We start from the raw sequence: 45,612 nt of genomic DNA on the forward strand, positions 1-45,612 counted from the left end.
ATGTTTAACTCGGGTCTTATTCATTCGAAAGGCCCAAGTCTTCAGTTTTATAAACGCAATATCCCTCGTAGTGGTAGCTCGCGTCGATGCCCTTCATGAACACTTCTCGGTCGTCAATCGCCGTCGTGAGCGCAGATTTCAGGACATGCTTGATCTCAATGGCGCGAACAGGGCTTCTCTCCATGGCAAGTAGGTAGTCTTCCTTGTCTACCTTGCTCCAGTCGACAACCTCTCCCAGTTCCGTTTTAAGAATGAGGTCGAGCCAGATTCGCGTACTCCTGCCGTTTCCCTCCCTAAAAGGATGGGCGATGTTCATCTCGACGTATTTGTCCACGATCTCATCGAAGGTAGACTGGGGCATCTTTTCGATCGAATCCAAGCTTGACTTAAGATACATCAGGGGAGCGAATCGAAAACCGCCCTTAGCAATATTCACCGTGCGAATCTTGCCGGCGAATGGATAAACATCCTGAAAAAGGTACCCATGGATCTTGAACAAGCTCTCCACTGAGCCCGCAGTGAGCTTGTCGAGCAGGCCTTTTTCGAAAAGCTCAAGCGCACGTATCTTGCTGAGACGTTCTTCCTTGCGAGCAAGCTCTGCCTGATCCGTGAGACCCAATATATTCTCTAGTGCCATACGTATCTCCTAAACAAACATCTTCTCAAGGAGAGATTTCTTCACATTTTTCAGTGCGGTCAACTTACGCTGATGAAGGGTGATGAGGGAGTCGAGAGAATCCAAGACCTTGCCAATCTCAGCCTGTTCATCAACTTCGGGGAACAACAACGGCAGCAGCATGAACTCTTCTACGCTGATGCTTCTCCCGTCGCGAATGCCGTAGGTGACGACTGAAAGGCTTTCGATAAAGCGCTGGGACATGAAGCGGTGCTTCCAGAACCTGTCACTATGCATTTGAGGCTCTTTAGCTGCGAAGACAGTGTATGCAGGTGAAGTGATGCCTTCCAACGGAGAGTGCGCAAAACCTCCCTGGAACGACCTCAGATGAACCACATGGTCACCGGGTCTAACTCGTTTGTATCCTGTCTCGTTGCTTTTGTCGTGCCCAACATATCGGCCGGAATCGTCTCTCTTGATCATGCCTTGATCTTGCGTTGCAGACAAAACAGGAAGGTCCGGATAGCCTCGGTCGTCAACCGTCTCGAAGATATCGCAGGCCTTACGCTGTTCCCAAGGGTCAGTGAAACCCTTGAATCGTATTTCGGGCACAAACTCACCGGGTTTCGGAAACATCTTCTCAAGGAGAGATTTCTTCACATTTTTCAGTGCGGTCAACTTACGCTGATGAAGGGTGATGAGGCGGTCGAGACGGGAGAAGAAATCGCCGATTGCAGCCTGCTCTTCGACACCCGGAAGGCTGATTTCTTTACTGAGGAATTCTTCTTTTGTAATTCCTTTAATTGCCGAACCCTGAACCATATGAAGCTCAGAATTAAGCTTCTTGTAAATCGAATAACAAAGGAACGACGCGTCGCCTTTCAGCTCGGAAAGCGAGACAAAATCTTGGCTCGTTGTATAGGGAAAAGGCAGGTAAACGAGCTTACCAACACCGACATGAGTAACCACAGCGATAGAGTTTTTGGGGACAAGCAAGGCTGCTGATTTGTTCAGCCCTTCCGGCGTTATAGCCTTTGGGATATCGATGTCAAACAGTTCGTTTTCTACGACGTTCGAGGATTGAATCCATGGTATGACGCCACCCCAGTACTCATCATGCAATGTGCTTGGAGTGCCACCACCATAAGTTGATCCTACTGTATCCCCCAACTTACGCTGTTCCCAAGGGTCAGTGAAACCCTTGAACCTGATCTTTGGTTTTCTGCTCTCCACGTTACTCACCACTTACTCACCACCAAGGAGCTTCTGAAGCTCAGCCAGTCCGGCCATGTCGAACTCGTCTCCCACGAGGTTGTCGATCATGGTGGAAAGCTCCCTCTCGCTCGCCTCGATCTGCTCGCTGAGGTCTTTCAGCGTCGTTTCGTATTTGGAGCTGAGGGCGTCTACCTTCGAGGCCAGGTCATCAACGAGGACGCTTGGCATTCCGTACACGGCGTTTGCGAACGGCGCAATCCATTTCTTGGAGAGAAGCTCTTGGACTTGCTCGTCAGTCAACGCTTCAATGGTCTCCTTGCATGATGCATGAAGCTCGGCCCCGGCAGTCTTGATCTGACCCTTGAGCTTCTTCTGCTCATCGATGAGATCCTGGACGCGTTTCAGCGTTGCGACATAGCCCTTGAGCTCGGGATCTGTTTTGACCTCAGCAGCAAGAGCCTTCGCGAGTTTCTTGACCTCGGCGACCTTCCACGCCGCATTGTCGTCGTCGAGCGCCTCCGAGAGGGCCTCGCGCTCCTCTTCGGAGAGCTCCTCGGCGCTTTGGTCGATGTCGGACGTGCATGCGCTCAGCTGTTCTTCCAGTGCCTTGATCGCATCGGATTGATCCTTGAGCAGCGTCGCCTCGATCAGATAAAACGGGATGACGCGCCCCTCCCAGCCGTCTTGAACCTCGACTTCCTTGTTGTTCTTCTTCTTGATCACCATGTGCGGGTCAACCTTGGTGGCGGCGGACATACCTTCGGTTTGGAGCACCTCCAGGTCGAGAGATACATTCGCTGTCCATGTGTCGTCAAGCGCTTGGTATGCAGCATACGGATCGGCAAGCTCGATGCCTTCGAGAGCCTCGAACAGCTTGGAGGCGATCGACTGCTCCATCCTTGCGGCATCTACCGCGCACGGGTCGGAGACAAGCGCATCGTGGACCCAGTCGATGACGGGCTCCATGCATGCGTTGAACGACTCGCGGTACGCCACCACATCAGGATTTGCCTCAATCGCCGCACGGACGTCCTCCACAGCGGGCATCACGTACGCGCCGTCGCCCGCGAAGAGCTGGTCGCGCAGGCTCGGCCAAGCATTCCAATACCGCTCAAGCTCATCGACTTCACTAGCGGGAATCCCGCCAAACATGCTCGCATAGATGTCCCAGCTCTCGGGTCTATCCGACGAGTCCACATAGCGCGGGATGTTCAGGTTGTAGTCGTTGGAGCGGATCTCATCAAGAGAGACGAGACGGCTGAAGCCTTCGACGCTCTTACGTTCACACACGACGTCGGAGATTCGCTTGATGTCACATGCGCGCAGTTTGTTGTTCTTGCCGACCTTCTCAAAGCCCTTGGAGGCGTCCACGATCAGTACATCGGACTCGTCGCGCTTCTGGCGCAACACCATGATGATTGTGGGGATACCGGTTCCGAAGAAGATATTGGCCGGCAGGCCGATGATGGCTTGGATATGGCGGTTCTCCAACAGGTTGCGCCTGATCTGGCCCTCCTCACCACCGCGGAATAACACGCCATGGGGCAGAACGATGCACATGATGCCCTCGGGGCGCAGATGGTAGAGGTCATGCAGGAGGAATGCATAATCGGCCTTGCTTTTGGGAGCTAAACCGTATGCATAGCGCGGATCAACCTCCTTGTCGGTAGGGTCCCAGCGCTGGGAATACGGCGGGTTAGAGACAACCGCGTCCACATAGAGCGGGTTGTAAGTACCCGCGGGATCCGACTCGTCGAAGTAGGGCCAGTCATCTTCCAGGGTGTCGCCATTTCGCGCGGTGATGTTTGAGGGAAGGATGCCACGCATGATCAGGTTCATGCGTGTGAGGTTGTAGGTGTTCTCCTTGAGCTCCTGGGCGAAGTACTTGATGCCGTCCGAGCTGCCCACGCGCTTGGCGACGGCCTTACCAATGTTAATGAGCAAAGAGCCGGAGCCAGAGGTCGGGTCGCAGATGGAGATCTCGCTCTTCTCCTTGCAGTGCTCAGCCACAATCTCGCTCATGAGCTGGCTAACTTCGTGGGGCGTGTAGAACTCGCCGGCCTTCTTGCCGGCGTTCGCGGCGAAGTTGGAGATGAGGTATTCGTAGATGAAGCCCAGGACGTCGTAGTCAGCACGGCCACCCATGGGGATATCCTTGATAGTGTCCAGCAGGTCACGGATGGCCTTCGTTTGAGCGGCGGCGTTCTCGCCGATCTTGGACAGGCCGGTCTCAAGAGTCTCGAAGATACCCTCGAACACCTTCTTGTGAGCCGGGTTAATGTTGCGATTGAAGGCCGAGATGGAGGTTCGCACGTCGTCGACGGAGAACTTACGACTTGTGTCTGCGAACTCCTCGGACAGCCAGGTGGAGAAGAGGCTCTCGTGTCTGATGAAGTAGCCGATGTTCTTCCGGATGTACTCAACAGTCTCGCGGTCGTCCTCGGAAAGCGCTCGGATGTCCTCGTCCTCGAAGTCGTGCGCCTTGCACCAGCGAATCTCTGTTTCCGACAGGAACTTATAGAAGATGAAGCCCAGGATGTAGTCCTTGTACTCGTTAGCCTCGATCTTGGAGCGCATCTTGTTGGCTGACTCCCAGATCTTCGATGCGAGCTGATGCTTGTTCATCTACCCCATTCCCTTCCTGTAGACAGCTTCTAGTGTGTCGCCGCTAGTGTTTATCCATTCTGTCCAGCCGTTTCGCCTTCCGCCCAACGCGAATACGGCAGTGGCACTGGGAGAATTGAATTCGAGATTGTCTTCGAGGATCGAAGATTCCTCTTTATCAGGGCCTATCTGGGAGTGAGGAATGTTCGCGTTGTCCGTTTCGTATGAGCCGTGGGAAGTGATGGAAGAAATCGATGTTGCCTCAAGAGCGTCGAGGACACCTCTGTCGATGCTGGCCTCGTGGTCCAGGAATATGATGGCCCTGTTCCAGATTGATTTCCTTGCCTTGTGCGCGTCCAATCGGGTCACGCCTTGAGTTGTCTGGCCCGTGTAAACGCGGTTTAGGTTCCCGTGGTCTTCATCGAGAAGGTAGCAGATCCCTCGAGGCGGGATATCCGGCAACTGTTTGGCCTCTAGGAGATTATCCCTGGGGATAACGCTGGTCACCAGAGACTCACCCTCGACACGGCAGATGCGAATGCCGTCAAGATCGCCTCCGATGAGCTGCATTGTGCTGGTTTCGAGGCTAATCATCGCGTCACCTCCTCAGCCCAATCAGCAAGTTGTGCGATAAGCCCGGCTCGGACCATCGCACTGAAGTTCGTCCCTTGGAGTGCAGCTGCGGCCTTTGCAGCATCACGTAAGTTCTCGGGAAGCCTGATGGTAATGGCAACCTGCTCACCTTGTGCGAGGTATTGCTGTATTTCAGCAGGATCAGCACCATTCTTCACTAGCTCTATGTAACTCATCGAATGCTCCCGAAACATTACTTTTGCAATACAAGATATTTTAACTCAAAGCAAACACCGCACAACATCGTTAGCGCGACATTCGACGACGAACGCTTTCGAAGCCTTAGCGCGCCTTAGCGTGCGCCAGAGATTCGCGGTGCAACCTAGTAAACGAGCTGACGGAGCGGAGGAAGGAATTCGCGCCCTTCGGAATAGGGCTCCTCATGGGGCTCCTCACGCTCACGGCCTACGCCTGCTGCGCCGCCGGCGACGACAGGGATTGAGCACGGCGTAAACAACAAGCAGCAACCGAATTCATCGCCCAAAACCTCTCATAACGCGGAAGCATCCATGCTTTTTGGCATCTATAAGACGCCAACACCCACTGTCTGACATGCGCCCGTCACATACGGTGGAATAATCACGAACGAAGCAGGTCCCACGCGAGAATTACATCCCCTACAGAGAATGCAGTTCTCGAAACCAGGAGGCGAAGATGGACGACGAAATAGTCGATTCGGGCCATATGAAGAAAGGCGGCCTTTTAGACAGGTTGGTAGCCGGCGTTGCAGATGCCGCGGATGCGGGTGCAAAAGCCGTGAATGCCGGCGCCGAGGCGATCAAGGCCGGAGCAAAAAAGACCCACCAGGCATTCGGGGGCGAATACGGAGAGGTATTCGAGGGAAACCTCGTCGGCGAGGACGGCTCGTATATCATGCCGGACCCCGCGCTCGACGAGCGAGAGTTCAACGAGATTGAAACCCTCGCGAAACGCTACGAGAAGCTTACATCGCCCGGCACACTCGCGAAGGCTGGTAAGCAGATCGGCGAGGCGGTGCCCGCGCCCATGAAGGCCCTCGCCAATAAGGCTGGGAAGGCCGCGAAGGACGCTCTCAACGGGTTAACCGAGCAGGAACTTATGGCAAACGCCATCAAGGCGGCAGCAGAGGGATTCGGGGAACTCGAGAAGCAGGCGGCGAAGGCGAGCGTCAGCAGGGAGTACGTCATTTCCCGTATCAACGAGGGCAAGCAGGAACAGAAGGTCTCCTCGCTCTCCGAGATATGCCTGCTGCGCGCCTACGACGTCGCCGCAGTGTCCGCGAACGAAAGGCTGCACCACATGGGCATAGCCCTCGCCGAAGGCGGAGGCACGGGCGCCGCGGGCTTCTGGGGTCTGCCCGCCAACCTCGTCCTCAGCATGCTCATCTATTTCAGGGCCGTCCAGTCAGTCGCCATGTTCTACGGCTACGACGTCAAAGACGACCCGTCCGAGCTCGTCATCGCGAGCGAGGTGTTCAAGAGCGCCCTCGCTCCCAAGGCCAAAGTCGACGCCTCGAGCGAGTATATCGGCAAGGCCCTCGTCTACGCGGAAGCGGCAGTGGTCAAGCAGACCGCGAAGAAGGGCTGGTCGGCGATGGTCGAGCAGGGCGGCGCCGCCCTCGCGATAGCCCAGATCCGCGCGCTTGCCAACGGCGCTGCCCGCAAGGCGGTCGAGAACGGCGGCAAGAAGGCGCTCGAGGCTGGAGTGTTCAAGAAGGCGCTCACCCAGATCGGGCAGAAGATGACGCTCGAGACCGTCGGGAAGATGGTCCCCGTCATCGGCGCGGGCTTCGGGGCGCTGTTCGACAGCGCGCAGATGAAGAGAATCCTGGATTTCGCGGACCTCTTCTACCACAAGCGCTTCATCGTCGAGAAGGACCAGCGCGCCCGAGCCCTCGCGGAAAGGGGACCCGAGCCGTCAGTGTCCGATAGCCCCGCGGAGATGAAAGAAATCGCCTTGGCGCCCAGCCCAGAACAGGGGCTCGACTCCATAGCCGCACGGCTTCTCGAGATCGGTCTCAGAGACGGCAAGAGCTTCGTTTCCTCGCCCGCGTGCCTCCAGGTTGCGCTCGAGGCGCTCGCAAGGGGTGCGGAGGCGGAGACGCTCGCCGAGATCGATACGGTGCTCGGCGACGCGGATGCGCGAGAAGCCGCCCACGCCGCGCTCTTCGGTGAACCCTCTGAAAGCCTGCCTGACAACTACAGCTTCACCATCGGCACGTCAATCTGGGCCGATCCCGACCGAGCGCCGCTTCACGGATCGTACGCAGAGTCGATTAGCGATATGAATGGCAAGGCGGTCGAGGCGAACCCCGCCAGCGAAGAAGCTCATTCGCGGATGTCGAGCTGGCTCGCCGAGAACACTGGAGGCAAGTTCACTTCGGCTCCGCAGCTCGATGCCTCGACGACGCTCGCCCTCATGAGCGCGATGCGCTTCAAGGACACGTGGATCAACCGTCTGGACGATGAAGAAACGGATATGCTGTTCCATGCCGCCAGCTCCACTCCGACCGTCACGATGATGGGCGGGTTCAGCTTCTATGAAGACCTTATCAGGGAAGCGGGCGGCACCGCAGTGACCTGGCACATGGAGTCGGGAGCGCAAGCCGTGTTTGCCATGCCCGATGAAACGGCCAGCATCGAAGAGTTCATCGGGAGCGGTTCGGCGTGGAGCTTGATCTCCCGATGCCGTGATAGGAAGGGCGTCGAGCATCCCGAAGGAGGCATCGGGCTTGTCGTCCCCGAGCTCGACCTGAAGACGGAAGGCATGAGTCTCGATTCCACCATGAAGGCCATGGGAGTGCGGCGGCTCTTCTCGCCCGAGGCCCAGCTCGGCAGCCTCACCGAGGCGGACACAATGCTTGACAGGGCGATACAGAGCTCGATGCTCAAGCTCGACCCCAACGGGGCCGAGGGCGCAGCTTTCACGCTGTTTGCCTGCCGCGCTGGGGCTCTGCCGATGGACCCGCCCGAGCCCGTCAGGCTCGTCTTCAACCGACCCTTCGTGTTCGCGCTGTTCAACGATGCCGATGCGCCGCTGTTTGTCGGCGCGTACACGGGAGAATAAACCACCCGTTTAACGAATAAGGTCCCATGCTCGAGCATGGGACCTTATTCGTTTTCCTGCTTTCCGAGGTTGCTTCCACACGGTTTTCGTTTCCTCTTCTCACATCACCCACTTGAACACAGCGCGGAACAGTCAGACGAAAAAGCCCAGCGTGACCTTCAGCGCCGCCTTGAGGAACCTACCAAACCTCTTCATCGACGTCACCCCAATCTTCCTTGACCTTGCGGGCGCCCTCCTCGGCGCCCTCTTCCTTCTCTTCGGCGAGCAGCCTCGCCAGCTCGTCCGGCACGCCCGGGACCTCCGCTCTCCCCAGCGCGCGCTGCAGGTCCCTTATCTGCGACTTCAGCGGTTTTGAGGGAGGGCCTACGTGCTCGCGGTAGCAGGCGCCGATCGCGGCCGAGTCGCACAGGAAGCCGCGCACCCGGGCGAACGCCTCGTCGCCGTCGAGCAGGATGCGGCCGGGCTTGGGCGAGCTCGGCCTCCGAGGCCAGCATGAAGCGCCACCCGCGGGACCTGCGCGCCGCCGGGATGCCGTCCGCGGGCGCGTCGGCGCGCCAGTCGTCGCACACCTGATGCCAGTTCGCCGTGAGCCAGAGCCCCTTCTCGGGCTCCTCGCGCATCTCGAGCTCGAACTCCGTGAGCATGTTCGCGCCGGAGAACGGCGAGCCCTCCGTGAACGAGAGCGTGTCGAACAGCGTCGTCCTGCCGTCCTCGTACTCTATCCTCACCATCATCTCCGGCCCCTCTCCCTGCGCTGGTCCTGCCTGGCCCGCTGCCGCTCGGCGGTGATGATGCGCTGCTGCTCGTCCCCTCTGCGGCCCTCGCGTGGGTTGCCGCCGGCATCGACGCACCCGCCATCGTCCCCGTAGCGGGTCTTGAGCGGCATGAGCCCGTTCTCGGCCATGTAGGCGCGCGCAGCCTCGAGGCGGCGGTACCCCTCGCCACCCGCCTGGCCGCGCCGCTCCAGCGTCGCCATACTGAGCCCGAACTCCTCGATGGACTCGACGTCGAACTTCGCGCAGGTCTCGAGCGCCGAGGAGAGCCTGCTCAGCTCCGAGAGGTCGTTGAGCTCGAGGGCGCGCTCGGCGGAATCACGCAGATTTGCCACCAGCTCGTCAATTTCAGCCGCATTGGTTGTTCCCGCTTCACTCATACCGCAATCGTCTCCTTCACGAAGTGCGCCTCGGCTATGCCGTCGAGCTGGGCGCGGATGGCCTCGAACGGCTGGTTCAGGTCGAGCGTCTTCGCGCTTATCCGGTTGCCGCTCATCTGGTAGGTGTTGTCCGGCTGGATTTCCTCATCGGTCTTGGCGTAGAGCAGCATGCCGGAGACTTCGTGTGGCACACCCGCCCGCTCAAGTTCCGCCTCCTTGTTCTTCACATAGGTGAAGATCTGGTACAGGTTGCCGGAGTGGATGGTATGGACATCCCAGCTCTCCTGCGTCGAGTGCGTGTAGTACTTCGCGTCGATGATGAGGATGCGGTTGTCCCGGCTGAGTACGATGTCGCTCTGCATGGTTGGCAGCATCGTCCCGAAGCCGTCATCGAGAGCCCACTTGATCTGCGGCGAGCTCGCATCGGCAATACGGCACTCGGCGGCATAGTACTCGAGGATGAACTTCTCGTAGAGGCGTTCCATGTATTTCGGTTTGATGTAGGTCATGAGGCGCATCTCGCCGCGCTCGCTCGTCAGCAGCATCCCCTGCAGCACGAGCTGGCACACCGACAGCAGCATGCGGTAGCTCTGCGTGTTGCGCGTGAATCGGATGGAAGACCAGCGGATGGCCGAAGGATCCACCTCTTCGACGCCCGTGAAGAACAGCATCCGCTTCTTCAGCTCGTCGCGGTGCTCGGCGCTCACGTTGCCGTGGCGCAGCAGGATCATCGACGTTGTCTTGAGCACCTGGTTCAGCAGATTGTCCTCGGAAAGCTCGTCGAACTCGCATGAGACGACCTGCCTGTGGGCGAGCCGGTTCCTCAGCGTACCGGGCATGTTGACCTTGCCGCGAAGCGAGGTGAGGTCTTCGGCGCGGTTCAGGTACTCGCGATGCAGCCCCTGCTTGAGCTGGCGGGCTATGCCCTTCGCGAGAATCATCGCGAGCAGGTCGTGGATGCGCTCGAACTCCTCGCCCGCGACGTCGTCCTCGCGGTCGGGTCGCAGGTCTTGGAAGGCGTAGGAGAGCATATAGTAGACGTTCTTGATGAATATGCTCTTGTCCTTGATCATCGCTGGAACACCCCGTGCATAACGTTTTCCCAACGCTTGACCTTGGCCTCGTCGTCGAACCAGTACTCGGAGAGCATGGGTAGGATGTCGTAGTCCACGACCTCCTGCAGCCACTCCTCATCGCACGCGTCGCGCCCGCAGAAATAGCTGTGGCCGATGCAGAATCCCGCGCCAAGAGACTTGTCTCGGGCGATTTCCGCATTGAGCTCCTTCACTTTGGCAATCAGCTCGTCGAACGTCTCGTTGTCTAAAGCCTTCTGGTAGGCGGCGAAACCCTCCGAGTCGAAGCCCGGCTCCATCTCGAAGAACGAGAAACGACGGCGCAGCGCGTAGTCGATCATCGCAAGCGAGCGGTCGGCGGTGTTCATCATGCCGATGATGTAGAGGTTCTCCGGCACGCTGAAGGGCAGCCCGTTGTAGGCGAGTGTCGCCTTGTGCCCACGGTAGTCCCGCTCGATGAGCATCAGCAGCTCGCCGAATATCTTGGACATGTTGCCACGGTTGATCTCGTCGATGATGAAGAAGAAGTCCTTGTCCGGGCGGTTTGCGGCCTTCTGGCAGAAGCGGTAGAACACCCCGTACTTCATCTCGAACGTCTCACCAGCGGGCTTGTAGCCCATCATGAAGTCCTCGTAGGAGTAATTCTGGTGGAACTGCACGAACTCGATGCGGCTGTCGTCCTTCTCGCCCATTATCGACCATGCCAGCCGGTTGGCGGCGAAGGTCTTACCCACGCCCGGAGCGCCCTGAAGGATGACGTTCTTCTTGTTCCTGAGCACTGCGACGAGGTGGCGGTACCGCTCCTCCGTCATGTAGACCTCCTCGAGGAAGTCGTCGGGCGTGTACGTCTCGACGGCCTTCTCGTCGGCGATGGGGTTCTCCTCGCGGATGAGGTCGAGGATGAAGTCGTACTCGCCGGGGGTAAGCTTGAAGAGGCTACCCTGCGGGTTGACGAAGTACTCCATCTTCTCGAGCTCGGGGCAGTCGTGCAACGTCTGGTAGTCGATGGGCGTTGCAAGCCCCTCTACCTTCTCGAAGTAGAGCTGCTCGCCATCTTGCTCGGACGTTATCTTGGCGATGGCCACGACCTGCTTCACGGGGTTGGACTCGTAGCCGATGACCATGTCACCGGCCTTGGCATCGAGGAAGTTCTGGAAGATGCGGCGCTTGTTGCCGTTCTCGTTGTAGAGGGTGTACGACTTCACCTCGCCGACCGGCAGCCCCGAGAAGCTCCAAATCTTGGGGTTGGCGTTGAGCCACCAGTAGCCCCTCGCGCCCTCGCCCTCGGAGGCGGCGACGAACAGAGCGACGCCATCGGTGTCGAAGCGTCCGAGCGCCTCGGACAGCTCGTCGCGCAGCCGCCAGATGTAGCTGCCCTCCTCGTCCTTCTCGGCGTGCCTGCCGGTGTAGAGCACCGGCCACCACTTGGAGTTCGTGGTGTCGCCCTGCATCACAGGGCATCCAGTCTTGTCCACAACGCGCTTGGCGAGCGCCACCGAACCGGACAGGTAGAAGTTGCTTGACTCGCCATACTTCACCGAGAGCTGCTTGCACGAGGCAAGGCCGCCGTAGTCCTTCAGGCGCTTTACTATCTCGAGACTGCCCTCGGTGAACACGGCCTCGTCGCCGAGCAACGCCAGCCATTCGTCCGAGGTGAGGCCGGGGTCGTACTCGTCCTTGGAGGGGAACCAGTCCGCCGCCGACGCGCCCTTCTGGTTTCCCGAGACGTAGCGGCTGATGTAGAAGCCCACGTCGATGGTGAGCGTGCGCAGCTGCGGGTCTGGGTAGCACTCGGACGTGAGCTGTGAGCGCAGCATGGCGCTAAGCTCGTCGTCCTTCTGCAGCTCCTCGCACAGCTCATCGTAGAACGCGAGGTGGCTGCGCACGTTGTCGGCGTAGGCACCCTTCTTGAAACGATAGCTCGCGTCGAGTCCGTCCGCCGCCTTCTTGACCTCGCCGAACTTGTAAATGTAGTACCTGTCCGGGTAGCGCAGCCACAGGTAGGTGGTGATGGCGTTCTCGTACTGGTAGTGCTGACCTGCGCCGTTGCCGTACTTCTCCAGCAGCGTGGTCGACCCCTGCTTGAACGCCTCTATGCGCTCGTAATAGTCTACGCTCTCGTCGAAGAGTGCGATGAACATCGACCGCACCTCCTCGGGCGCGGTGTTGGCGAAGTTCACAATCATCCGCGCCGGGAAGTTGTTCATCGATGCGAGCAGGTTGTAGGTCTTGGACAGCGACCGCTCGAGCATGCCTGCGAAGTCCGGCGCGTTCACGTCCCAGTTGTCCTGGAAGTGCTTCACGGCCTCCCACTTATACCGCTCGTTTCCCCATTGGGTGGCGACGAAGTCCCTTTTGTACTCTACGAGCACCTCTTTAAGTCGGAATGCATCGAACATGGCTAGCTCCTTACGCGCTTCTCAGGCTCTGGTATATCTCGTCGGTGAAAATGCCCAGAACCTGCCTCTTTATCTCGTCGTTGCTCAGCAGCAGCGAGAAGAAGTCCTGATTCTGCGAAAGCCCCTCGATGAGGGCGTCGTCGATGTCGTCGAAATAGGAGAACTCGAAGTCTTTCACCGTGTTATTCTTCGCGGACGCCTTGAGCTTTTCGGACTTGAGCAGAAGGTCGCGGATTTGCAGCATAGCCTTTACGGCAACGTCGTTGTCGTAGGACTTGCCGGTGCGACTGTTGATCTCGGCGATGATCTGCGAGAGCCGTTCCTCCTTGGCCTCGCTCAGCTCGAAAGCCTCCGTTGCTGGCGGCTTTGCTATGACTTTCATACGAAACGAAACTCAGGAGTACAGTGCGGCACTCAAAAGTGCAGGCCAGAACCCTATCAGCCTACTCCCACTCGATCGTTGCCGGCGGCTTGGACGTCACGTCCAGCACCACGCGGTTCACTTCAGCAACCGAGTTGGTGATGCGCGTCGAGATCTTCGCCAGCACGTCGTACGGCAGGCGGGTCCAGTCTGCGGTCATCGCGTCTTCCGAAGAAACGGGACGCAGGACGATCGGGTGGCCATAGGTGCGACCATCACCCTGAACACCCACGGAACGAACATCTGCAAGCAGAACGACCGGGCACTGCCAGATTTCAGAATCGAGGCCAGCAGCAGTCAGCTCTTCGCGAACAATCAGGTCAGCTGCACGCAGGATGTCGAGGCGTTCCTTCGTGACCTCGCCGATGATGCGAATACCGAGGCCCGGGCCCGGGAAGGGCTGGCGCTCAACCAGGTAGTCGGGCAGACCGAGCTCGCGACCAACAGCGCGGACCTCGTCCTTGAACAGCGTGCGCAGGGGCTCAACGAGCTCGAACTTCATGTCGTCGGGCAGGCCACCAACGTTGTGGTGGCTCTTGATGTTTGCTGCGCCCTCGCCACCGCCGGATTCGACAACGTCCGGGTACAGGGTGCCTTGAACGAGGAACTTGACCTCGCCACCTTCCGCACCGATCTGTTCAATGACCTGCTTCTGAGCAGCCTCGAATGAGCGAATGAACTCACGACCGATGATCTTGCGCTTGGTTTCCGGATCGGAAACGCCCGCGAGCGCGCTGAGGAATCGTTCGGATTCATCGCAGGTCACAACGCGGATGCCCATGCCTCGCGCATAGTCGCCTTCGACCTGTTCGCGTTCGCCCGCGCGGAGCAGACCGTGGTCGATGAAGAAGCAGGTGAGCTGGTCACCGACTGCCTTGTGAACCAGCGCTGCTGCCACGGAAGAGTCAACACCGCCGGAGAGCGCGCAGATCACCTGAGCGTCGCCAACCTGCTTGCGGATCGCCTCGACCTGTTCGTCAATGATGGAGCCTGCGGTCCATGAGGGTTCCAGTCCAGCGCCTTCGTAGAGGAAGTTCTTCAGAGCGTCCTGGCCACACTGCGAGTGGCCGACCTCGGGATGCCATTGCAGACCGAACAGCTTGCGAGAGCGATCTTCGAACGCTGCAACCGGGGTTTCGGAGGTGGATGCGGTGACCTCGAACCCTTCGGGAGCCGCCTGGACTGCATCACCGTGGCTCATCCACACGACCTGGTCAGCGGGAGTGCCAGCGAAGAGGCAGGACGAGGTGCCGACGGAAGCGTCCGTATGCCCGTATTCGCGGGTGCCAGTGCGACCGACGGTTCCTCCGAGGACAGCGGCCATTGTCTGGAAGCCGTAGCAGATACCAAGCAACGGAACACCGGCATCAAAGATTGCGGGGTCAATCGACGGAGCGCCCTCTTCGTACACGGAGGACGGGCCACCCGACAGGATGATCGCTGCCGGGTCCTTCGCCAGCATGTCGGCGACCGACATGGTGTGAGGAACGATCTCAGAGTAAATGGAGGCTTCACGAACGCGACGGGCGATCAGCTGCGCGTATTGTGCGCCAAAATCAACGACGAGGACGGGGCGAGGAGTTGAATTCATGGCTCAATCGTACCTGCCGCTCGTCAGCGAAACGACCCGCGCGAGCGTTCAACGCGTCTCAACCCGCTCCCCACCACCGCGCTTGTTCACCAATCCCACCCCACTCACCACCCCGCTTGTTCACCAATCCCACCCCACTCACCACCGCGCTTGTTCACCAATCGCCACTCAAAAATACGAGGCTGTGCGTCCCCGTCTCGCTCCCCATCCGGTGAACAAGCGCGGCCAAAAACCCACAGATGCTTGAACAAGCGCGGTCAATGAAGCCCGTTCAAGCACCTCGTTTCTTGAACAAGCGCGGTCGGTTGAGCGCAAGAAAACCTAGAGGTACGACACAATAGACTCATGCCTGCCAACGACCACCAGATGCCAGCCTTCGGCGCTTTCATGCTCGAACGTGGCAAACACGGCAGTCATAAACGCTTCCCGGACGGTCGCAAGCTTTCCAACGCAGAGCGTCAAGCGCTCCCACTCATCGCGGAATTAAACGCTCCCCTGCAAGTGGCTCGAGACCAGATCGCCAGCATCGCTCACTCCCGAGACGTCCCATGGTTGATCGATCAGTTCCTCAGCCCCGTCGCACTCGCCTCGAAGAAGCGCGTAAAGCTTCCAAACTGGAACCTCCTCTTGAAAGCAGTTGCGCACATCGAAGGAGCATTTGATGCCCAAGACCCCACGATTGCTCCGGCCCACACCCCAGATGTTCCACGTAAGAAACTGCTGGCCGGCCTCGTGAACTGGGCCGAGGCAACCCGAACGAGAGCCAGCGACCCACGCTGGGGCGACATCGACGGCCAGCCTGTCACGCACGCGCAATTTGTTGCTTGGCGAGCGTCAACGGCACGGCAGGAGCTTGCAGTCATCCCTCACCTCGAAGTACCCGCACCATTCGCTCACGCCTTGGAAATCGTGCAGGCATGGGACACCGTGCTTGCTGATCGCGGTTATGTTGGCGAGCAGTTTTCTCTGCGTGAAGAGGTTGTTCGACTGCACAACTGGCCGGGCGATCAGTGGGTTGACGGCGACGACTATGCTTCGGCGCAAAAGCGTTTTCACCGTCGCTTGAAGAAGGCGCGCAAGCTCGCCGATGATCCGGTGCGCGACGCGGTAATGCAACGCGCTCTTTACCTGCGCGAGGGGCTCCTCCTTGATGGAGTTGACCCGTTACAATGGTTCCTTGCAGTTTGTAAGTTCCGCTGGTCTGCGCCGGATATGCTCGACGTCCGCCCGGAGATTTTTACGTGGAAACTCGCCGAACAGCTCGCTCATCTTGCCGGAGCTCCGGGGCACGATGATCAGTCGGCAAGTATCGACCTGTCGACGCTGACCGTGAATGACCCGCGCGAATTGGGGCAAGGTAACCTGCGTGCAGTCAGCGGCCCGCGGATCATGATCGACTTGGATGAAGATGTTGTGACAGCGCTTCCACCAGGGTGCCGAGTACGACGTTTCATCGTTTCGGGGCAGTCTGCTCTGGGCCCGGATTGGACCGTGTATTGGGTTGATTCAGAACGCGGGGATGCGCGCGTTATCTTGGATCTCGTCGAGTCCGAGAAGCTGCACCCGAACGTCATCTTCGTCTCCGACGGACAGCCTGACGACCTGGCGAATCTACTGCGCCCATTCTTGGAAGTCGCTTTCGAGATTCCCACGAACCCTCTGACTGCGCACAGTCACATCCCGGGCGTCATGCCACTCTTCCCCGAACATCCAGACGCGGGGCTGTAGCTTCGAGCCTGATTTCAGGGTGTCAGAGGCTCAAAAAGAGGCACCACAGTCTCTCGGTTCCGCGTGCTCTAGGTGTTCCTTGCAACTCGCCACTTTACCGCGCTTGTTCACCTTTCCTTCGCACACGGCAGTGTACTCAGATGAAATTCCCCCTGCCGGAGCGTTCCAGCAGGGGGATAATCAGTGGACGATGTCGCCGTTTCCAACAACCTCGCCGAAATGCAGGTCAGTGTGCGAAGTGGCGCGTGCCCGTCATGTACATCGTGATGCCAGCAGCCTTCGCAGCTTCGATGGATTCTTCGTCGCGGACGGATCCGCCAGGCTGGACGACAGCCTTCACGCCGGCATCAATCAGGACCTGCAGGCCATCAGCGAAGGGGAAGAACGCATCGGATGCGGCAACCGCGCCGATGGAACGCTGCTCAGTTTTTGCGCCAAGAATGTCTTCTGCGCGCGCACCGCCAGCGGACTGAATATCTGCGCCCGCATCCTTGGCCGCGTCACCGGTAGAGCGACCTCCCAGCGTGTTTGCGCGTTCGACTGCAAGCTTGCAGGAATCAACGCGGTTGACCTGTCCCATACCGACGCCGACCGAAGCCTCATCCTTAACCAGCAGGATCGCGTTAGAGCGGACGGCGCGAACCGTGCGCCATGCGAACTCAAGGTCAGCTAGGGTTGTAGCATCCGCGGCTTCACCTGCGACGAGCGTCCAGTTTGCCGGATCGTCGCCGACTGCATCGATGTCATCGCGGTCCTGAACCAGCAGGCCACCAGAAATCTGCTTGAACTCTCTGGCACCGACTGCCAGCGGAGCAACTTCCAGGACACGCAGATTCTTCTTCGCAGACAGGACCTCGAGCGCACCCTCGTCGTATCCGGGGGCCAGCACAACCTCGGTGAAGATCGGGACGATCTGCTTAGCCAGTTCAACGGTGACCGGGCGGTTCACGGCGATCACGCCACCGAATGCGGAGACGGGGTCACACGCGTGCGCCTTGCGATGTGCCTCGGCGACGTCGTCGGCAACGGCGATACCGCAGGGGTTCGCGTGCTTGATGATGGCGACGCAGGGGCGCTCGTGGTCGTAGGCGGCGCGCAGAGCAGCGTCACCGTCGGTGTAGTTGTTGTAGCTCATTGCCTTGCCATGCAGCTGGCGAGCATTGGCGATGCCGGGCAGAAGCTCGTTTTCGTCGAGGTCTTCTTCGTCGGCAATCTCGCGGTACACGGCAGCGTTCTGATGCGGATTCTCACCGTAGCGCAGGGAGTCAACGCGTTCGAAAGCATCGGCGACGAACGCCGGCATTTCGCCTTCTTCGTCGTCAGCTTCGACGATTTCTTCGGCTTCCCCGTCGATGGCAAACCCGAGGGACTCAAGGAACGCAGCATCGGAAGCGTCGAGGTGGGTTTCGCAGGCCTCGTCCAATTCGTCGCGTACATCGTCCAGATCGAGCTGATCGGCAAACCAGCCGGAGATGGCCAGATCGTAAGTTGCGGTATGTGCGAAGGCGCGTGCTGCCAGTTCGCGACGCTGTTTCAGCGTGAAACCTTCAGCCCGGGCAGCTTCAATAACCGCAGCGTAGGAATCGGGCGAGGTCACGACTGCAACCGACGGATGGTTCTTCGCCGCTGCACGCACCATGGACGGGCCACCGATATCAATCTGCTCGACGCATTCGTCGAAGTTACCCCCGCCGGCAACCGTCTGAGCGAACGGGTAGAGATTGCAAATAACCAGGTCAAATGCCTTCACGCCGAGTTCACTGATCTGCTCGCGGTGGTCAGCCTTGCGCTGATCAGCAAGAATGCCCGCGTGAATCATCGGGTGAAGGGTTTTCACGCGACCTTCGAGGACCTCGGGGAAACCGGTGACGTCGTCAACGGGGGTAACCGGGACGCCAGCTTCTGCGATCTTCGCGGCGGTCGAGCCGGTGGAAACAATTTCAACGCCAGCGCCAGCAAGTGCGGTGGCAAGCTCAATCAGACCGGTCTTGTCATAGACGGAAATAAGAGCGCGGGTAATGGGGCGGACGTCAATAGCTTCGAGATTGTCCAGGCGAACGGACATGGGTTCCTCCAGTAATGGTTGATCATGCCCGGCGCCCAGGCGGGCGACGCCTCACGGGTACTTCGGGTTGCTCCCCGGTGGTGATCCACCCTCGCCAGTTGCAACCTACGGCGATCGTATCCCGTAGCGCGTGTGCGTTCCAAGCAGGTCCAGTGAGGGATTCGCCCCACATTCGCCTTCCGCGTGCCAGTTATCGACGAGGCCGACCGCGCTTGTTCAAGGTTCCGTCGAAGCTCAGCGTCCCAGTCTTCGCGCGTTTCAAAGTGAGAAACTAGCAAACAAAGTGCGCGAGGCCTCGTTCCTTCGCTCAGTCGATCGCTGAACACTCCCTGTCTGCACCCACTAGAAGCGCCGTGGCGCCGAACGCGGGATCTTCGCACGCTTGAACAAGCGCACGCTTGTTGGAGCCTTCGCCGGATACCAGAACAGTTAACCGCGCTTGTTCAAGCGGAGCGTGCACAGATCAATGAGTCGGTTCGGTGTTCATTCGCTCTCTTCCAAGCGCGCTTGTTCACCGATCGAGAGCGAAGAGAGGTCAAGACGCTCAGTTGCAAGCGCATCTTCGGAGCGCGCTTGTTCAGCTTCCTGCTGAGCCGGAGACTTCACCGTCGGCTCAACAACTTGGGGAGTCGGTGTCCATGGAACAAGTTCAGGTTCCGACTGGGATTCTTTGAGGGTGTCATCGGCGCGCTTGTTCACCAAAACCTCGAGTTCTTCCTCGGTCGGGTCAGTATCAATTTCATCCGGTTCCGGAGTCTCTTCTGCTTCAACAAGCGCGGTCGAAACAGGCACGTCTGAAGCCGAAACATCGGAGGGCGATTCTTCAACAAGCGCGGTCGAAGACGGAGCCGTTTGCCCAGCGTCAAGAAGCGAAAGCTCCCATTGATCGCGCATCCACTTCAACGAGCGCGGGTGAACGATCACCCAACCAAATACAAACGCCAAACCAACTTCGCTGAGCAGAGCCACAGTAGTCGGACCGACATGCGGCCCTAGGAATGCCATGCGCGTCGCCCCCAGCTGAAAGGTTGACATGGCCATCCACATCCAGAAGCCAACACCGATCACGACAAATGCGACAGCGGAAAGAACAAACTGTTCACGAAGCGATGCTTGCCGACGCTTCCTTCCGCGCCACATACCGATGCCAAAACCGATCGCAATCGGAACGAGGATCGTCCAATAGCTTGGAGTGATATTGGGCATCGCGCCCAAGACAGGGATACCTGGGATCGGCAAAGTTGGGGCTGACGTGGGCGAATGAAGCGCATCGACTCCGACCCAGAATCCGGGTCCAGCAAACCAAGCCAACGTCCACGCCAAGATTGTTGGGGCGAAAAATAACTGACCGAGTCCAACAAGCGCGTCCTCAATTGGAGATGTCGTGAGCAGGAGCTGGTGGATCCCCGCGATTTGTGAGGTATGAGTAAGAAGGGCGATCAGAGTAAGAACCGCCGCAGATCCGACGACGACTGTGAGTGCGATTGCGGCCTCGCGAATTCCTAAACGAATGAGGCGCGGGACTCCCCACCGGCGAAGTGGATGGTCACCACAAGAAAAAAACGCCCACGCCGACGCGAGAAGCGAAACGAATAGGGCACCCGGCATCGCTTCCCACCAGCGCACATACGAAGCACCCGAACCGATCAGGAAAGCGGTCATCACAGTGAAAGCAGGAACGGCGAACCAGTTCGACGATGGCGAGAACTCTTCGCCTCCGCGCAAGAAGAGTCGGAGCAACACAACGAGGCCGATCGACACAAGAGTGGGGATGGCGTGATAGGTGACGGTTTCTGTATGAACTGATGCGCCGAAGAGGACTCCGAAGACATCCGAACTGGACGCGAACACCGTGTCCCAGCCGATTTTTGACACCCACGGGTTCGACGCGACCGTCAGGAAGGAGCCCATGACGATAAGAACGCAGGTAGCCCAACCGACGAATGCTGCTTCAACGCCCGAAAGCATGGCGCGCGCCCAACCGTCAGGCATGCTCACGCGAATAGTTTTCCGCGTCGGAGCGTACGTCGTTGTGGTGACGCTTGGTGAAGTCTCAGGCGTAACGTTCATAGCGTTATCCATCATGACGCACCGGTGGCCGGTAGGGCTTTCGCACCACCGGCCACCGTCAGATTGAGACCTACCTCAGTGTGGAAGCGAGATCAGATCGCTTTCAGAGTTTGTGTTCTGGCCACTCCGTTTGCAGAGTTTGTGTTCTGTTCGCTTCCGGCCTCTTCAGTTTGCCCTGCCAAAACCGGCATAGTGTGCAACTACTTTGAGAGGATTTCTCGAGCAAGCTGAGCGGTCTGCGACGGAGTCCGACCGACGCGAACACCAACTGCTTCTAGGGCCTCGGCCTTTGCCGCAGCAGTACCGGAAGAACCGGAAACGATCGCGCCAGCGTGCCCCATGGTCTTGCCTTCGGGGGCTGTAAAACCAGCAACGTAGGCGACAACGGGTTTCGTCATGTTTTCCTTGATCCAGGTAGCTGCTCGTTCTTCTGCGTCGCCACCGATTTCGCCGATCATCACAACCAGATCGGTGTCGGGGTCGGCTTCGAACGCCGCCAAGGCATCGATGTGGGTGGTTCCGACCACCGGGTCGCCACCGATGCCAAGGCAGGTGGTGAAACCAAAGTCGCGGAGTTCGTACATGAGCTGGTACGTGAGCGTGCCGGACTTAGAAACTAGGCCGATGCGACCCGGACCGGTGATGTCTGCTGGTGTGATACCAACGTTTGATTGGTTTGGGCTAATGATGCCTGGGCAGTTCGGGCCAATCAGACGAACACCCTTCTTCAGTGCATGCGACACGAAAACGGTTGAGTCTGCGACAGGAATACCTTCGGTGATCACAACGATCGTTTCGATGCCAGCATCAATCGCTTCAAGTGCGGCTCCCTTCGCGAAGGCCGGCGGAACGAAGATGACGGAAGTGTTCGCGTTCGTTGCTTCTTTTGCTTCAGCAACAGTGGCGTACACGGGTACGGACACTGTTCCGTTTTCGACCCGGTCAGCGGCCGGGCCGTAGCCAACCACGTCAAAGTCGACACTGGTGCCGGCTTTGCGCGGGTTAGTGCCAGCAACAATGGTCGTGCCGGCGCTCAGCATCCGTTGCGTGTGCTTGCGGCCTTCAGCGCCCGTCATACCCTGGACGATGACACGGGAGTCAGAGTTAAGGAAAATCGACATTCTTTTCGTCCTTTGTCTTTCGTCTGGTCAGTTCTGAGCCGGCCGTGAAGCAACGGCCTCGGCAGCAAGTTCAGCTGCACGTCGTGCGGCATCGTCCATGGTCTCAACCATGTGGATCAACGGATGGTTCGCCGCCTGGAGGATCGCTCGACCTTCGGCGACCTTATTTCCATCGAGGCGAACCACCAGAGGCTTCGTCGCAGAGTCGCCAAGAACTTCGAGAGCTCCGATGATGCCTTCCGCGACCTTGTCACATGCGGTAATGCCACCGAAAACGTTAACGAAGACAGAGCGAACCTGCTCGTCGCCGAGGATGATGTCGAGGCCCTTTGCCATCACTTCAGCCGAAGCACCGCCACCGATATCGAGGAAGTTTGCCGGTTTTACGCCAAGATCTTCACCGGCCATCGCAACGACGTCGAGGGTTGACATGACCAGACCAGCACCGTTACCGATGATGCCAACTTCACCTTCGAGGCGCACGTAGTTCAGTCCGGCTTCCTTCGCCAGCGCCTCGCGGGGATCTTGGGTGGCTCGGTCGACGAGTTCTTCGTGTTCCGGATGGCGGAAGCGGGCGTTGTCGTCCAGGCTGACCTTGCCGTCGACTGCCCACACGGTACCGTCGGTGGCAGTGACAAGAGGATTGACCTCGACAAGGGTTGCGTCCTCGTCGCGGTAGGTTTCCCAGAGCAGGACGAGGACCGGAATGAGGGGATCCTGGCGTTCAGCGGGGAATCCCGCTTGCGTCAAGATCTCCCGTGCCACTTGATCGTTGATTCCGATGACGGGGTTCAGAGGCACGCGAGCTAGGGCTTCGGGGCGTTCCTTCGCCAGGGTTTCAATGTCCATACCGCCTTCGCGGGAGCACATTGCAAGGTAGCGACGGTTCGATCGATCAAGGAGGATCGAGAAGTAGTATTCCTCGGCGATGTCGGCACCCGATGCGATCAGCAGGGTTTTGACGATATGTCCCTTGATATCGAGTCCAAGAATTGCCTCTGCTTTTTCAGCGGCTTCTGCGGCAGTGTAAGCAAGTTTGACGCCACCTGCCTTTCCGCGGCCACCGGTTTTCACCTGCGCTTTGACGACGAGAAGCTCGGCGCCATCTGAGAGCAGACGAGTTGCCGCTGTGCGCGCCTCTTCGACAGTCGTTGCGGTAAGCCCGGGCAGTACGGGAACGCCGTGCTTTCGAAACATGTCACGTGCTTGGTATTCATACAGGTCCACGGGTGGACTCCTTTGTCATCTATGGCTTGTCATTGAACAGACTAACGACCATTTAGGCCGTTCGTCCTAAGAACGCCAATTTATGTTCGATTCAGATTTTTTCTAGGGGTGCAACTCGAAGAAGCAGGCGCTTCTCCGCTTCGCTGAATTTGACCCGAGCAACCGTTGTTTTCCCCTGACCTTCGAGGCCAACAACAGTTCCCTCCCCCAGACTCGCGTGTTTAACCCTATCGCCAACCTTCAAGTCAAGGAGTGGTCGGTGCGTATTGCGTGACGTTTGTTGCGCACCCATGCGTATGGTTTTCCCGGTTCGAATACCTGTGACTCGAGAGGCAGTTTCTGCTTTACCGGAGCCAAAAACTGGCCCATCATCATCCAAGGCACGACCGGTGTGCGAAGAGTAGGAGCCCGATCCCCATCCGCTCCCCCAGGAGTTTTCGCGCGAACGCAGTCGTTCACTTGCAGTTGAGGATCGGCGAATATCGCATAGCTCCGGCGGAATATCTGCGAGGAACTGGGACGGCAACATCTCTTGCGGACTACCCCAAGCTGAGCGAATAGAGGCTCGAGTCAGATACAGTCGCTCACGCGCACGCGTAATTGCCACGTACGCAAGGCGACGCTCTTCCGCAAGCTCAGACTCATCCCCAAGCGACCTTTGATGCGGGAAGGTCCCATCTTCCATGCCGGTGACAAACACGATGGGGAATTCCAGCCCCTTCGCTGTATGCACTGTCATCAACGTCACCTGACCACTTCGCTGGTCTTCAGATGGAATTTGATCCGAATCTGCAACGAGTGCGACTCGCTCAAGGAAGTCGACCAAACTACCGCGCGGGTTCACGTGCGCGAAATCAATCGCTACTGAGTGCAATTCTGCAAGGTTTTCCACGCGCGAAGCATCCTGAGGATCCTCCGACTTTCGTAGCGTAGCGAGGTATCCCGTCTTATCCAAGATCTCCTCGAGAATATCGGCAGTCGACACACCCTTTTCACTTGCTTGCCGAGTAGATTCGATAAGACCCCAGAACGCAGCAATCGACTTTCGCGCTCGCGGAGAAAGGCCAAGGACCTCGCGCTGTTCACCACTGGGGGGCAACTGCCGGCTGGGCAAATTTCCGATCGACGAGGCCGAGTTTACATCTTGAGCATCCGGCGGATTTTGCTCGAATGTACGTACCTCTACGTCTGCCCACGCACTGAGCGCATTGTCTACGATGGCCCCCGGTGTTTCAGACTCAACAAGGGAAGGCTCGCTTGTTTGTTTCCCTAAGTCTGTGGCGTTCGATGGGAAAGGTTTACCCGAAGGAGAATCAGAAGAGGTGGCAACATCGACGAGCGATGTCGCATCGCTTTGACTGACCGTCGGATATTGCCATTCAATACCTTCACTTTCACCCAGCGGGCATCCTTCGCTTTCCCAGACGTCTCGGACAGCTTGGCCGAAGGAAATACCGTATCGAGAAGCATGGACTGCGATAGCGTCTTCAGCTTTTGCGCCGATCCCACGACGCGGAACGTTGATAATTCTGCGGACGGCAACGCTGTCATCAGGATTGGAGATCGCTTGCAGGTAGGCCAGCGCATCTTTGATTTCTTTGCGCTCGTAGAATCGTGTTCCGCCGACCACGCGGTAGGGAATTCCTTGACGCACAAGGAGTTCTTCAATGGCACGTGACTGGGCGTTTGTACGGTAAAAGACTGCAACATCACCATATGAAGCACCCTGATCAGCCAGGCGATCAACTTCAGACACGACAAAACGTGCTTCATCATGTTCAGAATCAGCTGCGTCAAGAGTGATGAGCGCACCATCGCCTGAAGCTGTCCACAGGTTTTTTGGTCGACGCCCTTGGTTGCGCGCGATCACTGCATTCGCGGCAGAGAGAATATTCTGTGTCGACCGATAATTCTGCTCCAGAAGAATTGTGCGAGCACCCGGAAAATCGCGCTCAAACTGCTCAATGTTGCGGATTGTTGCACCGCGGAAGGCGTAAATCGACTGGTCTGAGTCACCAACCACGGTGAGCTCACCGGGTTCTACTCCGTCATCGCCATCGCCGACAAGTAGGCGAACCAGGACATACTGCGCATGGTTCGTGTCTTGATACTCATCCACCAGAATGTGGCGGAAGCGCCGATGATACTGTTGAGCAATCAGTGGCTTGTCTTTCAGCAACTGCACCGTTGCCATGATCAGATCATCGAAGTCCAGCGCATTCGATTCGCGCATTCTCTTTGAGTATTCGCGATAGGTGTTTGCGACGATCTTTGAAATTGGGTCGTTTGCGCAGGTTTCCTCGTATTTGGCGGGAGTAATCAGTTCATTTTTTAGATCTGAAATCTTGGCCGCGATCATTTTGGGTGAGTATCGCTTCACGTCGACATCCATCGATTTCAGGATCATTTGAATGAGTCGCTGAGCATCCTGCGCGTCATAAATGGTGAACGACGAAGTCAGACCGGCGGCCTCGTGCTCACGTCGCAGGATTCGCACGCAGGCCGAATGGAACGTCGAAACCCACATATACTCCGCGCCATGACCGACCAGCCCGCCAACCCTTTCACGCATTTCTGCGGCGGCTTTGTTGGTGAACGTGATCGCAAGAATCTGCCCTTGTGTGGCTCGCCCTGTAGCAAGAAGGTAGGCAATTCGGTGAGTAAGCACGCGCGTTTTCCCAGATCCCGCGCCCGCCATAATCAGTAGAGGTCCGCCGTCGTGGACGACAGCTTCGCGTTGCTGATCGTTGAGTTCTCTAATGAGTTCATCCGGTTCAGAAAAACGAGGCCGGGACTGCCAGTCTGAAGGTTCTTTACTTCCATTGCCCGAATAGCCGAACGCAGATTTCGAGCTGGTCCTATTCGCCTGAGAGAAGTACTCAGATTCATCCAAAACGGGCACAACATCTTCACCTGGAACGGATCCGCCGGGGAAGTCATATACCGGCGACTCAGGCCCAGGTTCTGGCACACCGCCCCATTCTGAGAATGAAGCGGAGCCAAGATCGGGAAGAGAAGTGAAATCAGTCATCGCTCTCCTAGCCTAAAACAGACCATGTAGAAACCAATCTGCAAAACGTCCGACAGGTGTTCATCCTGAGAAGTAGCCGGGGCTTCGGGTGAACAAGCACGACCATGACAGCGCGCAATCACGCCCGCAACAGTGAACAAGCGCAGCCCCACGGTGAACAAGCACGCTACCCTTCGCGTGAACAAGCACCGTAAAAACGCAGATCACACACGTTTGCTTCTACGAAGACGGTGAACAAGCACGGCAAACGCTGAACAAGCACGGCACCTCGGTACAAGCGCACTCACGCCCGCTCAACCCAACCAGTTCTACTTCTTGCGATACAGCGACTTGGTTGCGTAGACGGGTTCGTTCGTCACCTGAACGCCAAGCGAACGGAAGATGCCTTCATCCACTGAGCCGAGAATCGTCGAAGTATGAACGTCACAGCCCTTCAACTCGCCTAAGCATTCAAGAGCTCGGCGGGCGTTGCCATCAGTGGAAGCAGAGACGGCCAGCGCGATCAGGACCTCGTCGGTGTGCAGACGCGGGTTCGCGGAACCCAGATGCTGAGTCTTCAAAGTCTGGATCGGCGTGATCGCGTCGGGCGACAGCAGCTTCACCTCAGAATCGATACCCGCCAGGATCTTCAGGGCGTTCAACAACATGGCCGATGAACAGCCAAGCAGAGCCGACGTCTTACCCGTGACGATCTGACCGTCAGCCAGTTCAATCGCAGCAGCCGGAGCGCCAGTTGATTGAGCGAGCGCAACCGTCGGCGGGACAACTGGGCGATCGGTCGGCGTGATTGACAGCTTTGACATCGCCAGAGCGATGCGTTCCGATTGAACCGGCTCAGACAGTTCTTTCTTTTCGGTCACCAATGCCTTGTAGTAGCGACGGATCACTTCCTGCTTGGACGCTTCGCGGCACGCGTCGTCGTCGCAGATCGACTTGCCCGCCATATTGACACCCATGTCGGTCGGGCTCTGATATGGGGATTCGCCTAGGATTTGCGTGAACAAGCGCTGTAGCACGGGGAAGATTTCGACGTCGCGGTTGTAGTTAACGGTCTTTTCGCCGTGGGCTTCCAGGTGGAAGGGGTCGATCATGTTGATGTCGTCAAGGTCAGCGGTTGCCGCCTCGTAGGCGATGTTAACCGGGTGGTCTAGAGGCAGGTTCCAGATCGGGAACGTCTCCCACTTCGCGTAGCCGGAGCGGATGCCACGCTTGTGGTCGTGGTAGAGCTGGGACAGGCAGGTTGCCATCTTGCCGGAGCCCGGGCCGGGGGCGGTGACGACGATCAGGTCGTGGGTGGTCTCGATGTATTCATTTGCGCCGTAGCCTTCGTCCGAGACGATGCGCGCAACATCGTTCGGATAGCCGGGGATCGGGAAGTGGCGGTAAACGGTAATACCGAGGCGCTCGAACTTCTGCTTCACGGCCTGCGCTTCGCGATTATCGTCAGTCCACTGAGTAATAACAACAGAGCCGACGTACAGTCCGTAGTCGCGGAATTCGTCGATGTGGCGCAGGACCTCGTCGTCGTAGGTGGTGCCGAGGTCCGCGCGCACTTTATGACGTTGGAAGTCCTTGGCATTCACGGCGACGATGATTTCGACGTCGTCAGCAAGTTCCTTCAGCATGACGACCTTGTTATCCGGGGTGAAGCCGGGCAACACGCGCGATGCGTGCATATCGTCGATGAGTTTGCCGCCGAACTCCAAGTAGAGCTTTCCGCCGAAGTCAGCGCGCCTTTGGGCGATGTGCTGAGACTGGAGTCGCAGGTAGGTGTCGCGGTCAAATCCGATACGGTGCATGGTCTCCCCTACTGAAAGCTCTGAATGCCAAAGCAATATTCGTAACGAATGGAGATTACCGCGTCAGCCGGCTCAGGGGGCGCCTCTTCGGTCGCCTTTCGCGCCTCAGGGTCGAAATGCGTTCGGGTTCACAGCAGACTTTCGGCTTCGCGTTTTTTATTCACGAGGCTGACCTCACACGATGTGACGTTGCATTGCCCAGCGGGTCAGTTCGTGACGGTTCGACAGCTGAAGTTTGCGCAACACAGCCGATACGTGTGTTTCTACTGTTTTCACCGAGATGAAGAGCTCGGAGGCTACTTCCTTGTACGTGTAACCGCGAGCAATCAGACGCATGACTTCCTGTTCGCGAGCGGAGAGAAGATCGAGTTCGTCGTCACCGATGGCAACCTGCCCAGTGCCGAATGCGTCAAGCACAAAGCCGGCAAGGCGAGGACTGAACGCCGCGTCTCCGGCAGCAATACGACCGATAGCTTCAAGGAGTTCGGGGGTAGAAATCGACTTGGTGACATACCCGCGAGCGCCACTTCGGATGACCTGAACGACATCTTCGGGTGAGTCTGAGACAGAGAGGGCTAGGAAGCGTAGACCCTCAATATCTTGGCATCGAGCGGAAACCTCTGCTCCACCGCCACCGCGACCTCCGGGCAGGTGAACGTCGAGCAGGGCGACATCGGGGCGAAGTTCATGGCATGCCGCGATTGCTCCATCAACGTCCGCTGCTTCGCCGACGATTTCGAGGTCTGCGCCGGAGTTTTCAAGTTCTGCGCGAACACCAGCGCGAACCATTGCGTGGTCGTCAATCACGATGAGTCGAATTGTCATAGGTCTATTCTCTTCGCTTTTCTTCACTGCCGTGGTTGCGGATAAGTGTTTCTTGTTATTGAGCGCTTGCCTAGTCTCTTGGGAGGCTGAGTTCCACTTCTGTTCCGCTCTGAAGCATTCTGATTCTGGCTTTTCCTCCTACGCGTTCCATACGACCGATGATTGAGTCACGAACGCCGTGCCGATCGCTCGGGATTGAAGCCAGATCAAATCCTGAACCGGAGTCTTTGATGAACGCTTCGATAACGTGCGGTCGAACTTCAACATATACAGAAACGGGAGGTTCGCCGTGCCTGACGGCATTCGCTACAGCTTCTCCGATTGCGGCGACCATCGCGAGCTCACCGGGACCCGGGACAGTATCTCCGACCGCAACAACATCAACGGGGATACCGTGACGGCTTTCCACCTGTTCGACGGTGTTTCGGATTGCTTGCGACAATGACTCATTTGCCTGCGTACGACCGGTGTAGAGCCAGGATCGTAGCTCTCGTTCTTCTGCAAGCGCTAGTGCTCGTACGCGAGCGGGGTCGGAAGCGGCCGAACGAATCAGTGTGAGTGTTTGAAGAACCGAGTCATGCAAGTGTGCTGCGATGTCGGCGCGCTCGGCCTCGCGAACTTCTCGTTCACGGCTTACTGAAAGGTCTTTCGACGTGCGTAACCAAAGCGGAAGTAACGCGAACAGCACGCCGGCGACCACGACCGCACCGATCAGGCCGCCGCGAAGCAAGATGATTGTCGGGTCTCCGCGTCCGGCAAGGAAGAGCACGCCAGTGAAGAGGAGCCCGATTCCCGCGCCGACGATTGCCAGAAATCTGGATGATCGCCACTGCTGAATATGTGCCCCTTGGCTCCACACCAGTCCCAAGCCGGCGATGATCAAACCTGCCGATGCTACGTCGAACAGACGGGCGACATTCGTCCAAGCAAACAGTGTTGCAACGAGGGCCGCAAGCAGAATCAGCACTCCAGCAAGCAGGAGCTGTCCCCTACTTGCATCGTGCGGATTGCCCTGTTTTTTCGTTGCTAGGTTGGCTCCGATCGGAGCGCCCCCAACACGGATGCGTTGCCCATCATCTTCGGGGACCATTGCCCACAGCCAGACGTAGAGGATCACGCCCGTTCCACCGAAGAGCCCAGCAAGGACCATCAGCACGCGAACAAGCGTGACTGACACTCCGAGGTGAACAGATAGGCCGGAGCAAACCCCAGCGATGCGGGCGCTCGGCATATCTGCTGATATTTCGCGCGCACGTTTCAGCGGAGCACGGTAGGCAGAAGGCATGGGAGGACGCCAGCCGCCGACAGTATTGGCCATGCCGGGCTGAACGGGTATATACCCTTTGTTTTCGCCTTCATTCACACGACCTATCTTCACATCTTTCGAACAGCGACCGCGACTTTAAGGGGCTAAATCAGGGACAGTTAAGGGATAACCCCACTGTCGCCGGTTCAGCGAAGCGACCACACTGTTGAGTATGGACATGAACTCTTCGCACCCGTACGGTCAGGACACGACCGGGGACACCCCTTCCGGCAGTGGCTTCAACCCGAACGACGCAAATGCGTCGAATGCTGCTTTCAACGGCAACGCTCAATACCCAGGTGGGCCTGGTTTCACTCCGAATAATGGCCCGTTCCCACCGGGCCAGAGTGGATACAACACAGGTGGCGGATTCTTCGCCTCCATCCGACGTTCCGGATGGTACCGCCCATCAGTGAGGACAATTGGTGGCGTGTGCGCAGCGATCTCCGCTCGAACCGGTTGGGACTTAGCGCTTGTCCGCGGGCTCAGCATTGTGGCGATCCTGATCTTCCCGCCGATGTTGGCAGCCTACGGTCTTGGGTGGGGTCTCCTTCCCGATCAGATGACCGGACGAATCCACGCTGAAGAACTCGTGAATGGTCGGTTCGAATCAGGACAGGCGGGGGCAATCCTGTTCATCCTGATGGGAAGCACCTCATTTTTCCCGTTCTCAGTCGTGATAGAAGAATCACCGCTCGGTTCACTCGGCATAGTGTTTGTCTTAGTGGCGGTCATCATCAGCGTCATCGCCGTTGTTTTGGTCCGCCACGACCGACAGTCAGCACCCACGACGTTTCAAGGAAATCCGCCAATGAACATGGATCCGAATAGTCAGCCTGGGCGCTCCTCTTCAGCTTTCGCTTCACCCTCCATGAACGAGGCCGGTCAGCCCAATTCAGACGCAATGAACGTTTCGGGGACCGGTGCTGAATACTCCGCCCCCCATCTGGGCACGATGCCGAGTCCTGCTTGGGCGGCCTCGTCCCCAAATCCCATGCAGCCAGCAACCCCATACACCGGAGGTTTTTCGCAGGCTCCAAACGGCGCGTATCACAACAACGCCAGGACACCATACCAGCCGGCATATCCGAATGCTCCTATGAATTCGGCACCCTATCAGGTTCCCAACACGCCAATGAACAATGGAGTGAACAACTGGATTCCACCGCTGGCTCCGTTTGTCCGTAGCGTCGGACGGCGGACAAACTTAATCGTCACCGGTCTTGTTCTTTTGACAATGGCGACGACGTTTGAACTCATGTACTACTACATGGACAATGGCTCCGCCGAGATGCTGGTTTTCGGGACGAAGATCGGTCTGATCGGCGGTGGCATCTGCATGCTCATCGCAGGGCTTGCCCTCGCGATCGCTGCGATGGGTGGGCGGAAGGCAGACTGGCTGGTCGCACTGTCAGTAATCGGCACGTTCTTGTCCTTGCCAACTGTCTTGTTCGGCATATCAATGAACTCCGAATACACCGCAAATTCTGCTTCCTTTGATTATTCAACCGAAACGCTAGTCAGCGATTGGACCGAATCGACGGTCTATTCTTCTCGGGGGAGAGCGTTGCTTGACATCTCGCAGGCTCCCGCGGGAACTTCCAAAGAAATCGTCGTTGACCCTAGCGTGAGTGACCTAGAGATTTCTGCGCGCACCGATCAGCCGGTCCGCATCATCTGCGAAATGGGAATTCAAGAGGTCGAGTATTCTTTCGATAACACTCACCCTTCAAAGAACAGGACGTGGGTGAACGCCCTGCGTGGATGCAACGATTCAGTTGACGCAGAAAATCCGGTATCGGTTCAATCCCCGACCTTCAACAACAGTGACGGGATCACGGTTCGCATCACTTCATGGATGTGGAGCTTCAACTACGAGGAAGACTGGTACGGCAATACTCCAGCTCCTTCTTCAACGCCCGAATCCGACGAGGGCCAGTCTGGTTCGACTGGCCAGTCGGGAGCGTTTGATCAGGGACAATCAGGTTCTTCCTCCTCACAGTCCGGGGCTAGCACGTCTGGCGCATCCACTTCTTCCACTACTTCAGGAGCCGACGTTTCCCCCGTATCGTGGGTTCTCTCGGCTGACTCAACGCTAAGGAGCGCAGCATGACCACCTCTCATATGCCTGATGAAGCAACGACCGAGTTCAACGTAGCCGACGAGACAACCGCCATGCCCACCTCCGAGGAGCAGCCGACTAAGGTTTGGACCGCAGCAGACGCCGCAGCACATGCTTCAGAACCCGTCGTGGAAGTTTCGACGAAACCTCGGGTAGGGCAGCTCATCTGGGCGCTGATCGTTATTACCATCGGAGTGTTCCTGATTGTTCTGCCGTTCTTGAACGTCGTACAGTTGCCGTTTGTTTTCATCGGCCTGATTGCAGCGCTCGGCCTAGTGCTGATCATTTCCGCGTTCTTCGTCGGCAAGCCGAAAGATCGTTAGCCCGCTTTTTCAGTCGAGCACAGTGCATCTTTGACCGCGCTTGTTCACCATCCGCCCTGCACACAACCGCGCTTGTTCACGGCGCGGGCGGGTATGAGCCGCGCTTGTTCACCATCGGGCGTACACAACATAAAGAAGGTGCCTCGGGAACAACCCCGAGGCACCTTCATCTATGCCAGGCCGACACTCAACGATCAGTCACGCACACGCCTGCGCGCAGCAAACCCAGCCACACCAGTAGCGAGGAAGAGAGCCGAAAGCTCTGCAAGCAAAACCGCATCAGCACCCGTTGAAGAAAGCTTCTTCACCGAGGCTTTCTTCACAGGCTGAGAATCACCAACAGGCTTATCGGCATTCGACTGATCCGGAACAGGCACAGCATCCGCGGGAAGAACCTCGAACTTAATGATGCTCTCACCCGACTTGCTCACCACCTTCACAGTGTGCTCGCCAACTTCAAAGCCAGCCGGAACCTTCCAATCAGCCTGAGCAGTCCCCTGCTCGTCGTCATACTTGATATCGCTTTCAGGGATTACAACTGGCTCCGAGTGAACGGTGAGCTTAATACGCTCGCCCTTCTTCAGACCCTTCACACGAATCGACAGAGTATCTCCAACCTTCACCTGAGCAGCACCCAACTCAAGAGTCGGAACATCCGCCTGACCAGGCTCATCACCACCAGGGTTCGGAGTCGGAGTCTGCTGGTGCAGAACAACACGAAGCGGAGCCGTTACTGCTTCACCTTGCGAGTTGGTTGCAACCGCACGATAGAGATGCGACTGGACGTCCTTCGATGCCTTCAGGCTCAACTTGTCAGTTGTTGCTCCTTCGATTGGAGTCCACGAATCTTCAGCACCGCTGACCTCACGTGACTGCCATGCAATCGTCGGAACGGGCATACCTGAAGCCGTCGTGGACAGGACGACGGTTTCGCCCTCGTTCACTGTGACTTTCTGCCACGCACCATCGTCAGCCGGTTCAAGAACCGAGTCGTTCAAGCTAGCGGACAGCGGGGTGAGGGCCGGCTTTTCGACGATATTGATCGTGAGTGGCTCAGAGTACGCTGTCTCGACGCTATTCGTCGCAGCAACTCGCACCTTCAAACCGTGGTGCTTCGCGTCGATCTCAAACGAGTAGCCCTGCTGCGTCTGGCCTTCCACATCGTTCCATGTCTGACCATCAGCCGAAGTCTGCCACTGAAGCTTAGGGGCGGGGAAGCCGCTTGTTTTAGCAGTAAAGGTCAGGATTGATCCGGGAACAGCGTTCAGCTGGTCGCCCGAAACGCTGAAGCCTTCTTCAGGGTCAGCAACTGCGCTAATAACCGCGGTGGGAGCAGTGTTCTGCCCGTAGACCTCAACCTCAGCAAGGTTGAGTTCCTTCCAGTTTCCTGGCAACATCACACGAATGTAGCGAGCCTGGTAGCCATCGAAATTCAGACTGGTCGGGAAATCAGCCTTCTCTTCGACCTTGAAGTACTTGAGTTCTCCTGCTTCACCCTTCTTCTCAATTTCTTCGCTGGATAGCTTGTCGTCAAGCTTGTCCTTCGAAGCAATAACGTAGAAGCCCTTCAGGCGCTCCGCACACGACTGGTTTCCGTTGCACTGATCGTCAGCAGAACGGTTGTAGATGTTAACCTGTCCGACCGGAACTGTTTTCTCAAGGTCAACCTCCCACCAGGGATCATTCTGCGTAGCCGTTGCGCTAACCGAACCGTTGTCCCACTTTCCATCCGTGTTGCCGTCGACGGCTCGGGATGCTGGGCCGTTCCAGGCGCTGTCAGAAGACTGGCGTGCAGGCTTCTTGAGGGCCAGGTTCAACGAGGGATCGACAACCGTCAGGGTTGCGATTTCCGACGTGGCTGTTCCAGCTTCGTTGGTGGCAACGACAAAGAAATCTGCTTCATTGTCATCCTTTGTTGTGACGAAGGTGTACGAGGAATTCGTTGCACCCTCAATCAGTATGTCCTCGCCGTCGTCACCAATGCGGTACCACTGGTAGGTCGGAGCTGGGCGACCCGAAGCGCCGGCAGCGAAAGTGACGGATTCGCCTTCGACGACCTGTGCGTCGCTCGGTTGAGACGTGAAGGTCGGAGCAACCGAGGCAGCGTGATCCTTGTATGCTGCCACCTTGATCGATTCAACCTTGACGTTGAGAGCATCGGTGTAATAGCTCGGGTTCGCCAGCTGGATGCGAAGGCGAGAGACCTCATTCGGGTTCATCGTGTACCCGGAGATGGGACGGGTCTTCAGGTCAATTCCTTTGAACAGCTGGGTGACGCCGTTGAAGGTCACATTGTATTCAACGTCGTCTTGGAAACCCGACGATTGGGTGAGATCGAATTCGACATCGCCGTACTTTTCGCCAGAGCGATCAACGATGTAGGCGTCCAGGATGGCCGCGTTGTACGAGGTGCCAACGGTGCGCTTGACAATATCGCGCGTCGGGATGGTGCCACTTCCGTGGTCGAGGTTCACGGTCTGAGTGGGGACGTAGCGTGCTTCACCGTCAAGGGCAACCTTGATGACCGGACGGTACTTGTCAGGGGATTCTCCGGACATCGTCACTGTCAGGTCAAGGCCGTTGCGAGCAAATTGAACGGGGGTTCCCTTGCCATCAACCGTGACTGAGGTGACCTTGTTTGCCAGTCCAGGAACGGTGATTGATTCTCCGGACTTCCACTGGTTCGGGAAGATGTACAGGTCTGAACCATTCACTGTCAGGAGAGCGTTAGACGGTGCGGGGATCCATGTTGCACTTGCTCCGTCGATGGCGTGCGGGTGATCAGTGTGCCATGTTCCTAGTTCCTTCAGAACATATTCGTCGTATTCGGGGAAGGAACCGTCACCCATCGGACCGACGTTGAAAGCGAAGTTTCCGTCGTTGGCTACGACACCGACGAGGTTCGAGATGGCCTCGCTAATTACTCTGTTAGCTGTGCCCGCTGAGCGATTTGCTCGCGAGTCTGAACAGTAGGACCAGCATCTGGGGAAGATGGATCGGATGGATTCCCACGGACCGATGCTGAAGGATGAGTGGACCGCGTTGTCGCCGCCAACGTTGAAGTCACCTTTGTTGTTCCACACGCGAGAGTTCACGACCGTTGTGTTCGGCTGCAGTTCATGGACCTTGTCGGCCATCTTCTGAGATTGTTCCGCGGTCGGACCACCCATGTCGAACCAGAACTCGGCGATCGGACCGTAGTTGGTGAGTAGCTCGGTGATCTGGTCGAGGTTGTACTGAAGGTGTTCTTCAGTGATGGGGTTGAGGTTGGAGTAGGGTTCGGGATCATGCTTCTCCCAGTCGATGATGGAGAAGTAGAAGGCGAGCTTCATGTCGATCTTGCCGCATTCGTCAGCGAGCTGTTTCATCGGGTCTTTCCCGAATGCTGTCTGCTTGACGACGTTGTAGTCGGTCGTCTTGGTGTCCCACATGGCAAAACCGTCATGGTGCTTCGAAGTCACCATGACGTACTTCATGCCGGCGTTCTTTGCGGTCTGGCAGATCTTCGCAGCATCCCATTTGTCTGCAGTCATCTTCTTGGCTTCTTTGAGGTATTCCTCGCGAGGAATGTTCATCCAAGCCTTGATTTGTTCTGGGTAGCCGATGGACTGAACTTGTCCGTTGTAGCTTCCTCCGAACATTGAGTAGACACCCCAGTGCATGAAGAGACCGAATTGCAGTTTCTGCCATGCAGCGATGCGTTCATTCGTGGACTTTTCCACGGCTGCGGGCGCGCCAAGGATATCTCCAACGTTTTCCTGCGATGTTTGCACCGAGGCAAATGCTGGCGATAGTGCGCCACCCCCGACGAGCAACGCGGCGGCGGCCAGGCTACTCACGATCCGTCGTCGTAACATACGGCGGTTCTCCTTTCGAGTGTGTTGATGGGACAGACATCGTTGTCTTTTCCTCTTCGTTGAGGTTTCCCATTAGAAAATCGTAATGCCGAAATAGAAGCGATTTCTTTCACTTGATAATCGAAAGTATTAAATTCGATAGTTTTTCGACGGTTCGATTAACCCTTACTCCAAAAGGTCCTAGATAAAGTAGTTTCTAAGAAACTAAAAAATATCCTTACGCCTTTTCCTATTGCCGAGGCCGCGCTCCCCAAAATCACCGCGCTTGTTCACCATCCACCCTGCACACAACCGCGCTTGTTCACGGCGCGGGCGGGCATGAGCCAGGAGTAAGTGAAGAAGGCGCGCCTTGCCGTAGATAGACGAAAGGTGGGAAGCGGATGAGCTTCCCACCTTTCGCGGTGTTGAATGAGTTGAGCTTACAAAGGCTCAGGCTCCGGTCACATCATCGGGAGTTGAATCCGCGTAGCGTGCGAGTTCTTCTTCGACGATGGCTTCGTCGAGCTTGGTGAAGACAGGCGTCGGCTTCGCGATCGGGGTACCCACCGTGATGAGGTGGCGTTCCCACGTTGGAGCTGAGGTGTAGTCACCCGTAATAATCGGGTATCCGTTGCGGCCGTCGAATGCTTCGGGCAGAACCTGCGGGTCGAGTTCTTCGACCTCTTCGATGCGTGGCATCGGAGCGATGTTGCCCGCACCGCCCATGACGCGGTCAATGTCGTTCGCTGCGTGAGGGAGGAACGGCGAGAGCATCAGGTTGAGATCAGTGACAGCCTGGGCGAGGGTATGCAGAACCGTTGCAAGTCGTTCACGCTGTTCGGGTGCCTTGAGCTTGAAGGGCTCGGTGTCGGTGACGTACTTGTTGGCTTCGCTGACCAGTCGCATCGCTTCAGAGAGTGCGGCCTTCTGACGGTGGTGACGGATCAGGTCACCGATAGTTTCGAAGCCTTTGTTGATTTCGTCCAATAGCGCACGGTCGATATCTTCAAGCTCGCCGGGAGCAGGAATTTCGCCGAACTTCTTGGCGATCATCGATGCCGTTCGGTTGACCAGGTTGCCCCAGCCGGCGACGAGTTCGCCGTTGGTGCGGCGGACGAATTCTGCCCATGTGAAGTCGGAGTCGGAGGTTTCCGGGCCTGCTGCGCTGATGAAGTAACGCAGGGCATCTGCCTGGTAGCGAGCCAGGAAATCACGGACGTAGATGACGATGCCGTGGGAGGAAGAGAATTTCTTGCCTTCCATGGTGAGGAATTCGCTGGACACAACTTCGGTCGGCATGTTGAGGACGCCGAGCGTTCCAGGCTTTCCACCCTTGGTACCCTGACCGTTGTAGCCGAGCATTTCGGCAGGCCAAATCTGGGAGTGGAAGACGATGTTGTCCTTGCCCATGAAGTAGTAGGACAGGGCCTCGGGATCATTCCACCACTGGCGCCACGCTTCGGGGTCGCCGGTGCGACGTGCCCACTCGATTGATGCTGAGAGGTAGCCGATGACGGCATCGAACCAGACGTAGAGACGCTTGGTCGGCTGGTCTTCCCACCCGGGAACTGGGATGCCCCAGTCGATGTCGCGCGTCATGGCACGCGGGCGGATGTCTTCGAGGAAGTTCTTGGAGAACTTGATAACGTTCGGACGCCAGGTGCCGGACTGTTCACGATCGTCGAGCCATGCGGACAGGGCTTCGGCGAGTGCAGGTAGGTCGAGGAAGTAGTGGGTGGACTCAACGAACTTGGGGGTCTCGCCGTTGATGCGCGAGTGCGGATCAATCAGGTCGGTGGGATCCAGCTGGTTACCGCAGGCGTCACATTGGTCGCCACGAGCGCCTTCAGTACCACAGATCGGGCAGGTGCCTTCGATGTAGCGGTCGGGCAACGTGCGTCCAGTTGAGGGTGAAATTGCTGCGCGAGTGACCTGTTCGATCATGTATCCGTTGTCGCGGACAGTGCGGAACATTTCTTGGACGACTGCGTAGTGGTTGCCGGCGGTCGTGCGAGTGAAGAGGTCGTAGGACAGGCCGAGCGCGACGAGGTCTTCGACGATCAGTCGGTTGTTGCGGTCTGCAAGTTCGCGAGCGGTCACGCCTTCGCCGTCTGCTGCGACGAGGATCGGAGTACCGTGTTCGTCGGTTCCGGACACCATCAATACGTCGTGTCCTGCCATTCGCATGTATCGCGAGAAGACATCGGAGGGCACGCCGAATCCGGCAACGTGTCCAATGTGACGGGGACCGTTGGCGTAAGGCCAAGCTACTGCAGACAAAATACGGCTCATGGTTCTAAGGATAGTGCCCCGTCGGGTATATTCCGAACTCGCATCTCCCCGTTCCCCCACCGCGCTTGTTCACCACACCCACCTCCCCACACACCGCGCTTGTTCACCGTTTCAGTGGGCACGTATGACCCGAATTCACTGATGCATTTCTTCAACAAGCGCGCTCAAAGGGCTTAATCACGGCACTGCAGGCTTCTTGTTTCCACGAGCGTTTGCCCAAAAGCTTGAACAAGCGCGGTCAAAACGGTGAACAAGCGCGGTCAAAACGGTGAACAAGCGCAGTAGAGTTGAGGGCAACATACATAAGAGGAGCTCAGATGAAACGCGCACTCATCATCGTCGATGTCCAGCCCACTTTCTGTGAAGGCGGGGCTTTACCCGTTGAAGGAGGAAATGCGTGTGCAGAGCGTATCCGCACGTATGTGGATGATCATCGCCAAGAGTACGGCTTTATTGCGACGACGCAGGATTGGCATATTGATCCGGGAGCTCATTTCTCTGCGACCCCGGATTATGTGGACACGTGGCCACCGCATGGCGTGGCCGGTAGTGCCGAAGCGGAGTTGCATCCTGCCATTTGGGACCTCGACGTTGATGCCCACGTGAAGAAGGGCCAGTTTGCGGCTGCCTACTCTGGGTTCGAAGGGATGGACGAGGCCGGGACTTTGCTCGGCGATTTACTGGATGGTGCCGGAGTGAATGAGGTTGATGTCATCGGTTTGGCGCAGTCTCATTGCGTGTGCGACACCGCGTTGGATGCGAAGAAGGCCGGTTTTACCGTGCGAGTGCTCTCCGACCTGACGGAGCCGGTATCACCGGAAACTGGGGCTGTTGCGTCGAAGAAGTTGGCAGACGCTGGGATCCTGGAGGTTCCTTCAACCGAGATTAGCTAAGAGGATTCTGGTTCCCTACCAAGACGCCGGGGCGGTGCTACTGACACGTAGCACCGCCCCCCATTTCAGGTCATCTGCTCACATATCACTGTTCTTTGTAAGCGAGAGCAGCTTTATAAAGTTCGTTCTTCCGCAAGCCTGTTGCTGAAGCAACTTCGGCTGCCGCGTCTTTGAGTCGCATTCCTTCCGAAGCTAACGCAAGCACTGTTTTCACATGGTCTTCAGCGCTCTTCTTGCCTTTGAAACCGGCGATAACAATCGTGATTTCGCCGAGTACTTCCCCCTCCGTCTGGGTAATCAGGTCCGATAGGGAGCCTCGTAAAACTTCTTCATATTTCTTTGTCAGTTCTCGACACACGACTGCTTGACGCTCCCCGCCGAAAGCACTGGCCATACGTTGCAGGGTGCCATGAACGCGTTTGGCTGATTCAAAGAAAATGAGAGTGTGCGGGTCGTCCGCAAGCGCTTCGAGGTAGGCGCTTGCTTCACCGTCTTTACGGGGTAGGAAGCCCTCGAAGCTGAAGCGGTCAGAAGGCAGGCCTGAAACAGCAAGCGCAGTAACAGGGGCCGACGGACCAGGCAATGCAGAGACGTGAACACCACGTTCGACCGCTGCTCGCACCACGCGGAACCCGGGGTCTGAAACGGTTGGCATTCCGGCGTCAGAGACCAGCAGGACCCGCGCTCCGCTTTCGGCACAGTCGACGAGGCCCTCTGCCCGGTCGCCTTCATTGTGATCGTGCAAACTGAGAACTTTACCGTTTACTCGAACGTTCAAACGGCTAGCCAGGGCCAGCATGCGCCGGGTGTCTTCCGCTGCGACAACCTCAGCTTCTTGCAGGGCCCTGATAAACCGTGGTGAAGCGTCGTCCACATCACCGATCGGGGTTGCTGCAAGCAGGATGGACGCAGGGCGTTGTACAGGTTCACGTTGTTCTGGCACGGTCTCATCGTCTCATCGAGCTGGGAGGCAGTACAAGCCACGATTGGCCTCGTCGTTGAATTCACGAAACCCACATGGCTCGCGTTCGGGCGAACCGCAACCGACCGCCCGGCCTCGTCACCCTTGCGCGCAACGAGCCCACACGATCAGACGAGTCGTGGCAAAGAAAATACCGGCGAAAATCGCGATCATGCCACCAACCGAAAGGTTGAACACCACACCGCACGCGAAACCGACCACTCCGATTCCCAGCCCCGCGAGCGGAGCAGCAACCATGAAGTGTGGCCATGACTTCACCAGCGGGGCAAGTCCCGCCGCGGGAGCAGCGAAAAGCGCAATCGACAATACGGTGCCGACGGCGGGAATCAACAGGACGATTGCACCGATGACCATTGCGATACTCAGGCTCTCAAGAAGACGCGTGTTCATCCCGCGCGTCAATGAATCAATGGGGTCGTAGCTCTTAAAGACCAGCTCTTTCCCCCACACGGCAACGATGATGAGCACCACCACTAGACCCGCGCCGGCCGACGCAACATCCCAGGAGTTAACCGTCAGAATCGAGCCGGTCAGAAACGACTGGATTTGAATCGGCAACGGCGAAAACCAGCGGTACAGGAAGTAGCCCATCGCGAACCCAAAGGTCAGCACAATGCCGGCGCTTGCCTGTGATGAAATCCCCGGAATTCCACCGATGAACCGCATCAGCCCACCTAGGGGAAGACAGAAAAGGAAGGCGCCAACAAACAGGGCAAGCGACATCTGCTCATGACTCGCCCCAAGCGTGGCGGCGATGACTACGCCCAGAATGCCTCCTGGGAATGTTCCGTGCGTGACTGACTCGGCAAAGAAGATTTTCCGGTCGAGGAAGGCGAAAGCGCCGACCAGCCCGGCGAGTAAACACACGGCAACGAGCTCCATGACAGGAAGGAGAAGAACATCCAGATGAGAAATCAACAGCGCACCTTTCCCCTTCGTTTCCCGATCGCAGCGATACCGACAGCGATGAAGAACAGTGCAACAAGGACAAGGACGACACCCGCTTGCGGAGAGATGGGGCGCGGGCTGGGGGTCAGGAGAAGTTGCATGCCTAGCCAGCTGGCAAGAAGGCTCACGCTCACTCCAATAATGCTCGCTTGTCGTACTGTTCGCCCAAGCAGACGCCCTGTCGCCCCTGGAACGATCAAGAACGCGATGACAAGAAGCACGCCGATTGCCGACGATGCTGCGACAACGACCGCGGCAATACACGCGTTCAGCGCGTAATCGATGCCTCTGAGGTTGATGCGTGATGCCAGCGCTCCCTGCCGGTCAAACGCAACGTAGAGGTGTTCCTTCCACGTTAGCGCAAGCACGATTCCTGTCAGGATAAAGACGACCAGCGACTGAGCAAGCCCAGAGTCGGTCGTTTCCAACAAGCGCCCGAACATGAGGGCTTCCAGTTGCCCTGACATATCACCGACTTTGAGGGAAATCGTCATGCCGAGTGCGAAGAAGGCAGTCAGAATGACCGCTGTTGCACCTTCATGCGCTGATTCGTTGTCGCTTTCTCGCTTGGAAGACTGGCTTGCCACTAGTGCAATGACAACTGCGATGCCAGCACAACCGGCACCAATAATGATGGCGTCGCTCCCGCCAACGATGAACCCGACGACGATTCCGGGGAACACCGAGTGCACCATGACTTCGGCGTTAAATTCGGCTTTTCGTAGGTTCACTAGCGTACCGACGAGGCCGGCCACAACTGATAGAAGGACAAGAAATATAAAGGGCCGGAATAGGAAGGGATAGGCCGCAAGACCCCTGAGCCCCACGATTGATTCGGAGAGCGCTCGCAGGTGTTCAACGAGCGTTGCAACGCCATCGGACAGCGTGTTCATGCGACTTCTCCACTTTGATTGTGGGAGTCGGAACAGGTCGCAAGTTCACACGCCTCAGTTTCAAGGCTTTCGGATCCGTATGCCTGTTTCATTAGCTTTGGGGTGAGGACTTCGCGGACGGGACCGAAGGCGATCTGGCGCCCAGCGACAAGGATTGCTTGATCGCAGACGTCATAGGCTAATGAGAGATCGTGTGTTGAAACGACGACGCTTGTTCCATCATTTTTTGCGCGTCGAATGATTCCGAGTAGGGCATCACGATTGGGCTGGTCCAAACCGTTGAAGGGTTCGTCCAGCAGAATCAGTTTCGGTTGGGCGATAAGTGCGCGCGCTACGAGTACACGCTGGCGTTGCCCGCCTGATAGTTCACCGAAACGGTCCTTGGCTCGGCTGAGAAGACCAACATTTGTCAGAGTGCTGGCGACTTTTTCTCGGTGGGCTTTCCTGGGGAAACGGGCAAGTCCGATCTGTTTGTAGAGACCCATCATGACGACTTGTTCAACAGTGATGGGGAATGTCAGGTCGAGGTCAGCCGATTGAGGGACGTATCCGATGGTGTCGGGAATGCCGTCAATGTGTCCTTCGAGGATAGGGACGCTTCGGGCTAGGGCTTTGAGTAGCGTCGTTTTTCCAGATCCGTTTGGGCCGACTAGGGCGAGCGCCTCACCGGGGTTCATGCGCCCTTGAACCCCGGTGAGGACGACGCGCGTCCCGTAGCCAACTCCAGCGTCGTGAAAGGTGATGCCGTTCGTGGTCACGGGTATTGCCTACTTCAAGTTGTCTGGAAGCTCGGCCGGAGTGCCATCCCAAGCAGTGACGATGGTCGTGACGTTGTGGATGATTGAGCCGGTGTAGGTTTCTCCCGCGGATCCTGCCGGTCCCAAGGAATCGCCGTATAGGGCGTCGTCGCCAATGATGGCTTTCACACCGGCTAGTTCAGCGATCTTCTCGATTGACTTTGAATTGTTCGAGTTTTCGGCGAAGAGCGCTTTTGCTCCAGAGTCGATGACGGTCTGGGCGGCTTCCTGAATGTGTTCAGCGGTCGCGTCCTGCTGTTCATTGAAGTCAGATAGGGCCGAGCCGATGAAGTCGATCCCGTAGTCCTTGGAGAAGTAGCCGAACGCATCATGTGACGAGAAGAGAATGCGCGAGTCTGCCGGAACGCTATTGATCGAGTCTTGGACCCACTGGTCAAGGTCGCGCAGTTTGTCGGCGTAAACGCTGACACTTTCTTCAATTCCTGCGGCGGAGTCGGGGGCTACTTCTTTGAGGAATTCACCAATGTTGGCAACTTGAACAGCTGCATTCTTTGGGCTTGTCCACACGTGGGGATCGTAGACAAATTCAGGTTCCGTTTCGCCTTCTGCTGGCGGGAAGGGCCACTTGCGCACCTCGACCTTTTGGGTGCCTCGTTCGATCGTGTAGGGCAACGAATCGTCTTCGGTGATGGCTTGCGGGTCGGTTACTTCTTTGCTGGTCAGAATGCCACTGGTGACGCCCATCGTTCCTTTGAAGCCGGATGCTTCAATTGCACGATCGAGGAAATGCTCGAGGTCAACTCCGGATACAAGGAGCACGTCTGCTTTGGCAAGTGCTGTCGCTTGCGAGGGAGTGAGCTCATGTTCGTGAGCTGATGCGTTGGGGGCAAGAAGGCAGGTGAGTTCGAGTCGCGTTTGGTTCGTGGCATCTTCACTACCAATTGTGGTCTTTTGTCCGTCTGCGCCTGTTTTCTCGAGGACGAGGCCTGCCGTCGCTGGCGCGCCGGCAGCGATCTGCGTGACATAGTCACAGATTTGGGTTGTGGTGGCAACGATGCCGACTTTTCCATGCTCCGTTCCGCTATTCGCGCTGGCGTTGGATGCGTCGTGGTTGGCGCAACCGGCAAGAGCCAGACCGAGCACACTGGTAAGTGCCGCTCCTTGGAAAATACGGGTATTTGAGCGATGCATTGATTAAGACTCCATTTTCATGTACAGTTTCGGGCACCCGAAACTGTACATGAGAACACCTTAACTTGCAACATCCCAAGTTTATTGAGGTACTCCTATAGCACCTTGCTCTAGAAAACCATGTGGGGGGTGGACCATTCGACCCATCCCCCACAAAGCTAAGAGCTATTGGTCAGCGAAGAGGTGCGAGAGCGTCCGTGCGCGCAACCATTGCCGCAACCATGTCCTGAACCTCGTTGTCATGATGCGCGCCCGGCTTGAATTCCGACATGTTTTCAAAGTCGGTAATGAGCGAAAGCGAAACCTGCTGAGTGACCATCGTAGCTTCGAAGTTCGCCAGAATCTGACGCAGGTGTTCAACCTGACGGACACCACCGCTGAAGGAGTAGCCGACGAAGCCGACACCCTTATTCGCGAGAGCCTTGGGCTCAAGGAAGTCGATAGCGTTCTTCAGAGCGCCAGGAATTGAGTGGTTGTACTCCGGAGAAACAAAGATCAGTGCATCGTAAGACGAAACCGTTTCGCTGAACTTTGCGCCACCAGGATCCTGCGGGGTAGCCATTGCAGGCGGCATCGGCTCAGCGAAAAGGGACATATTGAAGGAAGCAATGTCAATAACATCAGCGTTGACACCTTCAACAGTATTCGCTTTGTCGACAACCCACTGAGCAACAGATGCGCCAAGGCGGTTCGGACGGACGGTGCCAAGAATAACGCCAAGACGGGTCATGATAAACTCCCTAAGACTATTTGAACTCTCAACTACTATATACTTATTTCAATCTTCAATCAACGTCACGTGAGGTACGTTCAGACACTGCAAGAACCTTCTGGATCCCTCAGTGATTCAATGCGCCTACGAACTAATGACAGAATGGTCGACGCGGTAGCCAAAACCAACGAACGTACGCATTGAGTGAGCCAACATTCAAGGGACGGTCGTAGACAAAAGGTGGGCTAGAGTTTCCTCTAGCCCACCTTTTAACGTTGAATCATTCACCGATCTTGTCGTCAACAACGTCGCGAGCTGCGTCAATCTTGTCGTCAAACTTACCGCCGGTAGCTGTCTTGGCTGCATCTGCAACCTTATCCAGGATGCCGTCGGTGTTTTCTTCGGTCATCATACCTTTGGCAGCGTCGGTGGCCTGGTCCTTGAGTTCTTCGGCCTTGCCCTTGAGATCGTCGAGGTTCATTGTTTCTCCTTGTATTAAGAACGATGTCGTGTTCAGTCTACGAGAACCTTGAAGGTTGCGCAGCATATAACGACGACTCACTGCTTACAATGAGCGACAATACGAGAGATACTAGGGGCCAACAGAGCACACTGGGAGAACGCTCAATTGCAGAAGGGGCCCATCAACACCGCCTTCTCAGATGGGCACGTGCAACAGTGGCGCCCCGACAAGTACCCGCAGGCGAACATCTTGAAAGAGCGACAGCGCAAACCATCTT

Annotated in this window: 33 protein-coding genes and 1 riboswitch; of the genes, 5 read left to right on the top strand and 28 right to left on the bottom strand. The window is 57.3% G+C overall.

Going from position 1 to position 45,612, the window contains the following annotated elements; all coding sequences use genetic code 11:
- Window positions 1-16: 16 nt before the first annotated feature.
- Genes fic through AC5RE1_RS01380 form a run of 5 tightly spaced genes read right to left on the bottom strand, consistent with a single transcriptional unit; the run spans window position 17 to window position 5,244 of the window.
- Window positions 17-637, bottom strand: a complete 621-nt coding sequence (fic, locus tag AC5RE1_RS01360) for a protein adenylyltransferase Fic (protein ID WP_101627660.1) — start codon at window positions 635-637, stop codon at window positions 17-19.
- Between the two features lie 9 nt (window positions 638-646).
- Window positions 647-1,858 (bottom strand): restriction endonuclease subunit S, encoded by a 1,212-nt coding sequence (locus AC5RE1_RS01365; protein WP_493938226.1) that lies wholly within the window; start codon window positions 1,856-1,858, stop codon window positions 647-649.
- A 3-nt stretch (window positions 1,859-1,861) separates the two neighbouring features.
- Entirely contained in the window at window positions 1,862-4,456 is a 2,595-nt protein-coding gene (locus AC5RE1_RS01370) for a type I restriction-modification system subunit M (protein ID WP_006681518.1), read from the bottom strand.
- Complete coding sequence (locus AC5RE1_RS01375; protein ID WP_006681519.1) at window positions 4,457-5,029, bottom strand: DUF4357 domain-containing protein; 573 nt, start codon at window positions 5,027-5,029, stop codon at window positions 4,457-4,459.
- Window positions 5,026-5,244, bottom strand: a complete 219-nt coding sequence (locus AC5RE1_RS01380; protein ID WP_006681520.1) for a hypothetical protein — start codon at window positions 5,242-5,244, stop codon at window positions 5,026-5,028. The genes AC5RE1_RS01375 and AC5RE1_RS01380 overlap by 4 nt, the downstream gene beginning before the upstream one ends.
- A gap of 478 nt (window positions 5,245-5,722) precedes the next feature.
- Here AC5RE1_RS01380 and AC5RE1_RS01385 point away from each other — a divergent pair, with 478 nt between their 5' ends.
- A complete protein-coding gene (locus tag AC5RE1_RS01385) occupies window positions 5,723-8,113 on the top strand; it encodes a serpin family protein (protein WP_006681521.1) in 2,391 nt (796 codons plus the stop codon).
- Between the two features lie 178 nt (window positions 8,114-8,291).
- Here the strand turns inward: AC5RE1_RS01385 and AC5RE1_RS01390 are convergent, their stop codons facing one another.
- The 6 genes from AC5RE1_RS01390 to guaA form a co-directional block, all read right to left on the bottom strand.
- Window positions 8,292-8,534 (bottom strand): hypothetical protein, encoded by a 243-nt coding sequence (locus tag AC5RE1_RS01390; RefSeq protein ID WP_218840336.1) that lies wholly within the window; start codon window positions 8,532-8,534, stop codon window positions 8,292-8,294.
- Window positions 8,535-8,843: 309 nt separating this feature from the next.
- On the bottom strand, window positions 8,844-9,266 hold the full coding sequence (locus tag AC5RE1_RS01395; RefSeq protein WP_285084458.1) for a hypothetical protein: 423 nt from the start codon (window positions 9,264-9,266) through the stop codon (window positions 8,844-8,846).
- Window positions 9,263-10,339: a 5-methylcytosine-specific restriction endonuclease system specificity protein McrC gene (mcrC, locus tag AC5RE1_RS01400; RefSeq protein ID WP_179369908.1), complete on the bottom strand. Its 1,077-nt coding sequence runs from the start codon at window positions 10,337-10,339 to the stop codon at window positions 9,263-9,265. The genes AC5RE1_RS01395 and mcrC overlap by 4 nt, the downstream gene beginning before the upstream one ends.
- The gene (locus AC5RE1_RS01405) at window positions 10,336-12,738 is read right to left on the bottom strand and encodes an AAA family ATPase (protein WP_179369909.1); all 2,403 of its coding nucleotides are present in this window, start codon (window positions 12,736-12,738) and stop codon (window positions 10,336-10,338) included. Before AC5RE1_RS01405 ends, mcrC begins: the two co-directional genes overlap by 4 nt.
- Before the next feature lie 10 nt (window positions 12,739-12,748).
- The gene (locus tag AC5RE1_RS01410; RefSeq protein WP_218840337.1) at window positions 12,749-13,120 is read right to left on the bottom strand and encodes a hypothetical protein; all 372 of its coding nucleotides are present in this window, start codon (window positions 13,118-13,120) and stop codon (window positions 12,749-12,751) included.
- Window positions 13,121-13,181: 61 nt separating this feature from the next.
- The gene (gene guaA / locus AC5RE1_RS01415) at window positions 13,182-14,750 is read right to left on the bottom strand and encodes a glutamine-hydrolyzing GMP synthase (protein ID WP_006681533.1); all 1,569 of its coding nucleotides are present in this window, start codon (window positions 14,748-14,750) and stop codon (window positions 13,182-13,184) included.
- Between the two features lie 345 nt (window positions 14,751-15,095).
- Between guaA and AC5RE1_RS01420 the strand changes: the two genes are divergently transcribed.
- Complete coding sequence (locus AC5RE1_RS01420) at window positions 15,096-16,478, top strand: hypothetical protein (protein ID WP_103633089.1); 1,383 nt, start codon at window positions 15,096-15,098, stop codon at window positions 16,476-16,478.
- A 226-nt stretch (window positions 16,479-16,704) separates the two neighbouring features.
- On the opposite strand, the gene purH is transcribed toward AC5RE1_RS01420, so the two are convergent.
- From purH to AC5RE1_RS01460, 8 genes are all read right to left on the bottom strand, one after another.
- On the bottom strand, window positions 16,705-18,543 hold the full coding sequence (gene purH, locus AC5RE1_RS01425) for a bifunctional phosphoribosylaminoimidazolecarboxamide formyltransferase/IMP cyclohydrolase (protein ID WP_493938227.1): 1,839 nt from the start codon (window positions 18,541-18,543) through the stop codon (window positions 16,705-16,707).
- A 26-nt stretch (window positions 18,544-18,569) separates the two neighbouring features.
- Window positions 18,570-18,655: riboswitch (ZMP/ZTP riboswitch) on the bottom strand.
- Between the two features lie 371 nt (window positions 18,656-19,026).
- Window positions 19,027-20,535 (bottom strand): cell division protein PerM, encoded by a 1,509-nt coding sequence (locus AC5RE1_RS01430; RefSeq protein WP_493938231.1) that lies wholly within the window; start codon window positions 20,533-20,535, stop codon window positions 19,027-19,029.
- A gap of 278 nt (window positions 20,536-20,813) precedes the next feature.
- Window positions 20,814-21,734, bottom strand: coding sequence for a succinate--CoA ligase subunit alpha (sucD, locus tag AC5RE1_RS01435; protein WP_006681537.1), 921 nt, complete (start codon window positions 21,732-21,734; stop codon window positions 20,814-20,816).
- A 27-nt stretch (window positions 21,735-21,761) separates the two neighbouring features.
- A complete protein-coding gene (gene sucC / locus AC5RE1_RS01440; protein ID WP_219585438.1) occupies window positions 21,762-22,961 on the bottom strand; it encodes an ADP-forming succinate--CoA ligase subunit beta in 1,200 nt (399 codons plus the stop codon).
- A 91-nt stretch (window positions 22,962-23,052) separates the two neighbouring features.
- The gene (locus tag AC5RE1_RS01445) at window positions 23,053-25,992 is read right to left on the bottom strand and encodes a UvrD-helicase domain-containing protein (protein ID WP_285101167.1); all 2,940 of its coding nucleotides are present in this window, start codon (window positions 25,990-25,992) and stop codon (window positions 23,053-23,055) included.
- 308 nt (window positions 25,993-26,300) lie between these two features.
- Window positions 26,301-27,791 carry a DUF1846 domain-containing protein gene (locus tag AC5RE1_RS01450; RefSeq protein WP_493938228.1) on the bottom strand — a complete coding sequence of 497 codons (1,491 nt, stop codon included), beginning with the start codon at window positions 27,789-27,791 and terminating at the stop codon, window positions 26,301-26,303.
- Between the two features lie 174 nt (window positions 27,792-27,965).
- Window positions 27,966-28,616, bottom strand: coding sequence for a LuxR C-terminal-related transcriptional regulator (locus AC5RE1_RS01455; protein WP_006681541.1), 651 nt, complete (start codon window positions 28,614-28,616; stop codon window positions 27,966-27,968).
- 70 nt (window positions 28,617-28,686) lie between these two features.
- Window positions 28,687-29,847: an ATP-binding protein gene (locus AC5RE1_RS01460; RefSeq protein WP_493938232.1), complete on the bottom strand. Its 1,161-nt coding sequence runs from the start codon at window positions 29,845-29,847 to the stop codon at window positions 28,687-28,689.
- Between the two features lie 253 nt (window positions 29,848-30,100).
- Between AC5RE1_RS01460 and AC5RE1_RS01465 the strand changes: the two genes are divergently transcribed.
- Complete coding sequence (locus AC5RE1_RS01465) at window positions 30,101-32,035, top strand: PspC domain-containing protein (RefSeq protein WP_493938229.1); 1,935 nt, start codon at window positions 30,101-30,103, stop codon at window positions 32,033-32,035.
- Complete coding sequence (locus tag AC5RE1_RS01470; RefSeq protein ID WP_285068383.1) at window positions 32,032-32,367, top strand: hypothetical protein; 336 nt, start codon at window positions 32,032-32,034, stop codon at window positions 32,365-32,367. The genes AC5RE1_RS01465 and AC5RE1_RS01470 overlap by 4 nt, the downstream gene beginning before the upstream one ends.
- 194 nt (window positions 32,368-32,561) lie before the next feature.
- Here AC5RE1_RS01470 and AC5RE1_RS01475 read toward each other — a convergent pair whose 3' ends face one another.
- Window positions 32,562-36,206, bottom strand: a complete 3,645-nt coding sequence (locus AC5RE1_RS01475) for an alpha-L-fucosidase (protein WP_493938230.1) — start codon at window positions 36,204-36,206, stop codon at window positions 32,562-32,564.
- Window positions 36,207-36,653: 447 nt separating this feature from the next.
- Window positions 36,654-38,495, bottom strand: coding sequence for a methionine--tRNA ligase (metG, locus tag AC5RE1_RS01480; RefSeq protein ID WP_219585441.1), 1,842 nt, complete (start codon window positions 38,493-38,495; stop codon window positions 36,654-36,656).
- 317 nt (window positions 38,496-38,812) lie between these two features.
- Between metG and AC5RE1_RS01485 the strand changes: the two genes are divergently transcribed.
- Window positions 38,813-39,388, top strand: coding sequence for an isochorismatase family protein (locus tag AC5RE1_RS01485; RefSeq protein ID WP_006681547.1), 576 nt, complete (start codon window positions 38,813-38,815; stop codon window positions 39,386-39,388).
- An 85-nt stretch (window positions 39,389-39,473) separates the two neighbouring features.
- Here the strand turns inward: AC5RE1_RS01485 and rsmI are convergent, their stop codons facing one another.
- From rsmI to AC5RE1_RS01520, 7 genes are all read right to left on the bottom strand, one after another.
- Window positions 39,474-40,331 carry a 16S rRNA (cytidine(1402)-2'-O)-methyltransferase gene (gene rsmI, locus AC5RE1_RS01490; protein WP_006681548.1) on the bottom strand — a complete coding sequence of 286 codons (858 nt, stop codon included), beginning with the start codon at window positions 40,329-40,331 and terminating at the stop codon, window positions 39,474-39,476.
- A 117-nt stretch (window positions 40,332-40,448) separates the two neighbouring features.
- A complete protein-coding gene (locus AC5RE1_RS01495; RefSeq protein WP_040318582.1) occupies window positions 40,449-41,288 on the bottom strand; it encodes a metal ABC transporter permease in 840 nt (279 codons plus the stop codon).
- A complete protein-coding gene (locus AC5RE1_RS01500) occupies window positions 41,285-42,211 on the bottom strand; it encodes a metal ABC transporter permease (RefSeq protein ID WP_006681550.1) in 927 nt (308 codons plus the stop codon). The genes AC5RE1_RS01495 and AC5RE1_RS01500 overlap by 4 nt, the downstream gene beginning before the upstream one ends.
- Window positions 42,208-42,969 carry a metal ABC transporter ATP-binding protein gene (locus AC5RE1_RS01505; RefSeq protein ID WP_006681551.1) on the bottom strand — a complete coding sequence of 254 codons (762 nt, stop codon included), beginning with the start codon at window positions 42,967-42,969 and terminating at the stop codon, window positions 42,208-42,210. Before AC5RE1_RS01505 ends, AC5RE1_RS01500 begins: the two co-directional genes overlap by 4 nt.
- A 9-nt stretch (window positions 42,970-42,978) precedes the next feature.
- Window positions 42,979-44,160: a metal ABC transporter substrate-binding protein gene (locus tag AC5RE1_RS01510; protein ID WP_006681552.1), complete on the bottom strand. Its 1,182-nt coding sequence runs from the start codon at window positions 44,158-44,160 to the stop codon at window positions 42,979-42,981.
- Between the two features lie 172 nt (window positions 44,161-44,332).
- A complete protein-coding gene (locus AC5RE1_RS01515) occupies window positions 44,333-44,890 on the bottom strand; it encodes an NADPH-dependent FMN reductase (RefSeq protein WP_006681553.1) in 558 nt (185 codons plus the stop codon).
- Window positions 44,891-45,152: 262 nt separating this feature from the next.
- Window positions 45,153-45,353: an Rv0909 family putative TA system antitoxin gene (locus tag AC5RE1_RS01520; RefSeq protein ID WP_103633075.1), complete on the bottom strand. Its 201-nt coding sequence runs from the start codon at window positions 45,351-45,353 to the stop codon at window positions 45,153-45,155.
- Window positions 45,354-45,612 lie beyond the last annotated feature (259 nt).

It is taken from the genome of Actinotignum sp. usb-actsch-rep-73, assembly GCF_059082735.1.

Bases quoted from the DNA above. Each gene is read 5' to 3' on its own strand.
- fic (WP_101627660.1), bottom strand. From the start codon at position 637: ATGGCACTAGAGAATATATTGGGTCTCACGGATCAGGCAGAGCTTGCT.
- AC5RE1_RS01370 (WP_006681518.1), bottom strand. From the start codon at position 4,456: ATGAACAAGCATCAGCTCGCATCGAAGATCTGGGAGTCAGCCAACAAG.
- AC5RE1_RS01375 (WP_006681519.1), bottom strand. From the start codon at position 5,029: ATGATTAGCCTCGAAACCAGCACAATGCAGCTCATCGGAGGCGATCTT.
- AC5RE1_RS01380 (WP_006681520.1), bottom strand. From the start codon at position 5,244: ATGAGTTACATAGAGCTAGTGAAGAATGGTGCTGATCCTGCTGAAATA.
- AC5RE1_RS01385 (WP_006681521.1), top strand. From the start codon at position 5,723: ATGGACGACGAAATAGTCGATTCGGGCCATATGAAGAAAGGCGGCCTT.
- AC5RE1_RS01395 (WP_285084458.1), bottom strand. From the start codon at position 9,266: ATGAGTGAAGCGGGAACAACCAATGCGGCTGAAATTGACGAGCTGGTG.
- mcrC (WP_179369908.1), bottom strand. From the start codon at position 10,339: ATGATCAAGGACAAGAGCATATTCATCAAGAACGTCTACTATATGCTC.
- AC5RE1_RS01405 (WP_179369909.1), bottom strand. From the start codon at position 12,738: ATGTTCGATGCATTCCGACTTAAAGAGGTGCTCGTAGAGTACAAAAGG.
- AC5RE1_RS01410 (WP_218840337.1), bottom strand. From the start codon at position 13,120: ATGAAAGTCATAGCAAAGCCGCCAGCAACGGAGGCTTTCGAGCTGAGC.
- guaA (WP_006681533.1), bottom strand. From the start codon at position 14,750: ATGAATTCAACTCCTCGCCCCGTCCTCGTCGTTGATTTTGGCGCACAA.
- AC5RE1_RS01420 (WP_103633089.1), top strand. From the start codon at position 15,096: ATGCCTGCCAACGACCACCAGATGCCAGCCTTCGGCGCTTTCATGCTC.
- purH (WP_493938227.1), bottom strand. From the start codon at position 18,543: ATGTCCGTTCGCCTGGACAATCTCGAAGCTATTGACGTCCGCCCCATT.
- AC5RE1_RS01430 (WP_493938231.1), bottom strand. From the start codon at position 20,535: ATGCCTGACGGTTGGGCGCGCGCCATGCTTTCGGGCGTTGAAGCAGCA.
- sucD (WP_006681537.1), bottom strand. From the start codon at position 21,734: ATGTCGATTTTCCTTAACTCTGACTCCCGTGTCATCGTCCAGGGTATG.
- AC5RE1_RS01445 (WP_285101167.1), bottom strand. From the start codon at position 25,992: ATGACTGATTTCACTTCTCTTCCCGATCTTGGCTCCGCTTCATTCTCA.
- AC5RE1_RS01450 (WP_493938228.1), bottom strand. From the start codon at position 27,791: ATGCACCGTATCGGATTTGACCGCGACACCTACCTGCGACTCCAGTCT.
- AC5RE1_RS01455 (WP_006681541.1), bottom strand. From the start codon at position 28,616: ATGACAATTCGACTCATCGTGATTGACGACCACGCAATGGTTCGCGCT.
- AC5RE1_RS01460 (WP_493938232.1), bottom strand. From the start codon at position 29,847: ATGCCGAGCGCCCGCATCGCTGGGGTTTGCTCCGGCCTATCTGTTCAC.
- AC5RE1_RS01465 (WP_493938229.1), top strand. From the start codon at position 30,101: ATGAACTCTTCGCACCCGTACGGTCAGGACACGACCGGGGACACCCCT.
- AC5RE1_RS01470 (WP_285068383.1), top strand. From the start codon at position 32,032: ATGACCACCTCTCATATGCCTGATGAAGCAACGACCGAGTTCAACGTA.
- metG (WP_219585441.1), bottom strand. From the start codon at position 38,495: ATGAGCCGTATTTTGTCTGCAGTAGCTTGGCCTTACGCCAACGGTCCC.
- AC5RE1_RS01485 (WP_006681547.1), top strand. From the start codon at position 38,813: ATGAAACGCGCACTCATCATCGTCGATGTCCAGCCCACTTTCTGTGAA.
- AC5RE1_RS01500 (WP_006681550.1), bottom strand. From the start codon at position 42,211: ATGAACACGCTGTCCGATGGCGTTGCAACGCTCGTTGAACACCTGCGA.
- AC5RE1_RS01510 (WP_006681552.1), bottom strand. From the start codon at position 44,160: ATGCATCGCTCAAATACCCGTATTTTCCAAGGAGCGGCACTTACCAGT.
- AC5RE1_RS01515 (WP_006681553.1), bottom strand. From the start codon at position 44,890: ATGACCCGTCTTGGCGTTATTCTTGGCACCGTCCGTCCGAACCGCCTT.
- AC5RE1_RS01520 (WP_103633075.1), bottom strand. From the start codon at position 45,353: ATGAACCTCGACGATCTCAAGGGCAAGGCCGAAGAACTCAAGGACCAG.